This is a genomic window from Streptomyces sp. NPDC052052 (assembly GCF_040680455.1).
Taxonomy (GTDB): Bacteria; Actinomycetota; Actinomycetes; order Streptomycetales; family Streptomycetaceae; genus Streptomyces.
In genome coordinates this window covers 1-55947 of sequence record NZ_JBFAWU010000020.1, presented here as the reverse complement: position 1 = coordinate 55947, position 55947 = coordinate 1, and the positions used below count along the sequence as shown (strand labels likewise).

The 55947-nt window shown below is 70.2% G+C and carries 54 protein-coding genes and 2 pseudogenes; 27 read left to right on the top strand and 29 right to left on the bottom strand.

What is annotated here, in order from left to right; all coding sequences use genetic code 11:
- Positions 1-132: 132 nt before the first annotated feature.
- From uvrA to AB0L71_RS23350, 3 genes are all read left to right on the top strand, one after another.
- A complete protein-coding gene (gene uvrA, locus AB0L71_RS23360; protein ID WP_365246243.1) occupies positions 133-2553 on the top strand; it encodes an excinuclease ABC subunit UvrA in 2421 nt (806 codons plus the stop codon).
- 137 nt (positions 2554-2690) lie between these two features.
- A complete protein-coding gene (locus AB0L71_RS23355; protein WP_365246240.1) occupies positions 2691-3278 on the top strand; it encodes a histidine phosphatase family protein in 588 nt (195 codons plus the stop codon).
- Between the two features lie 133 nt (positions 3279-3411).
- On the top strand, positions 3412-3717 hold the full coding sequence (locus AB0L71_RS23350; RefSeq protein WP_365246237.1) for a GNAT family N-acetyltransferase: 306 nt from the start codon (positions 3412-3414) through the stop codon (positions 3715-3717).
- 90 nt (positions 3718-3807) lie between these two features.
- Here the strand turns inward: AB0L71_RS23350 and AB0L71_RS23345 are convergent, their stop codons facing one another.
- Genes AB0L71_RS23345 through AB0L71_RS23335 form a run of 3 tightly spaced genes read right to left on the bottom strand, consistent with a single transcriptional unit; the run spans position 3808 to position 7209 of the window.
- Positions 3808-4554, bottom strand: a complete 747-nt coding sequence (locus AB0L71_RS23345; protein WP_365246234.1) for a succinate dehydrogenase/fumarate reductase iron-sulfur subunit — start codon at positions 4552-4554, stop codon at positions 3808-3810.
- Positions 4551-6500, bottom strand: coding sequence for a fumarate reductase/succinate dehydrogenase flavoprotein subunit (locus AB0L71_RS23340; protein ID WP_365246231.1), 1950 nt, complete (start codon positions 6498-6500; stop codon positions 4551-4553). Before AB0L71_RS23340 ends, AB0L71_RS23345 begins: the two co-directional genes overlap by 4 nt.
- Position 6501: 1 nt before the next feature.
- The gene (locus AB0L71_RS23335; RefSeq protein ID WP_365246228.1) at positions 6502-7209 is read right to left on the bottom strand and encodes a succinate dehydrogenase; all 708 of its coding nucleotides are present in this window, start codon (positions 7207-7209) and stop codon (positions 6502-6504) included.
- Between the two features lie 95 nt (positions 7210-7304).
- Between AB0L71_RS23335 and AB0L71_RS23330 the strand changes: the two genes are divergently transcribed.
- Positions 7305-8207: a LysR substrate-binding domain-containing protein gene (locus AB0L71_RS23330; RefSeq protein ID WP_365246225.1), complete on the top strand. Its 903-nt coding sequence runs from the start codon at positions 7305-7307 to the stop codon at positions 8205-8207.
- A 46-nt stretch (positions 8208-8253) separates the two neighbouring features.
- Here AB0L71_RS23330 and AB0L71_RS23325 read toward each other — a convergent pair whose 3' ends face one another.
- A complete protein-coding gene (locus AB0L71_RS23325; RefSeq protein ID WP_365246222.1) occupies positions 8254-10428 on the bottom strand; it encodes an EAL domain-containing protein in 2175 nt (724 codons plus the stop codon).
- Positions 10425-11243 carry an SAM-dependent methyltransferase gene (locus tag AB0L71_RS23320; protein WP_365246220.1) on the bottom strand — a complete coding sequence of 273 codons (819 nt, stop codon included), beginning with the start codon at positions 11241-11243 and terminating at the stop codon, positions 10425-10427. Before AB0L71_RS23320 ends, AB0L71_RS23325 begins: the two co-directional genes overlap by 4 nt.
- 1331 nt (positions 11244-12574) lie before the next feature.
- On the opposite strand from AB0L71_RS23320, the gene AB0L71_RS23315 reads away from it, so the two are divergent.
- The 6 genes from AB0L71_RS23315 to AB0L71_RS23290 all read left to right on the top strand — a co-directional run bounded on the left by AB0L71_RS23315 (position 12575) and on the right by AB0L71_RS23290 (position 16708).
- A complete protein-coding gene (locus AB0L71_RS23315) occupies positions 12575-12706 on the top strand; it encodes a hypothetical protein (protein WP_365246217.1) in 132 nt (43 codons plus the stop codon).
- 15 nt (positions 12707-12721) lie between these two features.
- Positions 12722-13489, top strand: coding sequence for a hypothetical protein (locus AB0L71_RS23310; RefSeq protein WP_365246214.1), 768 nt, complete (start codon positions 12722-12724; stop codon positions 13487-13489).
- Between the two features lie 147 nt (positions 13490-13636).
- A complete protein-coding gene (locus AB0L71_RS23305; RefSeq protein ID WP_365246211.1) occupies positions 13637-13864 on the top strand; it encodes a hypothetical protein in 228 nt (75 codons plus the stop codon).
- 10 nt (positions 13865-13874) lie between these two features.
- Positions 13875-14336 (top strand): universal stress protein, encoded by a 462-nt coding sequence (locus AB0L71_RS23300; RefSeq protein ID WP_365246209.1) that lies wholly within the window; start codon positions 13875-13877, stop codon positions 14334-14336.
- A 109-nt stretch (positions 14337-14445) separates the two neighbouring features.
- Positions 14446-15900: an amino acid permease gene (locus AB0L71_RS23295; protein ID WP_365246204.1), complete on the top strand. Its 1455-nt coding sequence runs from the start codon at positions 14446-14448 to the stop codon at positions 15898-15900.
- Between the two features lie 238 nt (positions 15901-16138).
- On the top strand, positions 16139-16708 hold the full coding sequence (locus AB0L71_RS23290; RefSeq protein WP_365246201.1) for a sigma-70 family RNA polymerase sigma factor: 570 nt from the start codon (positions 16139-16141) through the stop codon (positions 16706-16708).
- On the opposite strand, the gene AB0L71_RS23285 is transcribed toward AB0L71_RS23290, so the two are convergent.
- The 8 genes from AB0L71_RS23285 to AB0L71_RS23250 all read right to left on the bottom strand — a co-directional run bounded on the left by AB0L71_RS23285 (position 16642) and on the right by AB0L71_RS23250 (position 25330).
- Positions 16642-16839, bottom strand: coding sequence for a zf-HC2 domain-containing protein (locus tag AB0L71_RS23285; RefSeq protein WP_365246199.1), 198 nt, complete (start codon positions 16837-16839; stop codon positions 16642-16644). The two genes, AB0L71_RS23290 and AB0L71_RS23285, sit on opposite strands and share 67 nt — an antisense overlap.
- Before the next feature lie 100 nt (positions 16840-16939).
- Positions 16940-18169, bottom strand: a complete 1230-nt coding sequence (locus AB0L71_RS23280; protein WP_365246196.1) for a histidine kinase — start codon at positions 18167-18169, stop codon at positions 16940-16942.
- On the bottom strand, positions 18166-19647 hold the full coding sequence (locus AB0L71_RS23275) for a cation acetate symporter (RefSeq protein WP_365246193.1): 1482 nt from the start codon (positions 19645-19647) through the stop codon (positions 18166-18168). The genes AB0L71_RS23280 and AB0L71_RS23275 overlap by 4 nt, the downstream gene beginning before the upstream one ends.
- A complete protein-coding gene (locus AB0L71_RS23270) occupies positions 19644-20006 on the bottom strand; it encodes a hypothetical protein (RefSeq protein WP_365246190.1) in 363 nt (120 codons plus the stop codon). The genes AB0L71_RS23275 and AB0L71_RS23270 overlap by 4 nt, the downstream gene beginning before the upstream one ends.
- Before the next feature lie 64 nt (positions 20007-20070).
- Positions 20071-20823, bottom strand: coding sequence for a LytTR family DNA-binding domain-containing protein (locus AB0L71_RS23265; protein ID WP_365246187.1), 753 nt, complete (start codon positions 20821-20823; stop codon positions 20071-20073).
- A gap of 301 nt (positions 20824-21124) precedes the next feature.
- Positions 21125-21625 carry an NUDIX domain-containing protein gene (locus AB0L71_RS23260; protein WP_365246184.1) on the bottom strand — a complete coding sequence of 167 codons (501 nt, stop codon included), beginning with the start codon at positions 21623-21625 and terminating at the stop codon, positions 21125-21127.
- Positions 21626-21704: 79 nt separating this feature from the next.
- Positions 21705-23096 carry a wax ester/triacylglycerol synthase family O-acyltransferase gene (locus tag AB0L71_RS23255; RefSeq protein WP_365246181.1) on the bottom strand — a complete coding sequence of 464 codons (1392 nt, stop codon included), beginning with the start codon at positions 23094-23096 and terminating at the stop codon, positions 21705-21707.
- Positions 23097-23224: 128 nt separating this feature from the next.
- Positions 23225-25330 carry a SpoIIE family protein phosphatase gene (locus tag AB0L71_RS23250; protein ID WP_365246178.1) on the bottom strand — a complete coding sequence of 702 codons (2106 nt, stop codon included), beginning with the start codon at positions 25328-25330 and terminating at the stop codon, positions 23225-23227.
- A gap of 261 nt (positions 25331-25591) precedes the next feature.
- Here AB0L71_RS23250 and AB0L71_RS23245 point away from each other — a divergent pair, with 261 nt between their 5' ends.
- From AB0L71_RS23245 to AB0L71_RS23215, 7 genes are all read left to right on the top strand, one after another.
- The gene (locus AB0L71_RS23245) at positions 25592-26959 is read left to right on the top strand and encodes an FAD-dependent oxidoreductase (RefSeq protein ID WP_365246175.1); all 1368 of its coding nucleotides are present in this window, start codon (positions 25592-25594) and stop codon (positions 26957-26959) included.
- Positions 26960-27252: 293 nt separating this feature from the next.
- Positions 27253-28302 carry an iron-siderophore ABC transporter substrate-binding protein gene (locus AB0L71_RS23240; RefSeq protein WP_365246172.1) on the top strand — a complete coding sequence of 350 codons (1050 nt, stop codon included), beginning with the start codon at positions 27253-27255 and terminating at the stop codon, positions 28300-28302.
- A gap of 16 nt (positions 28303-28318) precedes the next feature.
- Positions 28319-29356, top strand: coding sequence for an iron ABC transporter permease (locus AB0L71_RS23235; RefSeq protein WP_365246169.1), 1038 nt, complete (start codon positions 28319-28321; stop codon positions 29354-29356).
- Complete coding sequence (locus tag AB0L71_RS23230) at positions 29353-30417, top strand: iron chelate uptake ABC transporter family permease subunit (RefSeq protein ID WP_365246166.1); 1065 nt, start codon at positions 29353-29355, stop codon at positions 30415-30417. Before AB0L71_RS23235 ends, AB0L71_RS23230 begins: the two co-directional genes overlap by 4 nt.
- 143 nt (positions 30418-30560) lie before the next feature.
- Entirely contained in the window at positions 30561-31415 is an 855-nt protein-coding gene (locus AB0L71_RS23225; protein ID WP_365246163.1) for a YndJ family protein, read from the top strand.
- A gap of 32 nt (positions 31416-31447) precedes the next feature.
- Positions 31448-31972, top strand: coding sequence for a DUF1990 domain-containing protein (locus tag AB0L71_RS23220; RefSeq protein ID WP_365246476.1), 525 nt, complete (start codon positions 31448-31450; stop codon positions 31970-31972).
- Between the two features lie 37 nt (positions 31973-32009).
- Positions 32010-33446 carry a lipase maturation factor family protein gene (locus AB0L71_RS23215; RefSeq protein ID WP_365246161.1) on the top strand — a complete coding sequence of 479 codons (1437 nt, stop codon included), beginning with the start codon at positions 32010-32012 and terminating at the stop codon, positions 33444-33446.
- A 37-nt stretch (positions 33447-33483) separates the two neighbouring features.
- Here AB0L71_RS23215 and AB0L71_RS23210 read toward each other — a convergent pair whose 3' ends face one another.
- The 9 genes from AB0L71_RS23210 to AB0L71_RS23170 are packed head-to-tail and all read right to left on the bottom strand — an operon-like array spanning position 33484 to position 41640.
- Positions 33484-34833, bottom strand: coding sequence for an ammonium transporter (locus tag AB0L71_RS23210; RefSeq protein WP_365246158.1), 1350 nt, complete (start codon positions 34831-34833; stop codon positions 33484-33486).
- A gap of 43 nt (positions 34834-34876) precedes the next feature.
- Positions 34877-35830: an urease accessory protein UreD gene (locus tag AB0L71_RS23205; protein WP_365246473.1), complete on the bottom strand. Its 954-nt coding sequence runs from the start codon at positions 35828-35830 to the stop codon at positions 34877-34879.
- Between the two features lie 13 nt (positions 35831-35843).
- The gene (gene ureG, locus AB0L71_RS23200) at positions 35844-36464 is read right to left on the bottom strand and encodes an urease accessory protein UreG (RefSeq protein ID WP_365246155.1); all 621 of its coding nucleotides are present in this window, start codon (positions 36462-36464) and stop codon (positions 35844-35846) included.
- A 46-nt stretch (positions 36465-36510) separates the two neighbouring features.
- Positions 36511-37278: an urease accessory UreF family protein gene (locus AB0L71_RS23195; protein WP_365246152.1), complete on the bottom strand. Its 768-nt coding sequence runs from the start codon at positions 37276-37278 to the stop codon at positions 36511-36513.
- A 5-nt stretch (positions 37279-37283) separates the two neighbouring features.
- Positions 37284-39008, bottom strand: coding sequence for an urease subunit alpha (gene ureC / locus AB0L71_RS23190; protein ID WP_365246149.1), 1725 nt, complete (start codon positions 39006-39008; stop codon positions 37284-37286).
- Positions 39008-39487, bottom strand: a complete 480-nt coding sequence (locus AB0L71_RS23185; protein WP_365246146.1) for an urease subunit beta — start codon at positions 39485-39487, stop codon at positions 39008-39010. The genes ureC and AB0L71_RS23185 overlap by 1 nt, the downstream gene beginning before the upstream one ends.
- Positions 39484-40308 carry a cobalamin biosynthesis protein CbiX gene (locus AB0L71_RS23180; protein WP_365246143.1) on the bottom strand — a complete coding sequence of 275 codons (825 nt, stop codon included), beginning with the start codon at positions 40306-40308 and terminating at the stop codon, positions 39484-39486. The genes AB0L71_RS23185 and AB0L71_RS23180 overlap by 4 nt, the downstream gene beginning before the upstream one ends.
- 5 nt (positions 40309-40313) lie before the next feature.
- Positions 40314-40619: an urease subunit gamma gene (locus AB0L71_RS23175; RefSeq protein ID WP_365246140.1), complete on the bottom strand. Its 306-nt coding sequence runs from the start codon at positions 40617-40619 to the stop codon at positions 40314-40316.
- Between the two features lie 58 nt (positions 40620-40677).
- Entirely contained in the window at positions 40678-41640 is a 963-nt protein-coding gene (locus AB0L71_RS23170; RefSeq protein ID WP_365246138.1) for an urea transporter, read from the bottom strand.
- Between the two features lie 197 nt (positions 41641-41837).
- Between AB0L71_RS23170 and AB0L71_RS23165 the strand changes: the two genes are divergently transcribed.
- Together AB0L71_RS23165 and AB0L71_RS23160 are read left to right on the top strand one after the other, a co-directional pair.
- A complete protein-coding gene (locus AB0L71_RS23165) occupies positions 41838-42305 on the top strand; it encodes a CrcB family protein (RefSeq protein ID WP_365246135.1) in 468 nt (155 codons plus the stop codon).
- On the top strand, positions 42305-42679 hold the full coding sequence (locus AB0L71_RS23160) for a CrcB family protein (protein ID WP_365246132.1): 375 nt from the start codon (positions 42305-42307) through the stop codon (positions 42677-42679). Before AB0L71_RS23165 ends, AB0L71_RS23160 begins: the two co-directional genes overlap by 1 nt.
- A 101-nt stretch (positions 42680-42780) precedes the next feature.
- On the opposite strand, the gene AB0L71_RS23155 is transcribed toward AB0L71_RS23160, so the two are convergent.
- On the bottom strand, positions 42781-42960 hold the full coding sequence (locus AB0L71_RS23155) for a hypothetical protein (RefSeq protein ID WP_365246129.1): 180 nt from the start codon (positions 42958-42960) through the stop codon (positions 42781-42783).
- A gap of 348 nt (positions 42961-43308) precedes the next feature.
- Positions 43309-44793 (bottom strand): SDR family NAD(P)-dependent oxidoreductase, encoded by a 1485-nt coding sequence (locus tag AB0L71_RS23150; protein ID WP_365246126.1) that lies wholly within the window; start codon positions 44791-44793, stop codon positions 43309-43311.
- 349 nt (positions 44794-45142) lie between these two features.
- Here AB0L71_RS23150 and AB0L71_RS23145 point away from each other — a divergent pair, with 349 nt between their 5' ends.
- Together AB0L71_RS23145 and AB0L71_RS23140 are read left to right on the top strand one after the other, a co-directional pair.
- Positions 45143-45598: an ATP-binding protein gene (locus tag AB0L71_RS23145; protein ID WP_365246123.1), complete on the top strand. Its 456-nt coding sequence runs from the start codon at positions 45143-45145 to the stop codon at positions 45596-45598.
- A gap of 178 nt (positions 45599-45776) precedes the next feature.
- Entirely contained in the window at positions 45777-46973 is a 1197-nt protein-coding gene (locus AB0L71_RS23140; RefSeq protein ID WP_365246120.1) for a DMT family transporter, read from the top strand.
- A gap of 26 nt (positions 46974-46999) precedes the next feature.
- Here the strand turns inward: AB0L71_RS23140 and AB0L71_RS23135 are convergent, their stop codons facing one another.
- Complete coding sequence (locus tag AB0L71_RS23135; RefSeq protein ID WP_365246117.1) at positions 47000-48370, bottom strand: transglycosylase family protein; 1371 nt, start codon at positions 48368-48370, stop codon at positions 47000-47002.
- A gap of 228 nt (positions 48371-48598) precedes the next feature.
- Between AB0L71_RS23135 and gndA the strand changes: the two genes are divergently transcribed.
- From gndA to AB0L71_RS23120, 3 genes are all read left to right on the top strand, one after another.
- Positions 48599-50041 (top strand): NADP-dependent phosphogluconate dehydrogenase, encoded by a 1443-nt coding sequence (gene gndA / locus AB0L71_RS23130; RefSeq protein WP_365246114.1) that lies wholly within the window; start codon positions 48599-48601, stop codon positions 50039-50041.
- Positions 50042-50226: 185 nt separating this feature from the next.
- Positions 50227-51300 carry a Dyp-type peroxidase gene (locus tag AB0L71_RS23125; RefSeq protein ID WP_365246111.1) on the top strand — a complete coding sequence of 358 codons (1074 nt, stop codon included), beginning with the start codon at positions 50227-50229 and terminating at the stop codon, positions 51298-51300.
- Positions 51300-52097, top strand: a complete 798-nt coding sequence (locus tag AB0L71_RS23120) for a family 1 encapsulin nanocompartment shell protein (RefSeq protein WP_365246108.1) — start codon at positions 51300-51302, stop codon at positions 52095-52097. The genes AB0L71_RS23125 and AB0L71_RS23120 overlap by 1 nt, the downstream gene beginning before the upstream one ends.
- A gap of 656 nt (positions 52098-52753) precedes the next feature.
- On the opposite strand, the pseudogene AB0L71_RS23115 reads toward AB0L71_RS23120, so the two are convergent.
- Both AB0L71_RS23115 and panD read right to left on the bottom strand, forming a co-directional pair.
- A pseudogene (locus AB0L71_RS23115) lies at positions 52754-52924 on the bottom strand (N-acetyltransferase); the annotation flags it as partial.
- Complete coding sequence (panD, locus tag AB0L71_RS23110; protein ID WP_365246105.1) at positions 52921-53346, bottom strand: aspartate 1-decarboxylase; 426 nt, start codon at positions 53344-53346, stop codon at positions 52921-52923. The gene panD and the pseudogene AB0L71_RS23115, both read right to left, overlap by 4 nt.
- A 407-nt stretch (positions 53347-53753) precedes the next feature.
- Here panD and AB0L71_RS23105 point away from each other — a divergent pair.
- Positions 53754-54125: pseudogene (locus AB0L71_RS23105) on the top strand (response regulator transcription factor); the annotation flags it as partial.
- Positions 54126-54191: 66 nt separating this feature from the next.
- Here AB0L71_RS23105 and AB0L71_RS23100 read toward each other — a convergent pair.
- Entirely contained in the window at positions 54192-55001 is an 810-nt protein-coding gene (locus tag AB0L71_RS23100) for an alpha/beta fold hydrolase (RefSeq protein ID WP_365246102.1), read from the bottom strand.
- Here AB0L71_RS23100 and AB0L71_RS23095 point away from each other — a divergent pair.
- Positions 54994-55173, top strand: coding sequence for a hypothetical protein (locus tag AB0L71_RS23095; protein WP_365246099.1), 180 nt, complete (start codon positions 54994-54996; stop codon positions 55171-55173). The genes AB0L71_RS23100 and AB0L71_RS23095 overlap by 8 nt on opposite strands.
- A 95-nt stretch (positions 55174-55268) precedes the next feature.
- On the opposite strand, the gene AB0L71_RS23090 is transcribed toward AB0L71_RS23095, so the two are convergent.
- Positions 55269-55457: an acyl carrier protein gene (locus AB0L71_RS23090; protein WP_365246096.1), complete on the bottom strand. Its 189-nt coding sequence runs from the start codon at positions 55455-55457 to the stop codon at positions 55269-55271.
- A gap of 121 nt (positions 55458-55578) precedes the next feature.
- On the opposite strand from AB0L71_RS23090, the gene AB0L71_RS23085 reads away from it, so the two are divergent.
- On the top strand, positions 55579-55947 hold a 369-nt coding region (locus tag AB0L71_RS23085; RefSeq protein WP_365246093.1), incomplete at its 3' end, for a beta-ketoacyl synthase N-terminal-like domain-containing protein.

The following is a 55947-nucleotide window of genomic DNA, read 5'->3' as shown; positions in this document are numbered from 1 at the left end:
GTCCGGCCGCACGCACCGGTCCGTTCGGTACCGCACCACCACTCGGCGGCGGCAGCGAAGTCGCGCATCGGACGCCTAGAATCAGAGCGTTTGTCCGCTGTCCCGCCCCGATCCCCACGGAGTCCCCCGCGCATGTCCACACCCCACGATCCGTACGTCCGGGTGCGCGGCGCCCGTGAGCACAATCTCCGGGACGTCTCGGTCGACATCCCGCGCGACACCCTCACCGTGTTCACCGGTGTCTCGGGCTCCGGAAAGTCCTCTCTCGCGTTCGGGACGATCTACGCGGAGGCGCAGCGCCGCTACTTCGAGTCGGTTGCCCCGTACGCCCGTCGGCTGATCCATCAGGTGGGTGCACCCTCGGTCGGTGAGGTCACCGGACTGCCGCCCGCCGTCTCGCTGGAACAGCGCCGCTCGACGCCGGGTGCACGTTCGTCCGTCGGTACGGTGACCACGCTCTCGAACTCCCTGCGCATGCTGTTCTCGCGCGCCGGGGACTACCCGGCCGGTGCGGAACGGCTGGATTCCGATGCCTTCTCGCCGAACACGGCCGCAGGGGCGTGCCCGCAGTGCCACGGGCTGGGCCGCGTCCATCACACCACCGAGGAACTACTGGTCCCCGATCCCTCGCTGTCGATCCGGGACGGTGCGATCGCCGCATGGCCGGGGGCCTGGCAGGGCAAGAACCTGCGCGATGTGCTGGACGCACTGGGCTATGACATCGAGCGTCCATGGCGCGACCTCGACGCCGCGGACCGGGAGTGGATCCTGTTCACCGAGGAGCAGCCGGTGGTGACGGTCCATCCGGTGCGTGAGGCGGGGCGCATCCAACGGCCTTACCAGGGTACGTACATGAGCGCCCACCGGTATGTGATGCACACCTTCGCGGACTCCAAGAGCCGCACCCTGCGGGCCAAGGCCGAACGTTTCCTGACCAGTGCCCCCTGCCCGGTCTGCGAGGGCAGCAGGCTGCGCCCGGAGGCGCTGGCGGTCACCTTCGCCGGCCGTTCCATCGCCGAACTGGCCGCGCTCCCGCTCACCTCGCTCGCCGAGGTGCTGCACACGGCCGGCGGCGATGACACGGCACGGGTCCTGACCGCGGATCTGCTCGCCCGGATCGAGACGGTCACCGAGCTCGGGCTCGGCTACCTGAGCCTCGACCGTACGGCTCCTTCGCTGTCCTCCGGCGAGCTGCAACGGCTGCGGCTCGCCACCCAGTTGAGGTCCGGGCTGTTCGGTGTCGTCTATGTGCTGGACGAGCCGTCGGCCGGTCTGCACCCGGCGGACACCGAGTCGCTGCTCGGGGTGCTCGGCCGGCTGAAGGAGGCCGGGAACTCGGTCTTCGTCGTGGAGCACCAGCTGGATGTGGTGCGCCAGGCGGACTGGCTGGTCGACGTCGGCCCGCTGGCCGGTGAGCACGGGGGCCGGGTGCTGCACAGCGGCCCCCCGGCCGGACTGGCGGAGGTGACGGAGTCCGCGACGCGGCGTTTCCTCTTCGGCGAGGGGCCCGCACCGGTGCGGGAGGTGCGTACGCCGTCGGGACGGCTGAGGCTGAACGGGGTCGACCGCCACAACGTGCGGGGCGTGGACGTCGAGTTCCCGCTCGGGGTGTTCACCGCGGTGACCGGTGTCTCGGGGTCGGGGAAGTCGACCCTGGTCGGTCAGGTGCTGGCCGGTGTCCTCGCCGACCGGCAGGCCTCCGCCGCCGAGGTGCCCGCAAAGCGTGCCACGCCAGGGTGTACGTCGGCCGAGGGGCTGGAGTCGGTGGACCGCCTCGTGCAGGTCGACCAGAAGCCGATCGGCCGTACCCCGCGGTCCAATCTGGCCACGTACACCGGGCTCTTCGATGTCGTGCGGAAGCTGTTCAGCGAGACGGAAACGGCGCGGTTGCGCGGCTACCGGGCGGGCCGGTTCTCCTTCAACGTGGCGGGCGGGCGGTGCGAGACCTGCCAGGGTGAGGGCTTCGTCTCCGTCGAGCTGCTCTTCCTGCCCAGCACATACGCGCCCTGCCCGGAGTGTCAGGGCGCGCGGTACAACCCGGAGACCCTGGAGGTCACGCTGCGCGGTCTCGACATCGCGCAGGTGCTGGACCTGACGGTGGAGTCGGCGGCCGACTTCTTCGCCGGTACGCCCGCCGCCGAGCGCAGTCTGCGCACCCTGCTCGACGTCGGGCTCGGCTATCTGCGGCTCGGTCAGCCGGCCACGGAGCTGTCGGGCGGCGAGGCCCAGCGGATCAAACTCGCCACCGAACTCCAGCGCACCCGCCGCGGACACACCGTCTATCTGCTCGACGAGCCGACGACCGGACTGCATCCCGCGGACGTCGAGGTACTGATGCGGCAGTTGCAGGGTCTGGTCGACGCGGGCAACACGGTGGTGGTCGTGGAGCACGACATGGCGGTGGTGGCGGGCGCGGACTGGGTGATCGACCTCGGGCCGGGCGGCGGGGACCAGGGTGGCCGGATCGTGGCGGCGGGTCCTCCGGCCGAGGTGGTGCACGCGGAACACAGCCGTACGGCGCCGTACCTCAGGACGGCCATGCGTCTTGCCTGACGGTGAGGTCTGGGTCAACTCACCAAGACATCAACTCATTTGGTGACTTCAAGCTACCGAAGGCGTGGGGAAGACGACGGTGGTGAAGGCGAGGAACCCACCTCGGCGTGCCACCGGAGCAGATAGCCTGCGCAGCCATGGGTGAGCTGATAGTGATCAGGCACGGCCAGACCGAGTGGAGCCTGTCGGGCCGGCACGCGGGCCGGACCGACGTTCAACTGACCGAGGTGGGCGAGGCTGCGGCCAGGGCTCTTGCCCCGAGGCTGGCCGGCCGGCTTCTGGCCGCTGTGTTCAGCAGCCCGCTGAGCCGCGCCATGCGGACGGCCGAGCTGGCCGGCCTGACCGGCGCCGAGCCCGACCCCGACCTGCTGGAGTGGGACTACGGCGGCTACGAGGGCCTGACCGCCGAGCAGATTCGCGAGTCCAGGCCGGACTGGGACCTGTGGCGGGACGGCGTCATTCCTGGCGACGCCGATCATCCCGGCGAGCATCTCCAGCAGGTGTCCGCGCGCACCGACGCGGCACTGGGCCGTATCCGTCCGCTGCTGAGCGACGGCGATGTCGCCGTCGTCGCGCACGGTCATCTGGCCCGCGTGCTCACCGTACGCTGGCTCGGCCTCGACGCGTCCGCGAGCCGACTGCTCGGACACCCGCATCCAGGCACTCTCAGCTTCCTGGCCGCTGAGGACGGGCAGCCGTTCATCTCCGCCTGGAACGTCCCGTAGTGCCGGCCCATTGCGTCACAGCTGACGCGAAACGCGGCGGAATCGGATGAGTGCCGTGGCAACGCCGGTGAAGAGCGTGCAGCGGCCGCCGTCGTCCACGATGTGAATTTTCCAAGCGAACGGAGCAACACCGTTGCTGCTACGTGACGTTGAGTACGGCGACATCGACGCCTACGTCCGGATGCGGTGCGACCCGGCCAGGATGGCCGAGCTCGGCGGCCCGTTGCCTCGCGAGGGTATGGCGGCGAAGGTCCGACGCGATGTTCGACGAGCAGAGGCAGGAACGGACTGGACCAAGATGATCGTGCCCGATGAGGCCGAGCCGGACGTGGTCGCGGGGACCGTGGCCTTGTGGCCCCATGGCGCAGACGGCGAGTGCCTCTCCGAGATCGGCTGGATGGTGCTTTCCGTCCCACGGCTTGACCACTATGAACCGTAACGGCCCCGCGAACGCAGCAGGCGGCATCCGAGGCCGGTGACCCGGCTGTCGGTGCTCCCGTTCGGCTCGACCCGGACGGGAGCACCCGCGTCAGCGGCGCACCTTGCGGGTCGCCCGCAGCCACTCCTTGTTCATCGCCGCGATCGACGGCAGCGGGATCCCCTTCGGGCAGGCCGTAGCGCACTCCCCGGTGAGGGTGCAGCCGCCGAAGCCCTCGCTGTCCATCTGTCCGACCATGTCGAGCACCCGGGTCTCGCGCTCGGGGGCGCCCTGGGGCAGGACGTTCAGGTGGTTGATCTTCGCCGAGGTGAAGAGCATCGCCGAGCCGTTGGGGCAGGCCGCGACGCAGGCGCCGCAGCCGATGCACTCGGCGTGCTCGAAGGCGAAGTCGGCGTCGGGCTTGGGTACGGGCGTGGCGTGCGCCTCGGGGGCGGTGCCGGTCGGGGCGGAGATGTAGCCGCCGGCCTGGATGATGCGGTCGAAGGCCGAGCGGTCCACCACCAGGTCCTTGACGACCGGGAAGGCGGAGGCGCGCCACGGTTCGATGTCGATCGTGTCGCCGTCCGAGAAGGACCGCATGTGGAGCTGGCAGGTGGTGGTGCGTTCGGGGCCGTGGGCGTCGCCGTTGATGACGAGGCTGCAGGCACCGCAGATGCCTTCGCGGCAGTCGTGGTCGAAGGCGACAGGATCCTCTCCGGCGAGGATGAGTTCCTCGTTGAGGGTGTCGAGCATCTCCAGGAACGACATGTCCTGCGAGATGCCGTCCACCTGGTAGGTGGACATGGCGCCGGGGGCGTCGGCGTTCTTCTGGCGCCAGACGCGCAGGGTGAGCTTCATGCGTAGCTCCGCTGGGTGGGGTGGACGTACTCGAAGACCAGGTCTTCCTTGTGCAGGACGGGAGCCTCGCCGGTGCCGGAGAACTCCCAGGCGGCGGCGTAGGAGAACTCCTCGTCCCGGCGGGCGGCCTCGCCGTCCGGGGTCTGCGACTCCTCGCGGAAGTGGCCTCCGCAGGACTCGGCTCGGTGCAGGGCGTCGAGGCACATGAGCTCGGCGAGCTCCAGGTAGTCGACGATGCGGTTGGCCTTCTCCAGCGACTGGTTGAACTCCTCGCCGGTGCCGGGCACCTTGATCCGGCGCCAGAACTCCTCGCGGATCTCGGGGATTCGGGCGAGCGCCGTGCGCAGCCCCTCCTCGGTGCGCGCCATTCCGCAGTTCTCCCACATGAGTTCACCGAGCTCGCGGTGGAAGGAGTCGGGGGTGCGGTCGCCGTCGACGGAGAGCAGCAGGTTCAGCCGGTCCTCGGTGTCCGCGACGGCCTCTTCCACGGCGGGGTGGGAGGCGTCGACCTCGTCGTGGTGCGGATTGCGGGCCAGGTAGTCGTTGATGGTCGACGGCAGGACGAAGTATCCGTCCGCCAGGCCCTGCATCAGCGCGGAGGCGCCGAGCCGGTTGGCGCCGTGGTCGGAGAAGTTGGCCTCGCCGATGGCGAAGAGGCCGGGGATGGTGGTCTGGAGGTCGTAGTCGACCCAGAGTCCGCCCATCGTGTAGTGCACGGCGGGGTAGATCCGCATCGGGGTCTCGTACGGGTTCTCCGCCGTGATCCGCGCGTACATGTCGAAGAGGTTGCCGTACTTCTCCTCGACCTTGGCGCGGCCCATCCGCTGGATGGCCTCGGTGAAGTCCAGGTAGACGCCCTGGCCGCCGGGGCCGACGCCGCGTCCCTCGTCGCAGACGTTCTTTGCGGCGCGCGAGGCGATGTCCCGGGGTACGAGGTTGCCGAAGGCGGGGTAGATGCGCTCCAGGTAGTAGTCGCGCTCGTCCTCGGGGATCTCGTTGGCGGGGCGGTTGTCGCCCTTGGCCTTCGGCACCCAGATGCGGCCGTCGTTGCGCAGCGACTCGCTCATCAGGGTCAGCTTGGACTGGTGGTCGCCGGTGCGCGGGATGCAGGTGGGGTGGATCTGGGTGAAGCAGGGGTTGGCGAAGTAGGCGCCGCGGCGGTGGGCCCGCCAGATGGCGGTGGCGTTGGAGTTCATGGCGTTCGTCGACAGGTAGAAGACGTTGCCGTAACCTCCGCTGGCCAGCACCACGGCGTCGGCGAAGTAGGTGTCGATCTTCCCGGTGATCAGGTCACGCGCGACGATGCCGCGGGCCTTGCCGTCGATGACGATCAGGTCGAGCATCTCGGTACGGGCGTGGAGTTCGACGTTGCCCTCACCGATCTGCCGGGACAGCGCCTGGTAGGCACCGAGGAGGAGCTGCTGCCCCGTCTGGCCGCGGGCGTAGAAGGTGCGGGAGACCTGGACACCGCCGAAGGAGCGGTTGTCGAGGAGGCCGCCGTACTCACGGGCGAACGGGACGCCCTGGGCGACGCACTGGTCGATGATCTCCACGGAGATCTGGGCGAGCCGGTGGACGTTGGACTCGCGGGCGCGGAAGTCGCCGCCCTTGACCGTGTCGTAGAAGAGCCGGTGGATGGAGTCGCCGTCGTTGCGGTAGTTCTTCGCGGCGTTGATGCCGCCCTGCGCGGCCACCGAGTGTGCGCGGCGCGGCGAGTCCTGGAAGCAGAACTGGACGACGTGGTAACCCTGTTCGGCGAGGGTCGCACCGGCCGATCCGCCGGCGAGGCCGGTGCCGACGACGATGACGGTGTGCTTGCGGCGGTTGGCCGGGTTGACCAGCTTGGCCTGGAAGCGGCGGGTGTCCCAGCGTTCGGCGACGGGGCCTTCGGGGGCCTTGGTGTCGACGACGGGGGCGCCCGTCTCGTAGTGCGTGTAGTCGGTCATGTCAGCTCACGACTCCGGTCATGACGGCGACGGGTACCGAGATGAATCCCACCGTCAGCACCAGTGCCAGGACGTTGGCGATGGTCTTCAGTGCACGGTCGCGCGTCGCGTTCCCCGCGCCGAGGGTCTGGGCGGCGCTCCAGAAGCCGTGCTGGACGTGGAGTCCGACGGCGAGCATGGCGACGATGTAGATGGTGTTGCCGTACCAGGTGGAGAAGGTGTCGACGACGTTCTGGTACGGGTGCCCCGACTGGAATCCGCCGGAGTGCACGGTGCCGGTCGTCAGGTCGAGGATGTGCCAGACGATGAACAGGACGAGGATGATCCCGCCCCAGCGCATGGTCCGGGTGGCGTAGCTCGCGCGCGGCTTGCGGTGGACGTATGCGGCGGGCCGCGCCCTGATGTCGCGGCGGCTCAGCTGGTACGCGGAGGTGGCATGCAGCACCGCGGCGACGACGAGCACGACGCGGACGATCCACAACGCCCACTCGTAGTGCAGGAAGGGCTCGCCCATGGTCCGCAGCCAGTGCGCGTAGTGGTTGAACTCACCGGATCCGAAGAAGATCTTCAGATTGCCGATCATGTGGACGACCAAGTAGAGGAGCATGATCAGGCCGCTCACGGCCATGATCGCCTTCTTGCCGACGGTCGAGCCCCAGAGCGTGCGCGTCATGGACGGCCGTCGGTCCGTCCGGGTTGCCAATGCCATGAGGGCGACGGTAGGGCCGAACGGCCCCATCAGTCCAAGACATGGAACGCCTCATCTTCATAGGCTCCAGCTATCGTGGCCGTTAGGCTGGGTGCATGCAGTTCCAGCAGCTGATGTATTTCGTGGCCGTTGCCGAGACCCGACACTTCACCCGGGCCGCCGAGGAGGTGCATGTCTCGCAGCCCTCCCTCTCCCAGCAGATCAGAGCCCTGGAGAACGAGCTGGGGGCGGAGCTGTTCAGCCGGGCCCGGGGCAACATCACCCTCACCGACGCGGGCGAGGCACTGCTGCCCCTGGCGCGGCGTATCCTCGCCGACGCCGACACCGCACGGCACGAGGTGCAGGAGCTGGCGCAGCTGCGCCGCGGGCGGGTCCGGCTCGGCGCCACACCCAGCCTCTGCACGGGCCTGCTCCCCGACGTACTGCGCGCCTTCCACGACCGGCACCCCGGGATCCGGCTGCTGCTGGAGGAGGGCGGCTCGCACGACCTCGTACGGGAGCTGGCGCGCGGTGCGCTCGATCTGGCCCTCGTCGTGCTGCCGCTGCCGGCGGCGTCTCCCTCGCTGACCACGGTGGAACTGTTCCACGAGGACCTGGTCGTGGTGTCGTCGGCACGGGCGCCGCGGCCCGGCCGGGGCGGGCACGTGAGTGTCGCGGACCTCCAGGGGGAGCCCCTGGTGATGTTCCGGCACGGTTACGACCTGCGGGAACTGACGGTCGCCGCCTGCCGGGCGGAGGGTTTCGAACCGTCGTTCACCGTGGAGGGCGGCGAGATGGACGCGGTGCTCGGCTTCGTGCGTGCGGGGCTCGGGATCGCGGTGGTGCCGAGCATGGTGGCCGTCCGGGCCGGGCACGACCTGCGGACCACACCGCTGGCCCGCCCGGGTCTGCGGCGCACCATCGCCCTCGCGCACCGCAGCGATGTGGCTCCCCCGCGCGCCGCCCGCGAACTGCAGAAGGTGCTGCTGGCCGCCCGGCCGGGCGCGGCCGACGGCTGAGGGTGCGGCGGCGACGGGACCGCTCCGGCTTCTTCGCGCCCTTCCCTCACACCGCGTCGGCCAGCACCAGCGAGTGGATCCGGTCGGGCGCACCGGGCCGGGCGTAGTACCACCCCTGTGCCGTGTCGCACCCCAGCTCCCGCAACTGCTCGGCCTGGGCCGCGGTCTCCACGCCCTCCACCGTGACCGCGAGGTCGAGGCTGTGCGCCAGCGAGACGATCCCCTCGATGATCTTCAGATCGACCGGGTCCGCCGGATGCTGCTGAATGCCCTGGGCGAAGGAACGGTCCAGCTTGAGCACGCTCACCGGCAGTCGGCGGAGATTGGCCAGGTTCGAGTACCCGGTACCGAAGTCGTCGAGCGCGATGTCGACACCCATCTCCGACAGTTGCCGCAGCGGCTTCAGCAGATCGTCGTCCGCGCCGATGAGCGCGGACTCGGTGACCTCCAGGCACAGTGCCCTCGGCTCCAGCCCCGAGCGCTCCAGGACGTCGACCGTGTCGGCGACGAGCCGTGGGTGGTGCAGCTGGGCCGGCGACAGGTTGACGTTGATCCGCAGCGGGCCGCCGTCAGTGTGCCGCCGCTGCCAGAAGTTGGCCTGGTGCACGGACTCCTCCAGCACCCAGCGGCCGAGCGGCACGATCAGGCCGGTGTGCTCGGCGAGCTGGATGAACCGGTCGGGGCCGAGCACCCCGTGCTGCGGGTGGCACCAGCGCACCAGCGCCTCCGCACCGTGCACCGTGCCGTCGCCCAGGTGCACGAGCGGCTGGTACTCGATGAAGAACTCACCGCGCTCCAGGGCGGCCGGCAGCGCGGTGGTCAGCCCGTGCCGGGTGATGGCGCGGGCGTCCGCCTCGGCGTCGGCGAGCTCGAAGCGGTTGCCGCCCGCCGCCTTGGCCCGGTACATCGTGATGTCGGCACTGCGCAGCACCTCGGCGGCGCTGCGTTCGCCGGCCGGGCCCTCGACCACGCCTATGGAGCCGCGTACGGTCAGTTCGCGGCCCTCCAACCGGATCGGGGCTCCGAGCACGCCGAGGATGCGACAGGCCAGCTCGACGACCTGCTTCTGGGTGTCGGTGCCGGTCGTCAGGGCCACGAACTCGTCGCCGCCGAGCCGCGCCACCATCTCGCCGGGCGCGGTCGCACAGCTCTGCAGCCGGTCGGCCACCTCCACGAGCAGCCGGTCCCCCGAGGCGTGGCCGAGGCTGTCGTTGATCGCCTTGAAGCCGTCGAGGTCGAGATAGCACAGACCGAAGCGGCTGCCGTCGTCGGCACCGAGCGCCTTCTCCAGCCGTTCGGAGAACAGCGTCCGGTTGGGCAGCCCGGTGAGCGCGTCGTGCGTGGCCTCGTACCGCAGCCGCAGGTTGAGCAGCCGGCGCTCCGTGGTGTCCTCCAGCAGCGCCAGTTGGTACTCGGGCCTGCCCTCGGAGTCACGCAGCAGGGACACCGTCAGGTTGGTCCACAGCACCGTGCCGTCGTTGCGGTAGTACGGCTTCTCGACCCGGTAGTGCTCGCGTTCGCCGCGTACCAGCTCGTTGTAGTACTTCCAGACCTGCGGCGAGTCCTCGGGGTGGACCCACTCGTTGACCTTGTGGCTGCGCAGATGGTGGTCGAGCCCGCCGAACATGCGGTTGAGCGTGTCGTTGATCTCCAGCAGGTTGCCGTCCAGGTCGGCGATCCCGATGCCGATGGGCGCCCCGTGGAAGACGGCGCGAAAGCGTTCCTCCGTGGCGTGCAGGGTCTGTTCGGCGTGCGAACGGGCGGTGAGCGCCGAGCGCGCGATCGACTCCTGCTCGACGAGGGTCCGCTCGCGCAGCGCCTGGGTGAAGCCGCCCGCGAGGGCGTGCTGGATCCGGGCGCAGCGGGCCCTGCTGTCCTCGGTCGACAGCGCCGTCTCGCCGTTGCCCCCGCAGTAGAGCACCAGGTACGAGTCGATGACGCCGAGGGTGCTGCTGAGCGCCTCCGGGTCCGTGCAGTGCGCGGCGACAAGGGCGACACCGACCTCGGCGGCGGGCGCCGCGTCGAAGGGCCGGGCGTGCAGGATGCCATGGAGCTCGCGGGCCAGCGGCAGCAGGTGCTGTTCGAACTCCGTGCGGGTCAGGGAGGTGGCCGTCGAGGGAAAGATGGCCCGGCCCCAGATCGTGGCGAATCTCCGGAGCCGGTCCTCGGGTCCGTCGGGCTCCGTGTCGGGCGCTCCGGACGACTGGGCGGGAATACTCACGCCTTGCGTCCCACTCCGGCGAGGCCCGAGAAGGTGAACGGGTCCTCGTGCTCCGCCACGTGGGCGGTGTCGGGGCGCCATTCCGGCATCAGTACGAGTCCGGGGTCGACCATCTCGTACCCCTCGAAGAAGCGGGCGACCTCGTCGCGCGAGCGCATGACCAGGGGGCTGCGGATGTCGCGGTAGACGCCCACGGTCCCGCCCGCCTCCTCCCGGATCGTCGGGATCCCCTCGTACGAGGCGTGGGTGATCACGACGATGCTGCCGGGCGCGAGCGCCTGGCTCAGCTCGGCCACCGCGGCGTGCGGGTTGTCGGAGTCCTCGACGAAGTGGAGCACGGCGACGAGCAGCAGGGCCACCGGGCGGCTCAGGTCGAGCAGTCCGCTGATCACCGGGTTCTTCACGATGTCCTGCGGGTTTCGCAGATCAGCGGCGGCGATGACGGTCCGGTCGTTCCCTTCGAGCACGGCCCGGCTGTGCGCGACGGCAACGGGGTCGTGGTCGACATACGCGACCCGGGCCTCGGGATCGGTCGCCTGAGCGACTTCGTGCACATTGCCGAAAGTCGGTATTCCGGAACCGATGTCCAGGAACTGAGTGACGCCCTCACTCAACGCATAACGCACGGCCCGACGCATAAAGGCGCGATTCGCCTGCATGAGCTTGGGAAGTCCCGGCATGAACTCCATGGCCTTGCGGGCCGCTTCCCGGTCCACCTCGAAATTGTGCGAGCCGCCCAGATAGAAGTCGTACATGCGGGACACGCTCGGCACCGAAATGTCTATGCCTTGCGGTGCCCAGGCGGGACGCTCCATCGATGTCTCCAACAAGTCGCCACGGCGATCCGGCCACGTCCATGGTCAGTGATGACCAGAGGTTACTGATTGACCGCCAGGAGAGCGAGCGGAAACGGAAATTACCCGTCCGTTATTGGTCACACTCCTCTGGCATGTGCAACCGACCCGTCGCTGCCTGTGACATTCGACGCCGGATCCACTCGCGGAAGCGTCTTCGGGCCACTTGGTCACGCCCGCCGGTTCGCTGTCGGGGAGGACCACGTATCATGTCCACGCACTGCTGCGGCCGTTGACGCGGCGGCGACTTCGTTCTGCCTCGGAAGGCGGGAACGACCGGAGTCCGCCGGAATGCAGATCGAACCGCGCCGGTCCGCCGAAGACCACAAAACTCCTGGCCATCACGGCCTCGACGGCTTTATTTGCCATGGAGGCAATAACCGGCCGCTTCGAGACGCAGGCACCCCCACGGGCGACTTCATCGATCCTGCGGCATCCTTCGTGAACCGGTGGGCCGTCATACCGGCATGTCCGCGGCGCCGACTGCGGGTTTCGGATCCGGACAGAGCGAATGCCTTGCGCGTACGGCCTGTTCCTCCGACGGCCGGGCGGCCCGCCGCACACCGCCACGCCATCTCGCCGTCCGATGCGGAATCGAAATGAACACCTCCCGGCTGCTGTTCGGCAAAGTCGCCCGGACGGCTCCTCGGTCCGCCGCACCGGCCGGGCAGCGAACAGGAGCAGCGTCGGCGAGCCAGGGGGTTCCGCCCGGCGGTCATGTCAACGTCCGTCGGACGACGGACCGGTCGTCAAGGCCTCGGCTCATGTCCGGTCCCCCGTGCGGTCGGTCGCCTCCGCCGCTTGGTGCCGTCGACGAAACTCCCCGGACCGCAAACGCCCTTCACCCCATCTCCCCACCATCAGGGGAATCCGGTCCGACCCCGGGATGCCCCGCAACCGGCCGGAACATGCTTCCCGGCGTGAACGGATCCCTCATAACGCGGCTCACGGCAGTCGTCCTGCTGCTGTGGCTGCTGAGCGCCCCGGTACCCGCCGGGGCGGACGCCTGCGCGTACGCCTCCATCGGCGAGGACGGCGGGAGTTCGGCGGTCGCCGTGTCCGGCGACGGTTCCTGCTGGGCCGGCCCCGCACCCGAGCCGACGCCCACGCCGACTCCGACTCCCCCACCAGCGCCCCCTCCGCCGCCGCCCACCCCTCCGCCCCCTCCCTCACTCTTGCCTCCACCGCCACCCCGGCCCGCCCCGCCACGGCCGGTGCCGAAGCCCGTGCCGCCATCCCCTTCCCACTCGCCAACCCCCTCCGTGCGGCCCACGCATCCCACACCCCGGACCGTGGCACTCCCGTCCTACCGCAAGCCGCCGCGCAAGGTCCCACGGCGCGGCACCTCCCTGGTCACCCTCACCCTGCTGATCACAGCCCCTGCCGTGTTCGCCGTCGCCGTCCTGCGGCCCCGCTCCCGATGACCTCCGGAGGAACTCATGTCGGAATGGCTTGTTCTTGTCCTCGCCATGGCCGCGGCGAGCGCCGTCGTCCTGACCATCGCCGTACTCAGCAACCGCAAGGTCGGTGAGGACGACGACCCCTCCGAGACCCCTGACGTCATCGAGTACATGACGATGATGATCGGCGTGGTCTACGCGATCGTGCTGGGCCTCGCCATCGCGGGCGTCTGGGAGGGCCGCAGCGCCGCTCAGGAGTACGTACGCCTGGAGGCACAGGCCCTGCACGAAGTGGACGTCCGTTCCTCGGCCTACCCGGCCGAGGTGCGCACGCGCATCCGCGCCGACGTCGCCGCCTACGTGCACCACGTCGTCCACGACGAGTGGCGCACGATGTCCGAGCACGGCTCGCTCACCGACGAGGGGACCCGGCTGCTCGGCAAGGTGCGCACCGATGTCATCGACTACCGGCCCAGGAACGATCACGAAGGACAGGCGTATCAGCCACTGGTCGATCAGGTCGCCGCGGCCGACGACGCGCGCAGCGGACGCGGCCAGAGCGCCGGCGCGACCATGCCGGGCGTGGTCTGGTTCGGCCTGATCACCGGGGCGCTGGTGACCATCGGGCTGATCTTCACCCTGCAGATCCGCAGAACCTTCCGCGAACTGCTGCTGGCGGGCCTCTTCAGCGTTCTGATCGCCTTTCTGCTCTTCCTGATCTGGGACTTCGACACTCCCTTCGGTCGCGGCATCTCGGCCACCGCGGCCCCGTTCCTCGATCTGTTCCCCGGTGCGACGGGCGGGTAGCGGCCCGCATCGCCCGTCGCACCGGGTCCGGCACCGGGCCCCGGTGGGACGGGCGCGTCGGGCGGGCGCCACCCGTTCGCCCCTCCCCGATCGCCGCCCGTCCCTCGTGCGCCTAGCGTTCCGATACGTCGCGACGAAGGGAGAACCATGGACCGGGACAACTGGCCCGTCGGACGTACCGGGCATGTGCCGTGGGGCGCCCTCGCCCTGGTGCTGCTCGTCGCCCTGGCAGTGGCGCGCAACGGCGCGGACCTCTCCCTGGGTCCTCCCCGCCTGGCCTCGGCGACCTCCCAGGACCAGCGTCCGGCAGCCTCCGGGGTACTCGACGAGAGCATGGCCCCGGCCCCGGCCGGGGGCTTCACCGGGAGCCGATAGCCTCGCCCTCGTGACAGAGCAACAGCCCCACCGGTTCGAACGCGGCACGGACGGCCCACGCGTGATCGTCGCAGGCCTGGACGGGTCCGACTCCTCCATGCGTGCCGCGGCGTACGCGGCGGGGCTCGCCCGCCGTCAGGGAGCCATGCTCGCCCTCGTCTACGTCCAGCCGTTCCTGCCTGCCGGAGCCGCGTTCGGCGCGCCGGTCACCGATGCCGCCGGAGAGGTGGCGGAGGGGCTGGTGAGCGAGATTCGCCACACGGCGGAGCGGATGAAGGACATGTGGCAGGTGCGCTGGGAGTTCCACACCGTCCGCGGTGATCCCTACAGCGGACTCGTCACGGCGGCGGACGAGCTGAAGGCCGACGCCGTGGTGGTCGGGGCGTCGGAGTCGGCGGGGCACCGGTTCATCGGATCGGTGGCGGTCCGGCTGGTGAAGGCGGGGCGCTGGCCCGTCACGGTGGTCCCGTGACCGTCGCGGGTTCCTGACCTGGACGGGACGGCACGCCTTCCTCCGTACCGGCTTCCCGTGGGCCATCATGAGCGCCCGTCAGGGACAGCCGTCAGCGAAGAGGTGACGCATGGCAAGGCTCCGCGTGGGCGAGGGTGTACTGCGCCGCAAGCCGATCGAGCAGATCGACGAGAAGAGACCGGCCGGCGACGTCACCACGCAGCTCACCAGAACGCTGGGGCTGTGGCAGCTCACCGCGATCGGCGTGGGCGGCATCATCGGCGCGGGGATCTTCACCCTCGCCGGCACGGTGGCGAACGAGACCGCCGGGCCCGCGGTCCTGATCTCCTTCCTGATCGCGGGGGTGGCGAGCGCGGCGGCCGCGTTCAGCTACGCGGAGTTCGCGGGCCTGATCCCGAAGGCCGGCTCCGCCTACACCTATGGCTACGCGGTTCTCGGGGAGCTGGTGGGCTGGTTCATCGGCTGGGACCTGCTGCTGGAGTACACGGCGATCGTGGCCGTGGTCGCGATCGGCATCTCCGGCTACTTCGGCTTCCTGCTCGGCGAGGCCGGGCTCGACCTGCCGAAGTGGATGCTGGGCGCACCCGGTACCGGGCCGGGTCACCAGGTGGACCTGTTCGCCGCGCTGCTCTGTCTCTTTGTCGCCTATCTCCTGACGCTCGGCATCAAGAACGCGGCACGTTTCGAGACCGGCGTGGTCGTGCTGAAGGTCCTGGTCGTCCTCCTGGTGGTCGGTGTCGGGGTGTTCCACATCAGCACCGCGAACTACCACCCCTTCTTCCCGTTCGGGGTGAGCGGGGTCTTCACCGGTGCGGCCACGGTGTTCTTCGCGGTGTTCGGGTACGACGCCATGTCCACGGCGGCCGAGGAGTCGAAGGATGCCCAGCGGCACATGCCGAAGGCGATCCTCTACTCCCTCGCCATCTCCATGGTGCTCTATGTGGCGGCGTGTCTGGTGCTGACGGGGATGCAGAGCTACCAGGACATCGACCCGGAGTCCGGATTCTCCACCGCCTTCAAGTCGGTCGGGCTCAGCGGACTCGCGGATGTGATCGCGGTGGGTGCGGTCATCGGCATCCTCACCGTGATGTTCACGTTCATGCTGGGCGTGACCCGGGTCTGGTTCTCGATGAGCCGCGACGGCCTCCTGCCGAAGTGGTTCGCCAGGACGCACCCGACCCGGCACGTGCCGACCCGGGTGACCTGGATCGTCGGCGCGGCATCGGCCGTGATCGCCGGATTCCTGCCGATCGGCGAGGCCGCCGAGCTGACGAACATCGGCATTCTGCTGGCGTTCGTGGTGGTGTGCGTCGCGGTGATCGTGCTGCGATACAAACGACCCGACCTGCCCCGCACCTTCCGCACCCCCGGCATGCCGTTCGTGCCGGCCCTCGGAGTGGTGTTCTCGATCTGGCTCATCACCTTCCTCAACTGGCAGACGTGGGTGCGGTTCGTGGTGTGGTTCCTGGTCGGCATGGTGATCTATTTCGGTTACTCGTACCGGAAGTCGGAGTTGGCGAGGACACCGGGCGCGGACACCGGGGCCGGCACGGAAGTGGGTTGATCCGGCGCCCGGCGAGCGCCTCGCCGCTCGCCTCGCCGCTCGCCGCGCCGCCTCGTACCGACGTCCCGCACCGCACGCCCCGCCGGCCGCCGCCCGACCGTTCACCGCACCACTCGCCGCACTGAGCGACCGCTCGTCGCACGGGGCCGCCCGTCGCCTGTTCCTCCGGGCCCCGATGCGTTCGTATACGGCAGTCGGCAGCGAAGCGGCAGGGCCACTGCGGGGAAGGGCGTGCACGATGACCACCACGAGGACCGACGAGCGGACCCTGGCCGATCTCCAGCGGGACCACGGCCCCGCTCTGCTGCACTTCCTGCTCGGGCTGACCTTCGGCGACCAGCAGCGGGCCGAGGACCTGCTCCAGGAGACGCTGGTGCGGGCCTGGCAGCATCCGGAGGCCTTCGACGCCCCGTACGACTCGATGAGGCCCTGGCTCTTCACCGTCGCGCGGCGCCTCGCGATCGACGCGCGCCGCGCCAGGATGGCCCGGCCGACCGAGGTCAGTGACCTGGTGCTGGAGGCCGCCGCGGGCGAGGAGAACACCGCCGAGTCCACGGTCCTGGCGCTCGATGTCCGCGAGGCGGTACGCGCCCTCGGCCCGGAACACCGCGCCGTCCTCGTCCAGATCTACTTCCGCGGGCTGAGCGTCGGCGAGACGGCTCGGGTGCTCGGCATCCCGGCCGGCACGGTCAAGTCCCGGTCGTACTATGCGCTGCGTCAGCTCTCCCGGCACCTGCCGGGCTACTCCAGCAGGTCCTCCTCCCCGAGCAGGGCGAGCAGCGACACCGCCCCCGCGACCTCCACGTAGTCGGCGGCGCAGCGGTCGCAGACCCGCAGATGCCCGGCGACCACACGGTTCTCCTCGGCCGTGAGCGCATCGAGCACATAGGCACCGAGCAACTGCCGTACATGGGGGCCCTGGTCGGCGTCGGCAGTCATCGCATCCTCGTGTCGTGGACGGATCCGGCGGTGACGGATCCTGCCCTTCTGGCCACGCACGGCACGCTCCCCCGGTTCACTGCTCCGTGCAGCCCGGTGGTCAGGAACCGTGCACCCCCGCACGGTACTTCGGCAGCCGGACCGTGATCTTCATCCCGGCGCCGATGCCCGTCTCGATGACGAGTCCGTAGTCGTCCCCGTACACCTGACGCAACCGTTCGTCGACGTTCAGCAGGCCGATCCCGGTGGAGCGGCCGCCCTCGCCGCGCAGGATGTGACGCAGCCGTTCCGGGTCCATCCCGGCGCCGTCGTCCTCGATGACGACCTCGGCCTCGGAGCCCGCGTCGAGTGCCCGGATGGTGATGCGGGTCGGAGTCTCCTCCGCCGGGGCGGAGTCGAGGTCCCGGGGGTGCGCGACGGCTCCTTCGAGGCCGTGTTTGACGGCGTTCTCGACCAGGGGCTGGAGACAGAGGAAGGGCAGGGCGACGGGGAGCACCTCGGGGGCGACCTGAAGAGTGACCGCGAGCCGCTCGCCGAAGCGGGCCCGTACCAGTGCCAGGTACTGGTCGATGGAGTGGAGTTCGTCGGCGAGGGTGGTGAAGTCACCGTGCCTGCGGAACGAGTACCGGGTGAAGTCGGCGAACTCCAGCAGGAGTTCACGGGCCCGCTCGGGGTCGGTGCGGACGAACGAGGCGATGGCGGCGAGGGAGTTGAAGATGAAGTGCGGGGAGATCTGGGCCCGTAGCGCCCTGATCTCGGCCTCGATGAGCTGGGTGCGGGAGCGGTCGAGTTCGGCGAGTTCCAGTTGTACGCAGACCCAGCGGGCCACTTCCCCGGCCGCCCGGGCGAGCACCGCGGACTCGCGCGGTGCGTAGGCGACGAGGGTTCCCAGGACGCGGTGGTCGACGGTGAGCGGCACGGCGACGGCCCAGCGCAGCGGGCAGTCGAGATCGTCGCACCCGGTGCGGAAGGCGGTGTCCCGGCCGCTGGCGAGGAGGCCCTGGACCTGGTCCATGACATGGCGGCCGTGGTGTTCGCCGGCGCCGTCCCAGACGAGGACCCGGTCGCGGTCGGTGAGGCAGAGGGCGTCGGTGCCGAGCAGGGAGCGCAGGCGGCGGGCGGATCTGCGGGCGCTCTCCTCGGTGAGTCCGGCGCGCAGCGGGGGCGCGGCGACCGAGGCGGTGTGCAGGGTCTCGAAGGTGGCGTGCTCGACCGGCGTCCCGACGTCGCTGGTGCGGAGCGGGCCGGCCGTACGGCGGCCGAGCAGGAAGCCCGCGCCGAACAGGAGAAGGACGAGCAGGACGAGTACGGCGTATCCGGCCCCGCTCATCGGTGCCTCCCGGAGGTCAGCGCTTCCGGCAGGTGGAAGCGGGTCATGGCGGCGTTGGTGCCGGGAGGTACCCGGCCGGGGGTGGCAAGTGACACCAGGACCATGGCGAGGAAGCCCACCGGCACGGACCAGACGGCGGGCCAGGCGAGCAGGGCGTGCGCCCAGCCCGGCGGGCGGACCACGCCGCTGACGGTGATGGCGACGGACAGGAACGCGGAGCCGCCGCCGAGGAGCAGTCCGGCGATCGCACCGGGCGGGGTGAGCCGGCGCCACCAGATGCCGAGGACCAGCAGGGGGCAGAAGGAGGACGCGGAGACGGCGAACGCCATCCCCACCGAGTCCGCCACCGGCACCCGGCTGACCAGGAGGGAGCCGGCCAGCGGTACGGACATGGCGAGGACGGTGGCCAGTCGGAAGTGCCGTACCCCGCGCGACGGCAGCACGTCCTGGGTGATGACTCCGGCGACGGCCATCGTGAGGCCGGAGGCGGTCGACAGGAACGCGGCGAAGGCGCCGCCCGCGACGAGTGCGCCCAGCAGGTCCCCGCCGAGCCCGCCGACGACCCGCTCGGGCAGCAGCAGCACGGCGGCGTCCGCGTCACCGCCGTGGATCAGCTCGGGGGCGTACAGCCGGCCCAGCGCACCGTAGACGGGCGGCAGCAGATAGAACAGGCCGATGAGGGCGAGGACGACGACCGTCGTGCGGCGGGCGTCGCGGCCGTTGGGGCTGGTGTAGAAGCGGACCACGACATGCGGGAGGCCCATGGTGCCGAGGAACGTGGCGACGATCAGCCCGTAGGTGGCGTAGAGCGGATGGTCGGCACGGAAGACGGAGACCTGCTCGTCGAAGGTGACGCGGGGCTGCCCGTCGCCCTGCCAGGCCAGCACCAGGAAGACCGCGGGGACGAGGAGTGCGGTCAGTTTCAGCCAGTACTGGAAGACCTGGACGAAGGTGATGGAGCGCATGCCGCCGGCCGCGACGGCGATGACGACGACGGACGCCACGAGCACATCGCCGAGCCAGCCGGGCGCCCCGGTCAGGATCTTGAGCGTCAGTCCCGCGCCCTGGAGCTGCGGCACGAGATAGAGCCAGCCGGCTGCGACGACGAAGATGCTCACCAGTCTGCGCACCGGGCGCGACTCCAGCCGCCCCTCGGCGAAGTCGGGCAGGGTGTACGCCCCCGAACGACGCAGGGGCGCGGCGACGAAGACGAGCAGGACCAGATAGCCGGCGGTGTATCCGACGGGATACCAGAGCATGTCCGGGCCGTGCACGAGCACCAGGCCGGCGATGCCGAGGAAGGAGGCGGCCGACAGGTATTCGCCGCTGATCGCGGCGGCGTTGAGCCGGGGCCGGACGGTGCGTGAGGCGACGTAGAAGTCGGAGGTGGTCCGGGATATGCGCAGCCCGAAGCCGCCGACGAGGACGGTCGCGACCACGACGACGGCGACGGCCGCCACCGCGTACGTGTGGCTCACTGCGCGGGGCGGCCTTCCACGAGCCGGGCGAAGTCGCGTTCGTTGCGCTCGGCCCGGCGTACGTACCACCAGGCGGCCAGGGTCAGCGGCGGATAGGCGGCGAAGCCGAGGACGGCCCAGACGAGTGCGGCGCTGCGCAGCGCCGCGAAGACGAGCGGCAGGGTCCCGACGACCACGGCCAGGACGGTGAACGCGGTGAGTCCGGCCCGCAACTGGCTGCGCATCAACGAGCGGACGTACGCACCGCCCAGGGCGGTCTGCTCGTCGATCTCCGACTGGGTGCGGTAGCGCGGCAGCGGGCGCACCCGGCGGGGCTCCCCCGTCACCACTTCACGCCGGGGTGTGGGCTCTGCGGACATGGGCCCGGAGTGTACGCAGCGCCGGTCCCTCGTGGGAAGGGGTTCGATCGCGGGTCGGGCCTGGTCAGCGGCCGGTCCGGCGCATCAGCAGATCGCGCAACGCCCGGCTGTGGCGACGGCTCACGGCGAGTTCCGCGGTGCCGACGCGGACGCTCATGCTGCCCGCGTCGAGGCGGAGTTCGTCGATCCGCGCCAGTGCGACGAGGTGACTGCGGTGGATGCGGACGAAGCCACGCGAGCGCCAGCGTTCCTCCAGTGCGGTGAGGGGGATCCGGACGAGATGGCTACCGTTGTCGGTGTACAGCCGCGCATAGTCGCCCTGGGCCTCGACGTAGGCGATGGAGTCGACCGGGATGAACCGGGTCACTCCGCCGAGTTCCACCGGTATCTGGTCGTATGCGGTGTCCAGGAGGGGCGCGGAGCGGTCGCCGACCTGTTCGGCCACCCGCCGTACCGCTTCCGCGAGGCGTTCGCGGCGGACCGGCTTGAGGACGTAGTCGACGGCCTTGAGGTCGAAGGCGTGGACGGCGAAGCCCTCGTGCGCGGTGACGAAGACGATGAGCGGGGGCGCGGCGAATCCGGTCAGGAGCTGCGCGACGTCGAGACCAGTGAGGCCCGCCATGTGAATGTCGAGGAAGACGACGTCGATGGCGGTCGGGTCGTCGGGGCCCGCGTCGACGGCGCCGGCGATGCGGCGCAGCGCCTCGTTGGCTCCGGTGGCGCCCTCGGCGCTGCGGACGCGGGGGTCGGCGCGCAGGAGGTAGAGGAGCTCCTCCAGGGCGGGTTCTTCGTCGTCGACGGCGAGTACGCGCAGCATGGGGCGGAGTGTAAGGGCTGTCCCGTCATCCCCGGTGGATGAGTGCGCGGCGTCGGATGCGGTGCATCGCAGGGCGGAGGATCTTCCTCATACTGGGTCGTATGCGGACGAGCCCGACAACGCTGCGAGGTGCCGTAGCTGTCGTCGGGCGCCCGCCGGGGATTGCGGGACAGCCCTTTGGGCGAATTCCTCGCCCGCACCCCCGGCAGCGACATCGCCGTCCCTGGCAGCGAGCCGTCGCCGGGGGCAGGGCCCCCTGCGCAGCCGAAGGCAGCCGGAAGGCTTCCTGAGACGCGCTCGATCAGCTCCCGCCGCCGAGCCCGTCCCGGACATGGCCTAGGTCGACGGGCGTCGCCGGCACACCGTTCTTCCGTACGTCGGCAAGGAGTTGGGGCAGCTGCGGCGGCCACAGGGGCTCACCGTCATCGGACAGGTCCTCCGGCGACCACCATCGCCACCGGAGGATCTTGTCAGCAGCGTGCGAAGCGGCCAGGTCGCCCACCGGATCTCGGCGGGGGCCCTGCGCGAGGAAGATGTGCTCGTGTTGGCGGACCGGCACCCCGGCCCTGGTGAAGTCGTGTTCCCACAGGCACAGCAGGGTGCCGTCGATCGCGATGTCGGTCCATCCGGCTTCCTCGCGCAACTCGCGCTCAGCGGCCTGCAGCGGCGATTCGCCCGGCTCCATCCCGCCGCCGGGCATCGCCCAGTGCACACCGACTTCCTCGTTGTCGTACCGGAACATGAAGACCGACCCCGCCGGGTCCAGGACCGCGACTCTGGCTGCTCGTCTGGGTATTCGCATCGGATGAGCCTGCCAGCGCCGGACTTCCCTGTCGATCACGACAGCGGCCGGAAACCGGGCAGGAGCGGCGGTTCGCCCCTCAGGGACCGGGCAGAAGTGCCACCCATTCGGCCACCTCGTCACCGACACAGCCCGCCAGCCGATCCAGATCGGGCAGCGCCTTGCCGTCGGCCACCAGCCCGACCTGCACCCGGCCGCCGTACGGGGCCAGGGCGATGGCCAGGGACTGGCCCCGGGCGAGCGGAGCCATCGGATAGACGGCGCGCAGCGGGCAGCCGCCGAGCGAGAGCGCCGAGCGCGGCAGGGGGACGCTGGTGACCAGGAGGTCGAAGAGCATCCTGGCCGCGTTCCCGGCGATCGGCGCACCGAAGCGATGGGCCAGCGAGGGCAGTTGATCGGCGAGCACGGCGACCGCCCCGGCGCCGCGCAGGGGGCCCGCGGCCTTGTTGCGGTCCATGAGGGCCCGCACGATGCGCAGGCGCTCCCAGGGGTCGGGCTCGGAGACGGGGAGCTCGAGCAGATAGGCGGAGAGCCTGTTCCCGGTCGCGGCGGCCTGACCGGGTCTGCGGCGGGAGACCGGCACCAGCGCGCGCGGATCGTCGGCGGGCAGTGTTTCGCCGCGCTCCCGCATCCAGCGGCGCAGCGCCCCGGCGACGACGGCGAGCAGGACGTCGTTGGTCGTGCCTCCGGCGGCGCGCCGGATCCGCTGGACGGCGTCGAGGTCCAGGTCCGCGGTGGCCAGGCGCCGGGTGCCGCTGGAGGGGGCGACGAGTGCGGGTGCGCCGCGCAGATCGAGGCGGCTGGCCCGCACCATCGAGGCGCCGACCCCCAACGCCCGTCCGAGACCCTCGATCCGGCCCAGGGCGAGCCCGGCGACCTGACGCGGACCCGGCATCCAGGAGCGGGGCGGCACAGCGCGCACCCGGCGGACGGGCGCCCCGTTGCGGGCGCGGCCGGACACGGACGCGATCTCGTCGAAGATCCCGGCTCCGATGGCGACCGCGCGCATGCCGTCGGCGAGCGCGTGGTGGAGTTTGACGAGCACGGCGAAGGGGCCGCCGTCGGTGCCGCCGATCACGAACATCTGCCAGGGCGGCAGGCCCCGTTCGAGCGGTCGCTCCATCAGCTCACCGGCCAGCCGGGTGGCGCCCGCCATGAATCCGGTGTCGCCGCCCCGCGACTCCTCGTCGCTGAGCCGCACCCGCTGGATGTGCCGGTGCACGTCGAAGTCCTTGTCCACGAACCACGCCGCGCCTCCGACCGGCAGCAGCACGTCCCTGACCCGCATCCGCAGCCGCGGAATCGCGGCGGCACGGGTGCCCAGCAGTTCCAGGACGTCCTGCGGACCGGCGCCGCGGTCCGGGCCGGAAGGAGGGGAGAAGACGGCGAGCGCGCCGAGATGCATGGGATGGGCATCGGATTCGAGGTGCCAGAAGGCCAGATCGAGGGGTGCCAGTAGCTCAGTGCCCAATGGATCCTCGCGTCATCGGAAGACAGAGACTGTCGGAGAACCAAGACCGGAAGGCGAAGCCTGGAGGTCAAAGACCGACGCAGTCGCAGTCAATCGTTCACGATCGGTCACGGTCAAGCACTGACGCATTACATACTGTTACTGTCGGGTAGTACGCGGTCCTGTGGTTGGTCGCGTTCGGGGATGGCGAACTCGCACCAGACGGACTTGCCGCGCCCCCTCGGTTCCACGCCCCACAGGTCCGCCAGTCGGTCCACCAGCATCAGGCCTCGACCGGACACTCCGGCGTCCCCGGCGTCCCTGCGCCGGGGCAGCGCGCTGGAGGTGTCCTCGACGTCGACCCGCAGCCGCCGCTCGGGGCCGGTGAGGACCCGGATCGTGACGATCGCCCCGCCGTCGGTGTGCATCAGCGCGTTGGTGATCAGTTCGTCGGCCGCCAGCTCGACCTCGTCGGCCCGCGCCCCGGCGCCCCAGGCCCGGACGGCCGCACGGACCATGTGCCGTGCGGAGCTCAGTGCCTCCGGGTCGCCCTGGGCGACGTGCTGCTGGAGCCTGCCGCCCGGCTGGGGCACGTGCGTGGCCTTCCGGCGCAGCAGCAGGACCGCCACGTCGTCCTCGCCGCCGCGCTCGTCGACCTCCTCGCAGAGCTGGTCGGCCAGGCGCTGGATGTCCTGCGGGCCTTCGCGCACCAGGTCCGTCAGCAGTCGCATGCCCTCGTCGAGATCGACCCCGGGCTGCTCCACCAGGCCGTCGGTGAACAGCACCAGGGTCCGGCCGGGGTCGAGCTCGACCGTGCTGACCGGGTATTCGAGCCGCCCGAACTCGGCCGAGAGCCCCAGCGGCAGTCCGCCCTCGACGGTCAGTCTGCGGCAGCTGCCGTCGGCGTCACGCACCAGTGGATGGACGTGTCCCGCCCGGACCAGCTGCACCACCCCGGTCGTCAGGTCGACCTCGGCGTAGGAACAGGTCGCGAAGCGATCGGTGTCCAGCTCGTGGAGGAAGACGGAGGCCCGGGCCATCACCGTGGCGGGGCTGTGCCCTTCCGCCGCGTAGGCACGCAGCACGATGCGCAGCTGGCCCATGACCGCCGCGGCATGCGTGTCATGACCCTGCACGTCCCCGATGACCGCCCCGAGGCGACCGCCGGGCAGGGCGATGACGTCGTACCAGTCGCCCCCGATGTCCCGGCCCAGCCTGGCCGAGCGGTACCGGACGGCGACCTGCGCCCCCGGTACCTCCGGGATCCGGCGCGGCAGCATGGCCTGCTGGAGACCCTCGGCCAGGTCGTGCTCCTGCTCGTACAGCATGGCGCGCTGCAGGCTCTGTGCGATGGAGCTGCCGAGCGCGACGAGCAGATTGCGTTCGTCCCCGGCGAAGGCGCCCCGGTCGCTGTAGAGCAGTCCGAGTGCGCCGATGGGCCGGGCCTGGGCGATCAGCGGCAGGTAGGCGGCGGACGTGATGCCGAGGTGGCTGATGTGGGGCCAGAGGATCGGGTACGAGGCGGCGAAGTCCGCGGCGGACTCGATGAAACGGGGCGTGAGCGTGCGCACGACCTCGCTCATGGGGTACGGCTCGTCCGTCCGGGTGTAACGGGTGCCGGGAACGAACGCGCCCTCGGGGCCGTCCGCCACCAGGTGGATGCGTCCGGCCTCGATCAGCCCCACGACCATGCTGGCGGCACCGAGATTCGCCAGGCCCGGGGAGTTCTGCAGCACCTCGATGACGTCGCGGACCGTCCGGGCGTGGGCCAGCGCGGCCGTGGTGCCCTCGACCAGGCTGGTGCGGCGCCGCCGCTCCAGGTCCAGTTCGCGGCGGGCGGTGGACTCCGTCAGCTCCTGGGTGGCGTCGCGGACGATGCCGATGATGCGGTGGGGACGGCCGGTCCTGTCGCGCTGGATGAACCCCTGGGTGTGGGTCCAGCACAGGCTTCCGTCGCGCTTGAGGATCCTGAAGTACGCGCCGTAGTTGCTCTGCCCTCCCTTGAGGGCCTCGGCGACCATGGCGTCCAGCCTGGCCCTCTCGTCCGTCGGCACCCGCAGGGCGAGCGACTCCGGCCGGTCGTCGTACTCCTCGGCCCGCAGATCGAACACATCGAGCGCGGGCCGGTCCATGTGCATCAGGCCACTGCCGAGGTCCCAGTCGAAGCTGCCCATGCGGTTCAGGGCGAGACTGAGATCCGGGTGGGCGGGCCAATCGTCCGGGAGTGACAGGGCACCCGCTCCCCGATCATCCATGCGGGCAACTCTGCCATCATTTGTCCGATTCTTCGAGCGAACCCATGCCTGTACGGCATGCCTCCGGCGGAAGGCCGCGAGGCCCCTGCCGACCGGTGACGGGCCCCGGTCAACAGCACCGGGGAGCCCCCGGGAAACACTGCCCGCCCTAGGTCCGCAGGTCAGCAACGGTTACCGTGTCCGTGGAGCGCGGTAAGTCAAGCCTTAGCTGTACCGCGCTCCGCTCTGCCCGCGTCACCCGTTCTAAGGACCTTGCACTCCATGACCCGCCCCGTCCGCGTCGCCATCGTCGGAGCCGGCCCTGCCGGAATCTACGCAGCGGACGCGCTGCTGAAATCCGAGGCCGCCCAGGACCCGGGGGTTTCGATCGACCTGTTCGAGCGGATGCCCGCCCCCTTCGGTCTGATCCGCTACGGAGTGGCCCCCGACCACCCCCGGATCAAGGGCATCGTCCAGGCACTGCACCAGGTGCTCGACAAGCCGCAGCTGCGGCTGTTCGGAAATGTCGACTACCCGTCCGACATCGACCTGGACGACCTGCGGTCCTTCTACGACGCGGTGATCTTCTCCACCGGCGCCGACGCCGACCGCGCACTCGACATCCCGGGCAGCTCCCTGGACGGCTCCCACGGCGCGGCCGACTTCGTCTCCTGGTACGACGGCCACCCCGATGTGCCGCGCACCTGGCCGCTGGACGCGGAGAAGGTCGCGGTGCTCGGAGTGGGCAATGTGGCCCTGGACGTGGCGCGCGTTCTCGCCAAGACGGCGGACGAACTGCTGCCGACCGAGATACCCGCGAACGTCTACGAGGGCCTCAAGGCCAACAAGGCACGGGAAGTGCATGTCTTCGGGCGCCGCGGTCCCGCCCAGGCCAAGTTCAGCCCGATGGAACTGCGGGAGCTGGACCACTCGCCGAACATCGAGGTCATCGTCAACCCCGAGGACATCGAGTACGACGCGGGCTCGATCGAGACCCGGCGCGGGAACAAGCAGGCCAACATGGTCGCCTCCACGCTGGAGAACTGGGCCATCCGCGACGTCGGCGACCGGCCGCACAAGCTGTTCCTGCACTTCTTCGAGTCCCCGTCGGAGATCCTCGGCGAGGACGGCCGGGTCGTCGGTCTGCGCACCGAGCGGACCGAGCTGGACGGCACCGGGAACGTGAAGGGAACCGGACGGTTCACCGACTGGGACGTGCAGAGCGTCTACCGCGCGGTCGGCTACTACTCGCGCGAGCTCCCCAAGCTCCCGTTCGACGTGGTCTCCGGCACCGTGCCGCACGCCGCGGGCCGCGTCGTCGACGGCCAGGAGCCCATGCCGTCGGTGTACGTCACGGGATGGATCAAGCGCGGCCCGGTCGGCCTGATCGGCCACACCAAGGGCGACGCCAACGAGACGGTCGCCTGCCTCCTGGAGGACCACACCACGGGCCGACTGCCTGCCCCGGCCCGGCCCGAGCCGGAGGCCGTCACCGCGTTCCTGGAAGAGCGCGGCGTCCGCTACACCACCCGCGAGGGCTGGTACCGCCTGGATGCGCACGAGCGGGCCCTGGGTGCCGAGCAGGGACGGGAGCGGATCAAGGTCGTGGAGCGCGAGGCCATGGTGGACGCCTCCGAGCCCCGCGACTGACGGTACGCACGAACAACGACGCCCCGACCGGGCGCCACGCAGCTGTCTGCGGCGCCCGGTGAGATGCCCGCGGCGGTCCCGGAAGGGATCGCCGCGGGCATCGGCATGCCGTGACGCGCCACGACGCATACGACGCCGGCACCCGGACCTTCACCGAGAGGGCTGAATCACCGACAGGGACCGATATCCGGGGTTCACTTGTAGCCCGAAGCACGCTTAGCTTAGGCTTGCCTAACACTGAGCGCTTCGCGCAGGGTCCCACTGCTCTGTCCATCAACCCATGAGGTACACCCATGTCCCGGTTCACCCAGGTGCGTCGCCGTACGCTCGTCGCAACTGCCGCCGCAGCAGCCTTTGTTCTCACTCTCGGTGGCTGCTCGTCGAGCGACGACGGCAAGGAGACCTCCGACGCATCGGGGAAGAGCGACGGAGCGTTCCCGGTCTCGATCAAGAGCGCACTCGGCACGGCGAAGATCAAGGAACAGCCCGAACGGATCGTCACCCTCGGCCAGGGTTCCGCGGAGACCGCCATCGCACTGGGCCACACCCCGGTGGGCATCGAGAAGTACGAGTGGGGCAGCGACAAGACCGGCTATCTGCCCTGGATCCACGAGGCGGTGGAGAAGTCCGGCGACAAGCTGCCGACCCAGTTCACCGGTGGTGAGGACATCGACTTCGAGGCGATCACCGAGCTGGAGCCCGATGTCATCCTCGCGCCGTGGTCCGGGATCACGCAGAAGGACTACGACATCCTCAAGGACATCGCGCCCACCATCGCCTACCCCGACCTGCCGTGGAGCACGGACTGGGACCAGCAGATCAACACCATCGGCAAGGCGCTGGGCCAGGCCGAGGAGGCCAAGGGCCTGATCTCGAAGATCGAGAAGCAGCTGTCCGACGCGGGGGCGACCCGGCCGGAGTACAAGAACCACAAGTTCTCGTACATCTACAACACCGGCCCCGGCACCCTCGGCGTGTTCAAGCCGAACGAGCAGCGCGTCAAGATGGTCTCCCTGCTCGGTCTGACCGTCGACCCGGTGGTGGACACCTTCAAGGAGACCGAGGGGACCGACTCGGCGGTCATCGGTCTGGAGAACGGCGAGAAGCTGAAGAACAGCGACCTGATCTTCACCTTCTACACGGATGACAAGTCGCGCAAGGAGATCGAGGCCCAGCCGCTGTACGCGGCCATCCCCGCGATCAAGAGCGGCGCCGTGGTGTCCAGCAACGACACCTCCTTCGTCACGGCCTCCTCGATCATCAACCCGCTGACCGTGCCGTGGGTGATCGACCGTTACCTGCCGCTGATCGACAAGGCCATCGAGGCCGCGGACAAGGGCTGAGACCGACCACCACCCCATGGCCACCATCACACACACACCGCCGAGCGGTGCCGGCTCCTCACGGACCGGCACCGCTCGGCGGCTGTACTCCCTCGCCGTCGTGCTCGCCGTCCTCGTGCTCGCGGTGTTCGCGAGCATCATGTTCGGCAGCCGGACCACCTCGTTCACCGATGTGCTGCACGTCCTGTCCGGCACCGCCGATCCGACTGTCACGACGATCATCGAGAGCCGTTACCCGAGGACCGCGCTCGGTGTGCTCGCCGGTCTCTGCCTGGCCGTCGCGGGCACCCTGATGCAGGGCGTGACCCGTAATCCCCTGGCCGATCCCGGCCTCCTCGGCATCAACGCGGGCGCCTCCGCGAGCGTCGTCGCCGCAACGGCCTTCCTGGGGGCGTCCGGCAGTTCGGACACCATGTGGTGGGCACTGCCCGGTGCGCTGATCGCCGGTCTGCTCGTGCACGCGATCGGATCGGCGGGGTCGGGCGGCGGACTGGTACGGCTCGTGCTCGCCGGCGCGGTGCTCTCCGCCGTACTGATGGCCTTCATCCAGGCCGTGACCCTGAGCCGGCCCCAGGTGTTCGACAGCTACCGGTACTGGGTGGTCGGCGCCCTCGGCGGCCGGGACTTCGACGTCTTCTGGTCGGTGCTGCCGTTCGCCGCGGCCGGTCTGCTGATCGCCGCGCTGCTGGGGCCCGGCCTCAACGCGCTCGCCCTCGGCGACTCGACCGCGGCCTCCCTCGGGTCGAACCCGGGCCTGGTCCGGGCGGGCGGGCTGCTCTCGGCCACGCTGCTGAGCGCCGCGGCGACGGCGGCGGTCGGCCCGATCGCCTTCGTCGGCCTGGCCGTTCCCCATGTGGTGCGCGCCCTGGCCGGTGTCGACTTCCGGGCCCAGATCCTCTTCTCAGCCCTGACCGGACCCGCGCTGCTGCTCCTCGCGGACGTCGTGGGACGGGTCGTCATGCGCCCGCAGGAACTCATGGTCGGTGTGGTGACCGCGTTCGTCGGGGCGCCCGCACTGCTCATCGCCGTACGCAGGATGAGGGGCAACGCATGACGTCGCATCAGGCCGGACTCCGTACGGCCTCGCCCAGGGGCATTCTGAGGATCGGCACGACCGTGGCACTGCCGCTGCGGCGGGTGTCCGTACTCACCGCACTCGCACTGTTCGTCCTCCTCGTGGCGGCCTGTGTGGCGACCCTGTCGCTCGGACGGCTGGGCATTCCGCTCGCCGACCTCACCGGGGCGCTGACCGGCGGGGCCGAGGGCAAGAACGCCTTCGTCCTGGAACGGCTGCGCGGCCCGCGCCTGGTGGTCGCCATCGGGACCGGTGGGGCGCTCGGCCTGTCCGGTGCGCTGTTCCAGTCCGTCACCCGCAATCCGCTCGGCAGCCCGGACGTGATCGGGCTGGCGTCCGGCGCCGGGGCGGGCGCCGCGATCACCGCGCTGCTCTTCCCGGGGACCGTGCCGGTGGCACTCGGCGCACTGATCGGTGCCGCACTCGCCATGGTGCTGGTCTATCTGTCGACCGGCACCGGGTTCCGGAACCCCGCACGGCTGGTCATCGCCGGGATCGGGGTCGCCGCGATCGGCACGGCCGTCACCCAGTACGTCGTCTACGCCATGGAACGGGACCGGGCCTCCGTCCTCACCGCGTACGTCAACGGCAGCCTGTCGGCGCGGTCCTGGGGCGACGCCACCACCATCTGGCTCGTCCTGCTGGTCGTGGCTCCGCTCACCGCCCTGATCGCGCGGCGGCTGGACATCGGCGAAATGGGCGACGACATCGCGGGCGCACTCGGATCCGAGCCCCGCACCACCAAGACGATCGCCGTCCTCCTGGCGATCGTGCTCTCGGCGGGCGCGGTCGCCGTCGCCGGACCGATCGCGTTCATCTCGCTGACGGCTCCGCAGATCGCCAAACGGATCACCCGGGTCTCGGGCCCGCATCTGCTGCTGGCGGCGATGACCGGTTCGCTGCTGCTGGTGCTCGCGGATCTCTGCTCCCAGCAACTGCCGCTCTTCGACAACCTGCCCGTCGGCATCTACACCATGGCCATCGGAGGCGCGTACCTCGGCTGGCTGCTGGTGCGGGAGTGGCGTCGGGGAGTGCTGTGAGGCCGGAGCGGTCCCCCACGCGGGGCTGATACGGCTCTACGGCGCCACCGAACAGGACTCCCACGGCCTCTCTTGAACGCGTTCAAGAGAGGCCGTACAGTCACCACCGAACGCACTTGAACACGTTCAAGTCGGAGCTGCCCATGTCTGTTCTGGTCGATCTGATCGTGATGCTCGGCATGCTGGTGGTGGTTCCGCTGGGGTTACGCCTGACCGGTGCGCCCGATCTGGACCGGGTACGCCGCCTGTGGCCGCTCTTCGCCGTGCCCGGCGCCGCCGCGCTCTGGCTGCCGCGCGGCACACCCGACATCGCCCTGGCCACCTGCTACCCGCTCGGGGCCGTGTTCCTCGCGCTCCACGCCCTGCCCCGACTGCGCCGCGCCCTCGCGGCGCCCACCACCTCCGCAGCGGCCCCGGCCGAGATCGCTCTGCTCACCGCTCTCGTCGCGCCTTCGATCGCCGCGCTGGCACTGGTCGCCGAACGCTCGGGGCACACGCTCTTCGGCTTCGGGCTCGGCATCCTGGCGCTGACCGTGCCGCACTTCCACTTCGCGGGATTCGCCGCCGCCCTGGTGTCGGGGCTGGTCTGCCGGGTCGCCGACAGCGCCGCGGGAAGGTTCGCCGCGCTCAGCGTGCCGTCGGGCACCCTGCTCGTCCTGATCGGCTACTTCATCGGGGACTGGGCCGAACTGGCCGGCTCGGTCGTCCTGACCACGGGGATGTGGACCGTCGCCCTGCTCACCTGGGGATCGATCCGCGACGGGCAACACGACCGGATCACCCGGCTGCTGCTCGCCACCTCGTCCGCGGTGCTCGCGGTCACCATGGCGCTCGCACTGAGCTGGGCGCTCGGCGAGGCCAGCGGTCTCCCCCACCCCACCCTGACCTGGATGGCCGCCACCCACGGTCTGGGCAACGCACTCGGCTTCGCGCTCTGCTCCCTGCTCGCCTGGCAGAGGCTCCACCACCGCACCGGACCCGAAGGAAGGACCGCATGAGCGAGAAGGACCGCATGAGCGAGAAGGGCCGCATGAGCGCCCTCACGTATCCCGAGGTCGGCGCCACCCGGCTCGACCCGCTCCCCGACGGCTACCACCATCTCCGTCACCGGGCCCGGATCGGCCACGGCCGGGCCGACTTCGCGGCGGCGGGCGCGGCGGTCACCGAGTGGCGCATGCATCGCGCAACAGGGGCCCGGGCCCAGGCCTCGGCGGCCCGTGCCGAGGCCGGTGTCCAGGTCCGGGTGTCGCTGGGCGTCGGCCCGCTCCGGCTCGCCGCGCACTGCCAGGTCGTCTGGGCGACGTACGAGGACCACCGCATCGGGTTCGCCTACGGCACCGAGGCCCGGCACCCGGAACGCGGCGAGGAGTCCTTCGTGGTCGAGCTGGCCGACGACGGAACGGTGTGGTTCGCCGTCACGGCGTTCAGCCGCCCGGCCACGTGGTACACCCGGCTCGCCGGGCCGCTCGTACCGCTGGCCCAGCGGTGGTACGCCCGCCGGCTCGGTACGACCCTGCGGCGGCTCCTCGCCGACGGCCGCCGCGTGCGCTCCTGAGGGGCCTGGCCGTGCCCCCGGGCCGATACTGGAAACGATGGAGTGGTTCACCGCAGAGGGGTACTGGCTCAGCCGGCTGATCTTCCAACGGGCGCTGGCCGGGGTCTACCTGGTCGCGTTCCTCACCGCCGCACTCCAGTTCCGGGCCCTGATCGGCGAACGCGGGATGCTGCCGGTGCCCGACTTCCTGCGGCGTACCGACTGGCGCGACGCGCCCGGCCTCTTCCGGCTCCACTACTCCGACCGTTTCTTCGCCCTCGTCTGCTGGACCGGCTGCGCGCTCGCCGTCGCGCTGCTCGCCGGGGCGGACGCGTACGTCCCGCTCTGGGCGGCGATGGTGCTCTGGGCCCTGCCCTGGGCGCTCTATCTGTCGATCGTCCAGGTCGGCCAGACCTGGTACGGCTTCGGCTGGGAGTCGCTGCTGCTGGAGACCGGCTTCCTCGCCGTCTTCCTCGGCAACGCGGACACGGCTCCGCCCGTGCTGGTGCTGTGGCTGCTGCGCTGGGTGCTGTTCCGGGTGGAGTTCGGGGCCGGGCTGATCAAGATCCGGGGCGACTCCTGCTGGCGCAAGCTGACGTGTCTGTACTTCCACCACGAGACCCAGCCGATGCCGGGACCGCTGAGCTGGTTCTTCCACCGGCTGCCGAAGCCCCTCCACCGGGCCGAGGTGGCGGCCAACCACGTCACCCAGCTCGTGGTTCCGGTGCTCCTCTTCGCTCCGCAGCCGGTGGCGAGCGTGGCGGCGGGGCTGATGATCGTCACCCAGCTGTGGCTGGTCGTCTCGGGCAACTTCGCCTGGCTGAACTGGCTGACGATCACGCTCGCCCTCTCGGCCGTCGACTGGTCCCTGTTCACCCAGCCGCCCGCGCAGTCCGCGCCGCCGCTCTGGTACGAGGTCGTCGTCATCGCGGTCGCCGCACTGATCGTGTTCCTCAGCTACCGCCCGGCGCGGAATCTGATCTCGCGCCGCCAGGTGATGAACCGCTCCTTCGATCCGCTCCATCTGGTCAACACCTATGGTGCGTTCGGCAGCATCAGCCGGGTCCGGCTGGAGGTCGTGGTCGAGGGCACCGACGAGCGGGTGCTCCACGAAGGCACCGCCTGGAAGGAGTACGGCTTCCGCGGCAAGCCCGGCGATCCGCGCCGGCTGCCCCGCCAGTTCGCCCCGTACCATCTGCGGCTGGACTGGCTGATGTGGTTCGCGGCGCTCTCCCCGGCCTACGCGGGCCTCTGGTTCGGCCCGTTCGTCGCGCGGTTGCTGGAGAACGACCGGGACACTCTGCGGCTCCTGCGCCACAATCCGTTCCCGGCTGCCCCACCCGTGCATGTCCGCGCCAGGCTGTACCACTACCGGTACACCACCTGGCGCGAACTGCGCGCCACCGGGCGCTGGTGGCACCGCACCTATGTCCGGGAGTTCATGCCCCCTGTCTCGCTCGGGCCCCGCCTGCGCAGCCCGAGCAGCAGGTCCTGAGCACCCGGAGCCGCCTCCCGTCCGACGGGGCGGCCCGCTATCGCGCTTCCTCCCGGGCCCGCAGCAGCTTGGTGATCTGCCGGACGAGCTCGTCGTCGCTGGTCACGACCTTGGCCGGGAGCAGGGCGCCGAGGCGCTCGGCGGTCTGGAAGTCGTAGGCACGTTCCACTTCCGAACCCGGCACCTTTTCGTACTCGTCCGCGGCACGGAAACCGACGGCCAGATCGACCACCTTCGCGATGATCCAGGTGAGGATGAAGGAGAACGCGATCACGGACACGATCGCCACGCACTGCTTGCCCAGCAGCCCCCAGCCGCCTCCTTCGAAGAGCCCCTTCTTGCCACTGATGCGCGCGGTGGCGAAGAGGCCGACCATGATCAGTCCGACCAGCCCTCCGACACCGTGCACGCCCACCACATCGAGTGTGTCGTCGACGTTGAAACGGAACTTGAGCGTGACCGCATAGGCGCAGACCGCCCCCACCACGAGGCCGGTGATGACCGCACCGAGTGTGTCGATCTCGCCACAGGCCGGCGTGATGGCGACCATACCGGCGACGGCCGAGGAGACCACACCCATGGTGGTGACCCTGCCGGTGCGCAGTTTCTCGACCAGTGGCCAGGTGATCATCGCGCCCGCGGCACCGAGCTGGGTGTTGATGAACGCGCCGGCCGCCGTGCCCTGCGTACTCAGCGCGGAGCCGGAGTTGAAGCCGAACCAGCCGAACCAGAGCAGCCCGACACCGATCACCACGAGCGGAATGTTGTTGGGTCTCTCCTCGCGGCGGGCGAAGTCGCGCGGGGTCCGCAGGACCAGCGCGACGGCGAGGCCGGCCACTCCGGAGTTGAGTTCCACCGGCAGGCCGCCGGCGAAGTCGAGCGCACCGAGGTGCTTCACGATCCAGCCGTCCGTGTCGAACACCCAGTGCGCGAGCGGGACATAGACGATCAGGAGCCACAGGACGACGAAGACGAGCCAGCCCTTCATCGTGGCGCGGTCCGCGATCGAACCGCTGACCAGCGCGACGGTGATGATCGCGAAGCCCATCTGGAACGTGCTGTAGATGTACGTGGGGATGTGGCCGGTCAGGGTGGTCAGCCCGATGTCGTTCATGAACACGTGGTCCAGGCCGCCGATGAGCCCCGCGCCGCCGATATCGGGACCGAACGCGAGGGTGTACCCGATGATCCACCAGACGAGCGTGCCGAAGGCGAGCGCGGCGAAGCTCATCTTGATCATCATCAGGACGTGCTGGGTGCGCACCATGCCGCCGTAGAAGAACGCCAGCCCCGGTGTCATCAGCAGGACCATGGCGGTGGCGGCGAGCAGCCAGGCAGTGTCACCGGAGTCGTATGCGGGTGGCATCGGCGCGGGAGCGGTAATCATCGGCGGATACCTCGCAGAGGTGTGGGGGTGTGGGGAACGGGCCCTACGGCTTGCGCAGGGCGGGGGCCGGATGACCGGTGAGGAGCAGGTGTACGCAGGACCGGGCGGCGTCGTGCGCGGCGGCGACCCGCACGGGGCTGTCGCCGAGGAGCCGGACCCAGGCCCCGCAGTCGCGGGGCAGCACGCTGACGCCGTACAGGACACCGAGCCCGGCCAGCGCGTCGTGCAGCGTGTCGGCGATCTCCCCGGCGGGGAGCCGGTCGCTGACGACGAAGAGCGAGGCGACGTGGTCGTGTCCGGCGAACACGCCCGGTCCCACGCCCGCGTGGCCGGGTCCGGCCGCACCGGAGGTCAGCCGCAGGGTGTCGATGGCGAGCAGGGTGCCGTCGGGCCGGGCGATGCGCAGATCCGTGGCCAGGACCCGGTAGGCGTGGCGCTCGCCGCGGGCGAGCCGCCCCGCGGTGACGGTGTCGCCGATCACCACGGTGGCGCCGCTCGCGACCGTCACCTCGGTGCGCTGGTAGAACCGCGAGTCCCTGAACGGGATCAGCGGATCGGGCAGGTACTCGACGTAGGCGTCCTCGTGGGCTGTCAGCTGGACCCGCTGGCTCGCGTAGTCGTGTTCCATCCGGAAGATCTTGGTGGCCGCCTGGGTGGTCAGGTGCACCTCGGTGCCGGGCCCGCAGCGGAAGTCCATCCGGTAGCGGTCGGCCTGGGCGATGCCGCCGCCGGTCGCCATCAGATAGACGTAACTCATCCCGGGCATGGCGGGATCGATCCACAGCGGACGCATGATCTGCAGCGGCGTCTTCTGGTAGCGCTCGACCAGTTCGGTGCGTCCGGCCCGTACCTCGAAGCCCAGGTCGAGGATGCCGACCTTGGCCGGGGAACCCGCGGCGAGCGTGTCGGGGACGGATGCCAGGCCTGCCACGTCCGGCGGGACGCGGACCGGGGAGTAGTGGGCGGGCGCGAGCCGGTCGGGGGTGCGGCGGTCCATGGTGAGCAACACGTCAGATCAGCACCTTGCGGCGTGATTCGAGATAGCCGACGACGTCCTCGATGCCGACGCCGGTGAGGCAGTCGGTGAGGACGACGGGGCGGTTGTCGCGGACCCGGTGGGCATCGGCCTCCATGATCCCGATGTCGGTGCGCACGTACTGCGCGATATCGATCTTGTTGATGACGAGCAGGTCGGAATCGGTGATGCCGGGCCCGCGTTTGCGAGGCATCTTCTCGCCCTCCGCGGTGTCCAGGACGAAGAGGAAGAGATCGACGAGTGCGGGGCTGAAGGTGAGGGTGAGGTTGTCGCCGCCGGACTCGTAGAGCAGTGTGTCGGTGTCGGGGAAGCGCTCCAGCATCTCGGCACCGGCCGCCAGGTTCATCGTGGGGTCGTCGCGCACCGCGGTGTGCGGGCAGGCACCCGTCTCGACGCCGACCACACGCTCCGGTTCGAGGACCCCGTCCAGGGTGCGGCGGACGTGCTGGGCGTCCTCCTGCGTATAGATGTCGTTGGTGATGACGCAGGGGTGGTGGCCGCGTTCGATCAGCATCGGTACCAGCGCCTCGATGAGCGCGGTCTTGCCGGATCCGACCGGTCCGCCGATACCGACCCGCAGTACTTTGTCGTCCATGATGCTCCCTGGCTGGTGAGGGGTGGATGGTGCGGCCGTGGCGTGATCAGCTGGCGAAGAGCCGGGCCTCGGCGCGTTCATGACGGCCCGACATGACGTCCGATGCGAAGACGGTGGCTCCGAGGTCCTCCAGATCGCGGTGCAGCGCTTCCTCGGCGGCCGCTTCGATGACGGGTGCGGCACCCCGTAGCAGGGTCTGCGCCCCTCGGTGGTCGGTGAGGCGCAGCCGCAGGGCCGCGCCCGCGAAACTCGCACAGAAGGCGAACAGGTCCGAGACGACGGCCTGCGGGGCCGGCACGCCGGTGGCCGCGTAGATGACTCCCGCGGCCACCGCCTGGTTCCCGGGCGCCTCCCGGCGCACGACACGCTGGAAGTAGTCACCGATCTCCGGGCGGTCGAAGACCTCCTGGGCGAGGTCGAGCAACTGCCGGCCGGTGCGGGTGGCCGCCTGGCGCATCTCGCGGCCCAGCTTGGTCGCGAACAGGTGCTCGTCGACGGCGACGACGGCATCCGGATCACCCGCCCCGGTCGCCCGGTGGGCGAGCGCCAGCGCGGTGGCATCGGCCGGTCCGACCCCGTGCAGCAGCAGGTCCTCGAGCAGCGACGGCAGACTGCCGCGGTCCACTGCCCCGGCCTGGGCGAAGCCCTCGAGACTGTGCGACAGCGTGTAGAAACCGCTCGGGAACGCCGAGTCGGACAGCTGGAGGCTGACCAGCAGCGGCCCCGGGCCGGGCCGGCCGCCCCCGGTCCCGGCGGCTGAGCCCGCCGCGGTCGGGACCGGGTCGTGCAGGAAGTCGTTCCGGTCGCGGTACATCGGCCCTAGACCAGGAAGAAGAGGTGGTTGAGGGGCAGTTTCTCGGCCGGGTCGATGGTGGCGACCTTGCCGTTGAGCGTGACCTTGAACGTCTCCGGGTCGACCTTGATGTCGGGCAGTTCGCTGTTGCGGACCATGTTGTGTTTGCCGATGGTCCGGGTCCGGCGCACCGGCAGCACCTTGCGCTCCAGCCCCAGCTCGGCCGGGACCCCGGCGGCGATTCCGGCCTGGGACATGAAGGTGACGTGCGTCGACTGCATCGCCTTGCCGTACTGGCCGAACATCGGCCGGTAGATGACGGGTTGAGGGGTCGGCAGCGAGGCGTTGGGGTCTCCCATCTGCGCCCAGGAGATGATGCCGCCCTTGATGACCATCTTCGGTTTGGCGGCGAAGGAGTGGATGGGCCAGAGCACGATGTCGGCGATCTTGCCCTTCTCGATCGAGCCGATGTAGTCGGAGATCCCGGTGGCGATGGCCGGGTTGATGGTGACCTTCGCGAGGTAGCGCAGCACCCGCTGGTTGTCGTTGCGGGCGGAGTCGCCCTCCAGTACGCCGAGTTTGTCCTTGCAGTGGTGGGCGGTCTGGAAACACCGGGTCACCGATTCGCCGACCCGGCCCATGGCCTGCGAGTCGGAGGAGAACATGCTGATCACACCGAGGTCGTGCAGCACCGACTCGGCGGCGATGGTCTCGGCGCGGACACGGCTGTCGGCGAAGGAGACGTCCTCGGGGATGTCGTGGCTGAGGTGGTGGCAGACCATGACCATGTCGAGCAGCTCGTCCACCGAGTTCTTGGTGTACGGCAGCGTCGGGTTGGTGGAGGACGGCAGAATGTTCGGCTCGCCGGTGACCCGCAGGATGTCCGGCGCGTGACCGCCGCCCGCGCCCTCGCTGTGGAAGGTGTGGATGGTGCGGCCGTCGATCGCGGACCTGGTGTCCTCGAAGAAGCCGCTCTCGTTGAGGCTGTCCGTGTGAATGGTCACCTGGACGTCGTGCTGGTCCGCGACGGCCAGGGCGTTGTCGATGACGGCCGGGGTGGCACCCCAGTCCTCGTGGACCTTCAGTGCGCAGGCTCCGGCGACGATCTGCTCGTGGAGCGCCTCCGGCAGGCTGCCGTTGCCCTTGCCCATGATGCCCACGTTGACCGGGAGGGTCTCGGCCGCTTCGAGGAACCGGGCGATGTTGAACGGGCCGGGCGTGCAGGTGGTGCCGTTCGTGCCGTCGGACGGGCCGGTGCCACCGCCGATGAGGGTGGTGATGCCGTTGGTGAGTGCCTGCTCGGCCTGTTGCGGGGAGATCAGGTGGACGTGGCTGTCGATGGCGCCCGCGGTGGCGATGAGGTGTTCGCCGGCGATGGCCTCGGTGCCGGGCCCGATGACCAGGTCCGGGTGGACGTTGTTCTGGGTCTGCGGGTTGCCCGACTTGCCGATGCCCGCGATGAAGCCGTCCTTGATGCCGATGTCGCACTTGACGACACCGACGACCGGGTCGATGACGACCACGTTGGTGATGACGGTGTCCAGAGCGCCCTGGGAGGAGGTGGCCTGCGGGTCGGAGGCCATGCCGTCACGCATGGTCTTGCCGCCGCCGTAGAGGACCTCGTCCCCGTACTGTCCCTCGCTGAAGTCCTTCTCGACCTCGACGACGAGATTGGTGTCGGCAAGGTGGAAACGGTCGCCGACGGTCGGGCCGAACATGTCGGTGTACTGCTTGCGCGGCAGGATGGGCATCAGTGCGAACCCTTCTTGTCCTTGGGGCCCTTGGAGTCCTTGGACTCCTTGGATTCCTTCGAGCCCTTCGATTCCTTCGTCTCCTTGCCGGCGTTCTTCGCCGGGGTACCGGCTCCTCGGAAGCCCTGCTCGATCGCCTTGCGGACGGCCTCCACCTTGGCCGGGTGCGAGGCGAGACTGCCGTTGAGCAGCCCGCTGAAGCCGACCAGGCGGCCGGTTCCGGCGTACGCGCACAGCTCGACCTCGCGCGATCCGCCGGGCTCGATGCGTACGGACGTTCCGGCGGGGATGTTGAGGTGCATGCCGAGGGCCTTCTGGCGGTCGAACGACAGGGCCGAGTTGACCTCGAAGAAGTGGAAGTGCGACCCGACCTGCACGGCGCGGTCGCCGGTGTTGCTGACGGTGAGGGTGACGGTGCGGCGACCGGCGTTGATCTCGACCGGATCCTCGCCGTAGAGATACTTCTGACGGAACGTCATGCAATGCTCCTGAGGGCTGGACCCGCATCGTGGCGATGCGGGTGCTGGTACGTGTGCGTATGTCCGTGACCACGTCCGTGGTCGTGCCCCTCGCCCGCCGGATGGCTGTGCGAGTGGCCGTGGTCGTCGGCGGCTCTCAGCCCGCCGGCGATCCCGTCGTCGCCGTGCTCGGCGGCCCTTCGGGCGTCGGCCACGCGTTCGGCGAGGACTCTGGCCAGCGCTGCGGGCGGCACCAGTGGGCCGGCTCGATCGACGTGCACGCCCGGTACGTCGGGCGCCTCCGGCCGTGCGAACGCGGCCGGGAGGAGCACCACCCGCGAGGCGCCGAGCAGCCCGCAGCGCCGGACCCCCTCGGCCGGATCGGGGTCGCCGCCAGTGAACGCGACCTCGACCAACGGATGGTTGCCGTAGCGGCGGACCAGACTCGCGACCCGGTACAGCTCGGCGTCGTCGAACGGGTCGCCGGACGGCGCGGTGAGGAGCAGCGCGGAACTGCCGGGTGTCCGGCCCGCAGCCGCGCGCAACCAGGCCACGAGGTGCTGGGAGGTCCCGAACGGTGCGGCGAGCACGGTCCCGGAGCGTTCGGCGACGGGCAGCGCCCGCAGCGTGCGGGCGGTGTCCGCGACGAGTTCCGGGTCGCGGCCCAGCGTCATGGGCACGACGCACACGTCCTCACCCGGGCGCCTCGGCCCCGCGATGCTCCGGAACAGCTCCCGTCCGCTTCTCACGACGGTCACCGCCGGATCCACCAGGCCGTGCAGGGCGCTTCCGAACGCGGCTTCGTGGCCGCACACGGCGATCACCCGGCAGCGGTCGGACACCGGGCTCAGCCGCCGATGGGGTCGTGACAGGACACCAGTTTGGTGCCGTCCACGAAGGATGCCTCGACCTGCAGCAGCCCGAGCATGTCCCGGACGCCGGGCATGGTGTCGTCCTCGTTGACGATCCGGCGGCCGAGCTCCATGCAGTCGGCGACGCTCTTGCCGTCCCGGGCGGCTTCCAGAATGGCTTCGGTGATCAGCGCGACGGACTCGCTGTAGTTGAGCTTGAGACCGCGGCCCTGGCGTCTGCGGGCCAGGTCGGCCACGACGTACACGAGCAGCTTGTCGATCTCGCGAGGTGCGAGGTTCATCGTCAGTACCTTCCTCGGGGGATGTACGGGGAGGGGCAGGGGGTGCCCGTGGAAGCGGTCAGCCGCTCCGGCGCAACCGCGGCAGCAGGGGAACGGCCGCCATCAGGACCCAGGTCGTGAGGATGAACGGCCAGGTGAAGGTGTGGCCGCCGAACGGTTTGAAGAACGAGGTCAGCGAGGCGGTCAGTCCGGTGGTGGCCGCGGCGCCGAAGAGCGCGTACACGCCGTTCCAGACCGTGCCGCTGAGGAAGACCGCGCCGACGGCGATGGCGACGAGCACGGCGTTGTAGCCGTAGATGCCCCCCGCGATGAGGGCGGTGGGGGCGCCGAGCGCCCAGGCCGCGACGATCCCGACGATGCTGCCGGCGGCCGCGAACAGCACGACGCGCACTCCGGCCAAGGCCAGGCCGACGAGCATGATGAGTCCGACGTACCACTGACCGACCAGGAAGATCTGCGACACGTTGGTGAAGAAGGCGTGCCACAGGTCGCCCCAGGTGATGCCGGTGTCGCCTGTGGTGGTGCTGGACACCGCTCTCGGGGAGCCGTGCCAGACCCGCCCGAAGTGCGGTGCACCGACCACCATGACGCCGGAGACCAGGCAGAACGGCGCGGTGAGCGCGGTCAGCCCGTAGGGCGCAAGCAGGGTCGTCAACGCCGCCATCAGCAGGGTGCAGATGATCGCGCCGAGCACCGCGAGCACATAGGTCGCGGGATGGTGGCCCAGCGAGGTGACCAGTGCGATGCCGGTGAGGCAGCCGCAGTAGCCCTGGAGGCCCTGAGCGATGCCGGACCTGTCGACGTCGAGCGCGTAGGCGGTCACGGTGGAGACCACCGCGCCGATCGTGGCGAAGAGACCGATCCGCCAGCCCGCCACCCAGAGCGAGGCGAGAATGAACAGCCCCGTCCAGATTCCGGGCTGGAGGTCGACCTGCCCGAATCCCCGCACCGACGCCAGCAGCCCGGCGGCGGGCTGATGGCTCTCGAGTTTCCGGATGACAGCCGGTTCGGGAACAGACAAAGCAGGCTCCAACGGATCGGCGGGGAAACGCCCTCACATGGATGCGGAGCGAACAGACAGGCTCTGAACGTCATCAAATACACACGGAGTGCGACGTATCGAGCGGAGGAGGAATCCGCTGCACCGTTGAGGTGCAACTCGCACCCGTTGAGTGCGCTTCTGCTTGCGCCGCCCTGCTCGCTCATTACGTTCGCTGGATGCCCCCCAAGCTGCATCTGCACCTCCTCACGCACCCCGACCACCACCCCGGTGTGCAGTACACCGTCGTGGGTGCCGTGGCGATCGGCGGCGCCGCGGGAGCCGGCGCCCGCTACGGAGCCGAACGGCTCTGGCCGACCGGCACCTCCGCGTTCCCCTGGACGATCCTGCTGATCAACGTGGTGGGCTGCTTCCTCATGGGTGTCCTGATGGTCACCGTGAAGCTGCTCCTGCCCGGCGCTCCGCGTCTGGTCAGCCCGTTCCTGGGCACGGGCCTGCTCGGCGGGTTCACGACGTTCTCGCACTACACGGACAACGTGCGCCAGCTCTTCGATGCCGGCCGGCCCGGCTATGCGGTCGGCTGCCTGCTGCTGACGATCGTGGCCGCGGTGGCGGCCGTGTCCTTGGGGGCCTTCGCCACGCACCTCGTGTTCGGAAGCCGACGCCGGACTCCGGACGGCTCCTGATGATCGACTGGCTGCTCGTACTCGCCGGCGGGCTGGTCGGCGCCCCCGTTCGCTACCTGCTCGGGGTGGACGCCAAGTTCCGTCTCCACAGCGTCTTCCCCTGGGGCACGTTCGCCGCCAATGCCGGCGCGGCGCTGATTCTCGGCTTCCTCTCCGAGGCGGTGACCGACGGCAACCTCGGGAACCGGCTGCTGCTCCTGCTCGGCACCGGGTTCTGCGGTGCGCTGTCGACCTGGTCGACGTTCTCCTACGAGCTGCTGACCCTCACCTCGGCCCGGCGCCTGGGCATCGCGGCCGGTTATCTGCTGATCACCGTGGCCGTGGGGGTCGGCCTGTCGTTCGCCGGGGCCGCGGTGGCGAAAGCGTTCCTGTGACCGGCGTTACCGGCACGGAACCGGCCGAGCTCCGGCCCACCCCTGGCAGGGGCGGGCCGGAGCTCGGCCGTGAAGGTGTGAGACGTGAAGGTGTGAAACGGTCAGTCGATGCCGGGCAGGATGTGCGGCTCCGCGAGGTCCTCCTCGTAGCCGGCCAGCCGGATCGGTGCGGACCTGGCCCAGACCTCGATGTTCCGGAGCTTCTCGGCCTTGTCGGTCCGCTCTCCGTGCTGCCGTGGGGACGGCCGCTTCTCGCGCTTCGTCAGTTCTGGTGTCGTCACCGCGCACTCCTTTGTGTCGCGTAACCCTGGGCGTCGCCGACGCTCCGGCCTCATTGCCGGGACTCGGCCATCCGCGAAGGGCATGGGAAAAAATGGGTTCGGTCGCGGTGGCGCCGGGCTACGGGGCGGGACGGGGACTTGGTTGACAAGCCTGTCCCAGGATGGTCGAGGCGATTTCGTGAACTCCTCGATGACGTCCGTTCGCATCAGGTTAACCAAATGAGCGCGTTCCCGCTCGATGGAACGTGTGCACTATGTCACTTTCAGCCATTCCACACGAAAAGACCCGGCCGGGAACGAGTCCCGGCCGGGTCCATGGCGCCGCGCGAGCACAGCTCCACCGGTTGCCTACCAGTTGGCGGGCGCGTAGTCCTTGAGGAAGCAGCCGTACAGATCCTCGCCGGCTTCGCCGCGCACGATCGGGTCGTAGACGCGGGCGGCGCCGTCGACCAGGTCGAGCGGGGCGTGGAAGCCCTCCTCGGCGAGGCGGATCTTGTCGGGGTGCGGGCGCTCGTCGGTGATCCAGCCGGTGTCGACGGCGGTCATCAGGATGCGGTCCTTCTCGAACATCTCCTGGGCGCTGGTGCGGGTGAGCATGTTCAGCGCGGCCTTGGCCATGTTGGTGTGCGGGTGACCCGCGCCCTTGTAGCCACGGCCGAAAACGCCCTCCATCGCGGAGACGTTGACCACGTAGGCACGCCCGGCGGCCGTCGCCGCCATCGCCGGCCGGAGCCGGCTGATCAGAATGAACGGCGCGGTGGAGTTGCAGAGCTGGACTTCCAGCAGTTCGATCGGCCCGACCTCGTCGACGGTCTGGACCCAGCTGTTGGTGTCGTGCAGGTCGGGCACCAGACCACCCGCGTCGATCGCCGTTCCCGCGGCAATCCGCTCCAGTGAGGCCGAACCGGTGACCAGGGCGAGCTCGGTGACGTCCTGCGCGCTCAGCCCCTCCTTGCGGGCGGCCGGGAGGGCCGCCACCCGGTCGACCGTGCCGCTGCCGAAGGTGCCGATGACCTCGGCAGCGGGCAGCTCCCCCGCCGGGAGCGGGGCCGACTCCGCCTGGACCAGTTCGCTGTACGCGTTCGCGGACCGGCGTACGGTCTGTGCCGCGTTGTTGATCAGGATGTCCAGCGGCCCCTCGGCCGCGACCGAGTCGGCGAGCGCGACGACCTGGGCGGGGTCACGCAGATCGATACCGACGATCTTCAGACGATGGATCCACTCGTCGCTGTCCGGCATCGCCTTGAAGCGGCGGATCGCGTCATTGGGGAACCGGGTGGTGATGGTGGTGTGGGCACCGTCGCGCAGCAGCCGCAGAGCGATGTACATGCCGATCTTCGCCCGCCCGCCGGTGAGGAGCGCGCGGCGTCCACCGAGGTCGGTACGGGCGTCCCGGCGCGCCCGGTTCTCCTGGGCGCACTGCTGGCAGAGCTGGTGGTAGAACGCGTCCACCTCGACGTACCGGGTCTTGCAGATGTAGCAGGACCGCGGGCGCTGGAGTATGCCCGCGATCTCGCCGACGGTCGAGGACGACGGCAGAACACCCTGGGTCTCGTCGTCGATGCGCTCGGCCGATCCGGTCGCGGTGGCCTCGGTGACGGCCTTGTCGTGCGCGGTCTTCGCGGCGCGGCGCTCCTGTCGGCGGCGCTGCTTCACGGTCCGGTAGATCCCGGCCGTGGCGCGGCGCACCGCGATGGCGTCGGGGTGGTCGACCTCGATGCCGTCCAGCTCGTCGAGCACGCCCAGGCAGACGGCCAGCCGCTCCGGGTCGATCCCGGGGCCGAACTCCTCAGTTCCGGGAGCGAGCTCCGGGTTGCCCTTGGAAACCGTCATTGCCGTTCCTCTGTCACTTGTCTCTTGTGGCACCGACCGCGGTCGCCGGTCCCGCCGGGCCGAACGCCCCGGTCAGGGCCCGAACGCCCCGGTCAAGTCTGCCATGCACAGAACCCTGCTCCGTTCGCGTGGTTCACCGCCTCTCCGCCGCATTCCGCGGGCGCGCGTGTGCTCGCGCGCAGCCTCCGCCGGCCGGGCTGCTCCCTGGCGCCGCGGTCACATATGCTTCGCTGCGGTCTGTCCGTGGCGCAGAACTGTCGGGTCTTTCCGGAGTGGGACCGTTCGTCGCGGGTAGGCGCACAGCGATCAGCTGTCATCGAACACCCCTGCGTCGCCCGGGCTGGAGCACATGAACGAAGAGGCCACCTCGCGACCGGCCGACGGTCCCTGCGGGGAGCGGCTCTCCGAGGTACTGCACAGCGCCGAGGTGTTCGACGGCGAGCCCGGCTGCATCGCCCGGGCTCGGGATCTGGCCGACCGCTTCCTGGTCCGGCTGGCCGCCGAGTGGCTCGCGGTGTTCGGCGAGCGCACCCGCGGCGATCTGATGCTGGCCGTGAGCGAGCTGGTGACCAATGCGGACCGCTACAGCCAGGGGCCGTATCTCCTGGAGCTGGAAGGCACCGCGGAGCGGGTCAGCGTCACGGTGTACGACAGCAGCACGGCCCTGCCGCTCCTCTGCGCGCCCGACCCGACGCGTCCGGGCGGCCACGGCATGGAGATCGTCGTGGCGTTGTGCGACCGGCTGACCGCCGAGCGCGTCCCGGTGGGCAAGCGCATCCGCGCCGAGTTCGAGCTGAGCAGCTGAACCGAGGGCGGGCGGGGACCGCCCCGGCCGCCACCGAGGGTGGCCGCTCCGCGGTCCGGGAGGAGAAACACCGCCGGGAGGAGGACACGGGGAGTAGCCGTGTACTACCGAAGCAGTACACGGAATTGACGCCTCGGGGACGACGACGCGGCCACCCGGAAGCGACATCGTGGTGTTCATGAGTTCCCTAGGGCTTTCCGTCCTTCTGTCGTTGCTCTCCGCAGTCACTTATGCGGCCGGAGCGATCGTCCAGGAACACGTGGCCACGGTGCGTAACGGCGGTTCACCGGCGCCGCTGCGCAACCGTGTCTGGTGGGCCGCTGTGGCGCTGAACGGCTTGGGAGCGTTGTTGCACGTCGTCGCCCTGGCCTACGGTCCGCTCAGTCTGGTCCAGCCGCTCGGGGCGCTGACCATCGTCTTCGCCCTGCCGATGGCGGCACTCTTCGTGCGCCGCCGGGCAGGTGCCACCGCGTGGCGTGGCGCGATCATGACGACCGTCGGTCTGGCGGGCCTGCTCGCACTCACCGGTCACTCCGCGTCGCACACCCTGAGCGCTCCGGATCAGCTGAGGCTCGCCGGGGTCGCTCTGGCTGCGGTCACCGCACTCTTCCTGATCTCCAGGGGCATGGACCGGCCGATGGTGCGGAGCGTGATCCTGGCGGCAGGGGCGGGCGTCGCCTTCGGCATCGCCTCGGTGTTCACGAAGACGGTGGCGGTGCAGTGGGTCTCCGGTGCGGCGTGGGCCGGACTGACGGCGCTGTCGGCGATAGGCACCTTCGCCGCTGCCGGGCTGCTGCTGTCCCAGGCCGCGTACCGGGACGCCGGGTTGACCGCGCCGCTGGCGACGGTGACCGTGGTGAACCCGGTGATCGCGGCTGCTGTCGGCATCACCCTGTTCGACGAGGGGTTCCGCCGAGGTACGCCCGGCACCGCGCTCGCGCTGGCCTGCGGAGTGGTCGCGGCGGGCGGGCTGATGCTCCTCACGACGGAGCGGCTGGGTACCGGACACAGCGCCGCGCCGACGGTCGGGGGCGCGCGCCCGGGCACTCCGGGAGACGGGACGGACCCGGTCGGCCCGGTTCCACAGGCGTGCCCAGGGGTGTGCGCCGATGGCGCTGCGACGGTGCCGGCAGACCTGTCCCGGCCGGCCGGGACGCAGCCGGTCGTGGTCCTCGCCGCCCCTGCGTCGACGACGCCCGGCGCGGCCGGCGAGGCCCTCGGGGATGCCTTCTCGAAGGACCCTGTGCAACAGCCTCTGATGATGCCTCTGGAGCGCCGGATCGGCCGGGTGAAGCCCGGGCCCGGTCTGTCGTCGCGCACCGACGGCACCGCAGGACCGGCCGGCGTGTCCGCGGGGACCGGCCGCTCCGGCTGACCCCGGCCGGGCCCCGGCGGCCGGGGTCAGACGCTGACGCCACCCGCCCTGAGGTAGGCCAACGGGTCGACGTCCGAGCCGTAGCCGGGCCCGGTACGGATCTCGAAGTGCAGGTGAGGACCGGTGGCGTTCCCGGTGGAGCCGGAGCGCGCGATCCGCTGGCCCGCGGAGACATGACGGCCCTCGCGTACGTGAAGCGCGGACAGGTGGGCGTACTGGCTGTACTTGCCGTCGCTGTGCCGGATGACGATCTGGTACCCGTAGGCCCCCGCCCAGCCTGCCGAGACGACCGTGCCGGAACCGACCGCCTTCACCGACGTGCCGGTCGGGACAGGGAAGTCGACCCCGGTGTGATAGCCGCTGGACCAGGCACCGGCCCGGTGGTACGGGGTGCCGATGCCCGCCGCGACCGGAGCGACGAGACCGGAGCGCTCCTCGGTGCGCTCCGTCCTGTGGCTCGCGGCCTTCTTCTGCTGCTGTTTCGGCTGGGCGGTCCGTTGGTGGTCTTTCGCTTTCGCGGTCTCGTGCTGGGCTTTCGCGGTCTCGTGCTGGGTCTTCGCTGTCTGCTTCTTCGCTGTCTGCTTCTTCGGCGCGGCGGTCCGGTGCTGCGGTTCCGTCTTCCGGGTGGTGACCGTCCCCGCCGTGTCCGGCTCGGGCTCCGCCGCGGTCCCCTTCGCCGAGCCCGCCGCGGAGCCGCTCTTCGATGTCCGGGCGCCGTCGAGGCTCAGACGCTGTCCCGGGAAGATGAGATCCGGGTCGTCCCCCACGACCTTCCGGTTGGCCGAATAAAGGTGCCGCCAACCGCCGCTGACGTGCTCGCCGGCCGCGATTGCGGACAGTGAGTCACCCGTGGCCACGGTGTACGACTCGCGCTTGCCCGGCACCGTGGTCGGTGTGGCCGCAGTGGACGTCCGTTTCGTCTCCGGCTTCCCCGTGGACTGCTTCTCCGCAGTGCTCTTCTCGCCGGTCCGGGCCCGTTCGGTCCGCGCGGACTGCTCCTGGACACCGTTGGCTTCCCCGCCACCGGTCAGCCCGGCCCGTGTCGCGCAGTGCGGCCAGGCACCGGGGCCCTGTCCTTCGAGCACCTTCTCGGCGATGGCGATCTGTTCGTCCCTGGTGGCCAGGTCGGCGCGCGGGGCGTAGACCGTGCCGCCGTACGCGGCCCAGGTCGACCGGGTGAACTGGAGACCGCCGAAGTGGCCGTTGCCGCTGTTGATGTGCCAGTTTCCGGTGGACTCGCAGGCAGCGACCTTCTCCCACGCGTCGGCCGACGCGGCTCCCGCGGATCCGCTCGCGATGAGCGGGAGGGCGATGCCCGCGCCGCCGACGGTGACTGTGAGCGAGGCACGGTTGATCCGGCTGGGCTGATATCTGCGGTGCCGTCCGTTCGCGGCCATGAATCGGCTCCCCCACTGGCAGTAGGACACGTCGCAAGCGCCCAACTTATGGGCAGGAAAAGCGAGATGACAAGAGAGCGAGGAAGGCTCGCCCGTCACGGGCGACTCTGTGGACACTGCCGTCCGGGATCCGTGGCCGGTCCATACGGCCCATGCCGAACAGGCCGCCCCGGTACCCCGTATCCATACTGAAGATCCCGGATCCCCCACAGATTGCGGAGCACACAGATGAGCGGCACCGCGCAGATCGGCGTCACCGGGCTTGCGGTCATGGGCCGCAATCTCGCTCGCAACTTCGCCCGCAACGGCTTCACGGTGGCCGTGCACAACCGTACGACCGCGAAGACGGATGCCTTGGTCGACGAGTTCGGCGACGAGGGGTCGTTCGTCGCCGCGCGCACTCCGGAGGAGTTCGTCGCGGCGTTGGAACGTCCACGCCGACTGGTCGTGATGGTGAAGGCGGGCGATCCGACGGACGCCGTGATCCAGGAGTTCGCCCCGCTCCTCGAAGAGGGCGACGTCATCATCGACGGGGGCAACGCGCATTTCGAGGACACCCGCCGCCGTGAGAAGGACCTGCGCGAGCGCGGCATCCACTTCGTGGGTGTCGGCATCTCGGGCGGTGAGGAGGGTGCGCTCAACGGGCCGAGCATCATGCCGGGCGGCTCGCCCCAGTCGTACGCGTCGCTCGGGCCGCTGCTGGAGAAGATCGCGGCCAAGGCGAAGGACGGCACCCCGTGCACCACGCACATCGGCCCCGACGGCGCCGGGCACTTCGTGAAGATGGTGCACAACGGCATCGAGTACGCCGACATGCAGTTGATCGCGGAGGCGTACGACCTGCTGCGCGGTGTGGCGGGCTACTCCCCCGCTCAGATCGCCGAGACCTTCCGCAGCTGGAACACCGGCCGCCTGGACTCGTATCTGATCGAGATCACGGCGGAGGTCCTCGCCCACGTCGACGCAGCCACCGGAAAGCCCTTCGTCGACATCGTGCAGGACCGCGCGGAGCAGAAGGGCACGGGCCGCTGGACCGTACAGATCGCACTGGACCTCGGGGTGCCGGTCTCCGGCATCGCGGAGGCCGTCTTCGCTCGCTCACTGTCCGGCCACACGGATCTCCGCGAGGCGGCCAAGGGCCTGGGAGGTCCGTCGCGCCAGGCGCTCGGCGCATCGGAGGCGGCGGCCTTCGCCGACCGGGTGGAACAGGCACTCTACGCATCCAAGATCGTTTCGTATACGCAGGGGTTCCACCAGATCAGGGCGGGCAGCGAGGCCTACGACTGGGACATCGACCTCGGCGCCGTGGCGTCCATCTGGCGCGCCGGGTGCATCATCAGGGCCGCCTTCCTGGACCGGATCCGGGCGGCCTACGACAATCGCCCCGACCTGCTGAGCCTGCTCTCGGACGAACAGTTCAGGCAGGAGATCGGTGCGGCGCAGGACGACTGGCGCGCCGTGGTCGCCGAGGCGGTACGCCAGGGCGTGCCGACGCCCGGATTCGCTGCCGCGCTCTCGTACTACGACGGGCTGCGCGCGGACCGGCTGCCCGCGGCGCTCACCCAGGGGCAACGCGACTTCTTCGGCGCGCACACCTACCGGCGCACGGACCGCGAGGGCTCCTTCCACACGCTCTGGGGCGGTGACCGGTCCGAGGTCGAGGCGGGCTGATCCGCGGGGCCGCAGGCATTGCAGGGTTGTCGCGGTGATCACGGCCACCCGAGCAGCCATCCGATCGGGTGACCCGGGGTGCGGGGCCGTCATCCGTGTGCGTAAGTGGCACCGGGACGTCTTGCCGTCCCGGACCCGTGTCCCTCTTGCCGTTCCGTACCACTGACGACCCATGGAGCCGCCGCATGTCCGACGCCCCGCCGGAGCCGGTCGCGGCCCAGCCCGTCGTCGCGCCGCTGACCACCGCCGCCCTGATCCTGGTCGCCACGATCGAGCCCGGCGGTGAGACCGTCGTGCGCGAGGTGCTGCCCGAACTGCCGTCGATCGCCCGATCCATCGGTTTCCGGTTCCCGGGTGCCGACCTGGGCGTGGTCACGGCCTTCGGCTCCGACGCCTGGGACCGGCTGTTCGCGGGGCCGCGCCCGGCGGGGCTCCACCCGTTCCGGGAACTGCACGGTGTCCGGCACCACGCCCCTGCCACCCCGGGCGATCTGCTGTTCCACATCCGGGCCGAGCGGATGGACGTCTGCTACGAGTGGGCGGCCCAGCTCCTCGACCGGCTCGGCGACGCGGTGCACGTCGTCGACGAGACCCAGGGGTTCCGCTACTTCGACCACCGGGATCTGCTCGGCTTCGTCGACGGCACCGAGAATCCGTTGGGTGCGGGTGCACGATCGGCGGCCCTGGTCGGTGCCGAGGATCCGGAGTTCGCGGGTGGCAGCTACGTCATCGTGCAGAAGTACGTGCACGACCTCGCGTCCTGGAAATCGCTGAGCACCGAGGCACAGGAACGGGTCATCGGCCGTACGAAGTCCGACGACGTCGAGTTCCCCGACGACGTCAAACCCGCCGACTCGCACGTCGCGCTCAACACAATCACCGAACCGAACGGCACCGCGCGCGAGATCCTGCGCGCCAACATGCCGTTCGGAAGCTTCGAACAGGGCGAGTTCGGCACGTACTTCATCGGTTACGCCGCCGATCCGGAGGTGACCGAGCAGATGCTCCGCAACATGTTCCTCGGCAGTACCGACGCCACGCACGACCGCATCCTCGACTTCTCGACCGCGGTCACCGGCACGCTCTTCTACGCCCCCAGCGCCGACTTCTTCGGCACCCCGCCACCGTCGCCCGCCAGGTCAGGGACCGAGGCCCTGCCGGAACCGGTCTCCGCACCGGCGGAGACACCGGCCCCGGTCCCGGCCCGTTCGACCGACGGTTCGCTGCACATCGGCAGCCTGCAAGAAAGCGCCCAGTGATGAACAACCTCCACCGCGAACTCGCCCCCGTCACGGATGCCGCCTGGGACCAGATCGAAGAAGAGGCCCGGCGCACCTTCAGCCGCCATGTGGCAGGACGCCGGGTCATCGATGTCACCGGCCCGCACGGCCCCGAGCTGGCCGCCGTCGGCGACGGTCATCTGCGCGACATCGACCCGCCCACACCGGACGTGACCGCCCGGGCCCGCACCTCGATGCCCGTCATCGACTGGCGGGTGCCTTTCACGGTGACCCGGGCGGCGGTGGACGACGTCGAGCGGGGCTCCGACGACAGTGACTGGCAGCCGGTCAAGGACGCGGCACGTACCTGTGCGTTCGCCGAGGACATGTCGATCATCGACGGGTACGCGTCGGCCGGTATCACCGGCCTCCGGGACGGCTCCTCGCACACGCCGCTGCCGCTGCCGGCCGACGCCCGCGACTACCCGGCCGCCGTCAGCCAGGCCCTGACCCAGTTGCGGCTCGCCGGTGTCGACGGGCCGTACCGGCTCCTGCTCGGCGCCGACGCGTACACCGAGGCGACGGAGACCTCCGACCACGGATACCCGGTGTCCACGCACCTGGCCCGGCTGCTCGACGACAACATCCTGTGGGCACCCGCCGTCGCGGGCGGGGTGCTGCTGTCCACCCGTGGCGGCGACTTCGAACTGCGCCTGGGCCAGGATCTGTCGATCGGCTACCTGGACCACGACGCGACCACCATCCGGCTCTACTTCTACCAGTCGTTCACCTTCCGGATGCTGACGCCCGAGGCCGTGGTCCCGATCATCGCCTGAGGATCCGACGACGGCGGAAGGCCACGCGCGGCCGGCCCGCACCACGACCTCCTCCACCGCGCCCGGCGTGACCGGGCGCGGTGGAGGAGGTCGTGCGGGAGCACGTGGCGCAGCAACCGACGCCGCTGGGCCCCTGGGCCGGAGGTTTGACGAACGCGCGGGCGGACGCCGTCCCCGCCGGGGCCTGAGACGCACCACCGGCAGAGCGGCGTCCGCCCGCGCGGCACGCGGGGTGCCGTCATCCGGCGTCATCCGGGCGGATGGGGTTGCGGTTCCGGTTCCGGCTCGGGCTGCGGCTGAGGCGGCTGCGGAATCGGATCGGGCGACGGGCCGGGCGGCACGGGTCCGGGCGGCGGAGGAGGCGGCTCCGGCAGCGGCGAGGGAGGCCCGGGCATCGGTCCCGGAGTGGGAGCCGGTGGCACGGGGTCGGGGTACGGATTGGTCATCGAGGGCCTCCGAGCAGTTCGCGGTGGATCTCCTTCCACCGTCTCCCGGAGCGGCTGACCTCGCCTGATGAGTCCCTACGTGAAAATTCCGAATGGTCCGCCCGGGTCTCCGGCGCTCCCGGCAGGTCAGGGCATGACAGCCGCCGCTGCGGTGAGGCCGGGCCGAGGACTGGAGAGCACCGGGATCCGGGTGACCGAACGGGTGACCGCGTCGTGGCCCGGCTCCACGACAGTGTGCACGGCGACCCGCGCTGCGGGGTCGCCGTCCATCACGGAGTACGCGGTGGCTCCGGCGGCCTTGCGGTCCTCGTACGCGATCAGGCTGCCGTGCGCACGGTCGTCGCGGATGCCGAGCTCGATCCGGTCGGCCCGTTCCTTCAGCGCGCCGCGGGCACGGCGTGCGGGCTCCGTTCAGTGCCGCTTCCGGGTACGGGGGCGGAGGCGTCGGCGCCGAGCGCCACGATGCGGTTCCCGGCGTCGACGTGCACGACACTCGGGGTCATCCGACGGGCCTCGGCGTCGTCGACCTGGGCGTAGCTGATCAGGATGACCAGGTCACCGGGGTGGACGAGATGGGCGGCGGCACCATTGATACCGATGACACCGGAGCCACGTTCGCCCTCGATGACGTACGTCTCCAGGCGGGCACCGTTGTCGATGTCGACGATGTGCACGAGCTCACCGGGCAGCAGGTCGGCGGCTTCCATCAGCTCGGCATCGACCGTGACGGACCCGACGTAGTGCAGGTCGGCATGGGTCACAGTGGCCCGATGGATCTTGGACTTGAACATTGTCCGAAACACGAAGAAACTCCTGACTCATCTGCTCCCTGCCCGCTTTTTTGCAGGTCAAGGGCGGTCTCCGGAGCCTACAACGATTCATATGTTCAGTGAGCTGTCCCCAGGTCATTGAGGGCTCGTGCTGACCGGTTGCCGACCTTCCTGACGCACGGCCAGGAGAGCGATCAAGGAATGGCAAACCTCTCCTGAAACCCCACGTCGCAGCGTGCTTTCCCGGACAGGCGAGCCAGCTGGTGTAAACGCCTTCCCGGGGTCCTGGGCCCCGGTGCCGGCCGACGCCTGCCCGGCCGGCACAGCGCGGCTCGCGCGACCGGGACCGGCGCCACCGGACCGGCAGCGGGACACCACGGGTTCAGGCTTCCCAGGAGAGTGGGCGCTTCTCGGCGTGGGCGAGGGTTCCCTCGGCGGCGGACACGGAGAGCAGCGTGGTGTCGGCCATCGAGGCCGGTGCCACCGGCTACCTGCTGAAGGACGCACCGCGCGAGGAACTGTTCCGCGTGGCAGTGGCGGCCGCGCGGGGACAGGCAGTGCTCTCCCCCGCGATCGAGACCCGGCTCATGGGCCAGGTGCGGTGGCCCGCGCCCGCGCCGCTCTCGGCGCGTGAACTGGAGATCCTCGAACTGGTTGCCAAGGGGACGACGAACCGCGAGGCGGCGAAGAAGCTCTTCATCAGCAAGGCGACGGTCCAGTCACACCTTCTGCACATCCATGCCGACCTCTGCATCACCGACCGGGCGGCGGCCGTGGCCGCCGGGTTCTCGCACCGCTATCTGACGCCCTGACGGGCCGCACACTCCTCGCGGGTGTGTCCTGTACGAGGGGCGTCCGGGAGGCACCCGCCCCGCGCTTCACCGTCCGCCGGCGGTCGGGCTCGGAGCGTCGACGGCCTCGGACAGGTGGCCGTCCAGGAGGCCGATGACCCGCGGCATCTCGTCCACGAGGAAGAAGTGGCCGCCGGGGAAGACCTGGAGATCGAACGCCCCGGTGGTGTGGGCCCGCCAGTCCTCCGCCTCGGCGACCGAGGTCTTGGGGTCGCGGTCACCGGTCAGGGAGGTGATCGGGCAGGTGACGACGGCGGCCTCGCCTGACCGGTAGGTCTCGATGGCGCGGTAGTCGGCGCGGAGCGCAGGCATCGCGGCAGCCATCAGTTCGGGATCGCTGAGAACGATGGACGAGGACCCGTCCAGGCGGCGGATCTCGTCCATGATCGCGTCGTCGCCGAGCAGGTGCACCCCACTGGTCGGCCCCAGCCCGATCGCGGGGCCTCGGCGGCCGGAGACGACCAGGCGGGCAGCGGGCCGCCCGGCCGCCTCGCAGCGGCGGGCCACTTCGAAAGCGACGACGGCGCCCATGCTGTGGCCGAACAGAACCAGGGGCAGCTCGGGCCGCCGGGCCAGCACCTCGTGGACACGGTCGGCCAGGACGTTCAGGTCGGCGATCGGCTCCTCGCGGCGGCGGTCCTGACGGCCCGGGTACTGGACGGCCAGGACCTCGACGCGATCGGCCGCGGCCAGCGCGAACGGCACGGGACGGTAGAACGGGGCGGTGCCGCCCGCGTGCGGGAAGCACACCAAACGGGCGGCGGGAGCCTCCGACTTGCGGTAGCAGCGCAGCCACAGCTCGTCGTCGGCGGCGGTGAGGTCGGGTCGGGTGGACATGGTTCTCCATTCAGTAATCGCGGTCGGAACCGATCTCGGCCTCGATGAGGGCAAGCAGTTCGTCGTCGGTGGTTTCGGACAGGGCGTCCGCGCGGGTCCGCCGGACCGGCCCGCCAGCGACTCCAGCCGGGCCAGGGCCCGCGCCCTGGCCGACGGATCCTCAGCGGGGTGAGCAGCTCTTCGAGGCCGTCGAGCGACACGGGCAACGGATCGGGGTGCAGCGCGGCGTACAGGTGGGGACGCCAGGCCGATGAGTGGCGGGTGATGCTATACCAGACCCGGCGGAAGGGCGAGGCCGGTGGCGGACGCGAGGCGGTTGCGCAGTTCAACAGCGAGGACGGAACTCAGCCCATGGGACTTGAACGTGCGGGTCGGGTGAACACTCCCCGACCCCGTCCCACGTCGAACGTCCGCCTGGGTCGGCCGCTCGGACCCGACGCCAAAAACCGTGGGCACCGCGGCTCCTGATGAGTTGACGCGCGCGCTTTAGGGCGTGCAAAGGTGCGCGCAAGAGGCCTTGGCGAGGCTGGCTCCCACCGCCACACCAGCCGGACTCGCCCAAGGGAGTACGCGTCGCATGACGAACAACGATGAGCGCCTTCGCGACTACCTCAAGCGCGCCACGGCCGATCTGCGCCAGGCACGCCGGAGGCTGAGCGAATACAAGGAGCCGATCGCGATCGTGTCGATGGCGTGCCGTTATCCCGGTGGGGTGCGGCGGCCGGAAGATCTGTGGCGGGTGGTGTCCGAAGGTATCGACACGGTGGGAGAGTTCCCCGAGGACCGTGGCTGGGACGTCGAGTCCCTCTACGACCCGGACCCCGAGCACGGAGGCACCAGCTACACGCGGTACGGCGGATTCCTCTACGACGCCGCGGAGTTCGACGCCGACTTCTTCGGGATCTCGCCGCGCGAGGCCCTGGCCACCGACCCGCAGCAGCGATTG

Excerpts from the sequence above, each read along its gene's own strand:
- gndA (WP_365246114.1), top strand. The coding sequence starts at position 48,599 with ATGAGCGGCACCGCGCAGATCGGCGTCACCGGGCTTGCGGTCATGGGC.
- AB0L71_RS23345 (WP_365246234.1), bottom strand. The coding sequence starts at position 4,554 with ATGAAGCTCACCCTGCGCGTCTGGCGCCAGAAGAACGCCGACGCCCCC.
- AB0L71_RS23265 (WP_365246187.1), bottom strand. The coding sequence starts at position 20,823 with ATGCTGCGCGTACTCGCCGTCGACGACGAAGAACCCGCCCTGGAGGAG.
- AB0L71_RS23140 (WP_365246120.1), top strand. The coding sequence starts at position 45,777 with ATGAGTTCCCTAGGGCTTTCCGTCCTTCTGTCGTTGCTCTCCGCAGTC.
- AB0L71_RS23210 (WP_365246158.1), bottom strand. The coding sequence starts at position 34,833 with ATGATTACCGCTCCCGCGCCGATGCCACCCGCATACGACTCCGGTGAC.
- AB0L71_RS23305 (WP_365246211.1), top strand. The coding sequence starts at position 13,637 with ATGGACCGGGACAACTGGCCCGTCGGACGTACCGGGCATGTGCCGTGG.
- AB0L71_RS23120 (WP_365246108.1), top strand. The coding sequence starts at position 51,300 with ATGAACAACCTCCACCGCGAACTCGCCCCCGTCACGGATGCCGCCTGG.
- AB0L71_RS23240 (WP_365246172.1), top strand. The coding sequence starts at position 27,253 with ATGTCCCGGTTCACCCAGGTGCGTCGCCGTACGCTCGTCGCAACTGCC.
- AB0L71_RS23135 (WP_365246117.1), bottom strand. The coding sequence starts at position 48,370 with ATGGCCGCGAACGGACGGCACCGCAGATATCAGCCCAGCCGGATCAAC.
- AB0L71_RS23270 (WP_365246190.1), bottom strand. The coding sequence starts at position 20,006 with ATGTCCGCAGAGCCCACACCCCGGCGTGAAGTGGTGACGGGGGAGCCC.
- uvrA (WP_365246243.1), top strand. The coding sequence starts at position 133 with ATGTCCACACCCCACGATCCGTACGTCCGGGTGCGCGGCGCCCGTGAG.
- AB0L71_RS23165 (WP_365246135.1), top strand. The coding sequence starts at position 41,838 with ATGCCCCCCAAGCTGCATCTGCACCTCCTCACGCACCCCGACCACCAC.
- AB0L71_RS23220 (WP_365246476.1), top strand. The coding sequence starts at position 31,448 with ATGAGCGCCCTCACGTATCCCGAGGTCGGCGCCACCCGGCTCGACCCG.
- AB0L71_RS23310 (WP_365246214.1), top strand. The coding sequence starts at position 12,722 with ATGTCGGAATGGCTTGTTCTTGTCCTCGCCATGGCCGCGGCGAGCGCC.
- AB0L71_RS23185 (WP_365246146.1), bottom strand. The coding sequence starts at position 39,487 with ATGACGTTCCGTCAGAAGTATCTCTACGGCGAGGATCCGGTCGAGATC.
- AB0L71_RS23160 (WP_365246132.1), top strand. The coding sequence starts at position 42,305 with ATGATCGACTGGCTGCTCGTACTCGCCGGCGGGCTGGTCGGCGCCCCC.
- AB0L71_RS23225 (WP_365246163.1), top strand. The coding sequence starts at position 30,561 with ATGTCTGTTCTGGTCGATCTGATCGTGATGCTCGGCATGCTGGTGGTG.
- AB0L71_RS23195 (WP_365246152.1), bottom strand. The coding sequence starts at position 37,278 with ATGTACCGCGACCGGAACGACTTCCTGCACGACCCGGTCCCGACCGCG.
- ureC (WP_365246149.1), bottom strand. The coding sequence starts at position 39,008 with ATGCCCATCCTGCCGCGCAAGCAGTACACCGACATGTTCGGCCCGACC.
- AB0L71_RS23290 (WP_365246201.1), top strand. The coding sequence starts at position 16,139 with ATGACCACCACGAGGACCGACGAGCGGACCCTGGCCGATCTCCAGCGG.
- AB0L71_RS23215 (WP_365246161.1), top strand. The coding sequence starts at position 32,010 with ATGGAGTGGTTCACCGCAGAGGGGTACTGGCTCAGCCGGCTGATCTTC.
- AB0L71_RS23295 (WP_365246204.1), top strand. The coding sequence starts at position 14,446 with ATGGCAAGGCTCCGCGTGGGCGAGGGTGTACTGCGCCGCAAGCCGATC.
- AB0L71_RS23235 (WP_365246169.1), top strand. The coding sequence starts at position 28,319 with ATGGCCACCATCACACACACACCGCCGAGCGGTGCCGGCTCCTCACGG.
- AB0L71_RS23250 (WP_365246178.1), bottom strand. The coding sequence starts at position 25,330 with ATGGATGATCGGGGAGCGGGTGCCCTGTCACTCCCGGACGATTGGCCC.
- AB0L71_RS23125 (WP_365246111.1), top strand. The coding sequence starts at position 50,227 with ATGTCCGACGCCCCGCCGGAGCCGGTCGCGGCCCAGCCCGTCGTCGCG.
- AB0L71_RS23355 (WP_365246240.1), top strand. The coding sequence starts at position 2,691 with ATGGGTGAGCTGATAGTGATCAGGCACGGCCAGACCGAGTGGAGCCTG.
- AB0L71_RS23175 (WP_365246140.1), bottom strand. The coding sequence starts at position 40,619 with ATGAACCTCGCACCTCGCGAGATCGACAAGCTGCTCGTGTACGTCGTG.
- AB0L71_RS23285 (WP_365246199.1), bottom strand. The coding sequence starts at position 16,839 with ATGACTGCCGACGCCGACCAGGGCCCCCATGTACGGCAGTTGCTCGGT.
- AB0L71_RS23330 (WP_365246225.1), top strand. The coding sequence starts at position 7,305 with ATGCAGTTCCAGCAGCTGATGTATTTCGTGGCCGTTGCCGAGACCCGA.
- AB0L71_RS23145 (WP_365246123.1), top strand. The coding sequence starts at position 45,143 with ATGAACGAAGAGGCCACCTCGCGACCGGCCGACGGTCCCTGCGGGGAG.
- AB0L71_RS23100 (WP_365246102.1), bottom strand. The coding sequence starts at position 55,001 with ATGTCCACCCGACCCGACCTCACCGCCGCCGACGACGAGCTGTGGCTG.
- AB0L71_RS23260 (WP_365246184.1), bottom strand. The coding sequence starts at position 21,625 with ATGCGAATACCCAGACGAGCAGCCAGAGTCGCGGTCCTGGACCCGGCG.
- AB0L71_RS23280 (WP_365246196.1), bottom strand. The coding sequence starts at position 18,169 with ATGAGCGGGGCCGGATACGCCGTACTCGTCCTGCTCGTCCTTCTCCTG.
- AB0L71_RS23340 (WP_365246231.1), bottom strand. The coding sequence starts at position 6,500 with ATGACCGACTACACGCACTACGAGACGGGCGCCCCCGTCGTCGACACC.
- AB0L71_RS23320 (WP_365246220.1), bottom strand. The coding sequence starts at position 11,243 with ATGGAGCGTCCCGCCTGGGCACCGCAAGGCATAGACATTTCGGTGCCG.
- AB0L71_RS23205 (WP_365246473.1), bottom strand. The coding sequence starts at position 35,830 with ATGGACCGCCGCACCCCCGACCGGCTCGCGCCCGCCCACTACTCCCCG.
- AB0L71_RS23150 (WP_365246126.1), bottom strand. The coding sequence starts at position 44,793 with ATGACGGTTTCCAAGGGCAACCCGGAGCTCGCTCCCGGAACTGAGGAG.
- AB0L71_RS23230 (WP_365246166.1), top strand. The coding sequence starts at position 29,353 with ATGACGTCGCATCAGGCCGGACTCCGTACGGCCTCGCCCAGGGGCATT.
- ureG (WP_365246155.1), bottom strand. The coding sequence starts at position 36,464 with ATGGACGACAAAGTACTGCGGGTCGGTATCGGCGGACCGGTCGGATCC.
- AB0L71_RS23335 (WP_365246228.1), bottom strand. The coding sequence starts at position 7,209 with ATGGCATTGGCAACCCGGACGGACCGACGGCCGTCCATGACGCGCACG.
- AB0L71_RS23245 (WP_365246175.1), top strand. The coding sequence starts at position 25,592 with ATGACCCGCCCCGTCCGCGTCGCCATCGTCGGAGCCGGCCCTGCCGGA.